53 protein-coding genes (2 of these 53 running past the window's edge) are annotated in these 57,671 nt (G+C 67.7%); 24 read left to right on the top strand and 29 right to left on the bottom strand.

The window, feature by feature from the left end; genetic code table 11:
- The 5 genes in view from GY812_13965 to GY812_13945 are tightly spaced (at most 28 nt apart) and all read left to right on the top strand, a layout consistent with a single transcriptional unit that may run on beyond the window.
- Nucleotides 1-805 carry the 3' portion of an ABC transporter permease gene (locus tag GY812_13965; GenBank protein MCP4436588.1) on the top strand. Its footprint begins 1,244 nt before the window's first position, so 805 of the gene's 2,049 nt are visible here — the last part of the coding sequence; its start codon lies off the left edge, out of view; it ends in the stop codon at nucleotides 803-805.
- Complete coding sequence (locus GY812_13960) at nucleotides 802-1,596, top strand: ABC transporter ATP-binding protein (protein MCP4436587.1); 795 nt, start codon at nucleotides 802-804, stop codon at nucleotides 1,594-1,596. The genes GY812_13965 and GY812_13960 overlap by 4 nt, the downstream gene beginning before the upstream one ends.
- Nucleotides 1,593-2,396 carry an ABC transporter ATP-binding protein gene (locus tag GY812_13955; protein MCP4436586.1) on the top strand — a complete coding sequence of 268 codons (804 nt, stop codon included), beginning with the start codon at nucleotides 1,593-1,595 and terminating at the stop codon, nucleotides 2,394-2,396. Before GY812_13960 ends, GY812_13955 begins: the two co-directional genes overlap by 4 nt.
- Nucleotides 2,393-3,448, top strand: a complete 1,056-nt coding sequence (locus GY812_13950; protein ID MCP4436585.1) for an alcohol dehydrogenase catalytic domain-containing protein — start codon at nucleotides 2,393-2,395, stop codon at nucleotides 3,446-3,448. Before GY812_13955 ends, GY812_13950 begins: the two co-directional genes overlap by 4 nt.
- 28 nt (nucleotides 3,449-3,476) lie before the next feature.
- A complete protein-coding gene (locus GY812_13945; GenBank protein ID MCP4436584.1) occupies nucleotides 3,477-3,926 on the top strand; it encodes a hypothetical protein in 450 nt (149 codons plus the stop codon).
- Nucleotides 3,927-3,953: 27 nt separating this feature from the next.
- Here GY812_13945 and GY812_13940 read toward each other — a convergent pair whose 3' ends face one another.
- From GY812_13940 to GY812_13930, 3 genes are all read right to left on the bottom strand, one after another.
- Complete coding sequence (locus GY812_13940) at nucleotides 3,954-5,495, bottom strand: carboxylesterase/lipase family protein (protein ID MCP4436583.1); 1,542 nt, start codon at nucleotides 5,493-5,495, stop codon at nucleotides 3,954-3,956.
- Nucleotides 5,496-5,562: 67 nt separating this feature from the next.
- Nucleotides 5,563-6,462 (bottom strand): DUF2236 domain-containing protein, encoded by a 900-nt coding sequence (locus GY812_13935; protein MCP4436582.1) that lies wholly within the window; start codon nucleotides 6,460-6,462, stop codon nucleotides 5,563-5,565.
- 70 nt (nucleotides 6,463-6,532) lie between these two features.
- Nucleotides 6,533-6,904 carry a hypothetical protein gene (locus GY812_13930; GenBank protein ID MCP4436581.1) on the bottom strand — a complete coding sequence of 124 codons (372 nt, stop codon included), beginning with the start codon at nucleotides 6,902-6,904 and terminating at the stop codon, nucleotides 6,533-6,535.
- A 321-nt stretch (nucleotides 6,905-7,225) separates the two neighbouring features.
- On the opposite strand from GY812_13930, the gene GY812_13925 reads away from it, so the two are divergent.
- The 3 genes from GY812_13925 to GY812_13915 all read left to right on the top strand — a co-directional run bounded on the left by GY812_13925 (nucleotide 7,226) and on the right by GY812_13915 (nucleotide 10,153).
- Complete coding sequence (locus GY812_13925; protein MCP4436580.1) at nucleotides 7,226-8,383, top strand: acetyl-CoA acetyltransferase; 1,158 nt, start codon at nucleotides 7,226-7,228, stop codon at nucleotides 8,381-8,383.
- A gap of 74 nt (nucleotides 8,384-8,457) precedes the next feature.
- A complete protein-coding gene (locus GY812_13920; GenBank protein MCP4436579.1) occupies nucleotides 8,458-9,708 on the top strand; it encodes a diguanylate cyclase in 1,251 nt (416 codons plus the stop codon).
- A 34-nt stretch (nucleotides 9,709-9,742) separates the two neighbouring features.
- Nucleotides 9,743-10,153 carry a Zn-ribbon domain-containing OB-fold protein gene (locus GY812_13915; GenBank protein ID MCP4436578.1) on the top strand — a complete coding sequence of 137 codons (411 nt, stop codon included), beginning with the start codon at nucleotides 9,743-9,745 and terminating at the stop codon, nucleotides 10,151-10,153.
- A gap of 6 nt (nucleotides 10,154-10,159) precedes the next feature.
- Here the strand turns inward: GY812_13915 and GY812_13910 are convergent, their stop codons facing one another.
- From GY812_13910 to GY812_13880, 7 genes are all read right to left on the bottom strand, one after another.
- Entirely contained in the window at nucleotides 10,160-11,506 is a 1,347-nt protein-coding gene (locus GY812_13910; GenBank protein MCP4436577.1) for a hypothetical protein, read from the bottom strand.
- A 105-nt stretch (nucleotides 11,507-11,611) separates the two neighbouring features.
- Nucleotides 11,612-13,105 carry an acetyl-CoA synthetase gene (locus GY812_13905; protein MCP4436576.1) on the bottom strand — a complete coding sequence of 498 codons (1,494 nt, stop codon included), beginning with the start codon at nucleotides 13,103-13,105 and terminating at the stop codon, nucleotides 11,612-11,614.
- 8 nt (nucleotides 13,106-13,113) lie between these two features.
- A complete protein-coding gene (locus GY812_13900; GenBank protein MCP4436575.1) occupies nucleotides 13,114-13,944 on the bottom strand; it encodes a carnitinyl-CoA dehydratase in 831 nt (276 codons plus the stop codon).
- 25 nt (nucleotides 13,945-13,969) lie between these two features.
- Nucleotides 13,970-14,392, bottom strand: coding sequence for a dehydratase (locus GY812_13895; protein ID MCP4436574.1), 423 nt, complete (start codon nucleotides 14,390-14,392; stop codon nucleotides 13,970-13,972).
- 108 nt (nucleotides 14,393-14,500) lie between these two features.
- The gene (locus GY812_13890) at nucleotides 14,501-15,412 is read right to left on the bottom strand and encodes an SDR family oxidoreductase (protein MCP4436573.1); all 912 of its coding nucleotides are present in this window, start codon (nucleotides 15,410-15,412) and stop codon (nucleotides 14,501-14,503) included.
- A 41-nt stretch (nucleotides 15,413-15,453) separates the two neighbouring features.
- Nucleotides 15,454-16,491: a hypothetical protein gene (locus GY812_13885; protein ID MCP4436572.1), complete on the bottom strand. Its 1,038-nt coding sequence runs from the start codon at nucleotides 16,489-16,491 to the stop codon at nucleotides 15,454-15,456.
- 7 nt (nucleotides 16,492-16,498) lie between these two features.
- Nucleotides 16,499-17,668 carry an acyl-CoA dehydrogenase gene (locus tag GY812_13880; protein ID MCP4436571.1) on the bottom strand — a complete coding sequence of 390 codons (1,170 nt, stop codon included), beginning with the start codon at nucleotides 17,666-17,668 and terminating at the stop codon, nucleotides 16,499-16,501.
- A gap of 153 nt (nucleotides 17,669-17,821) precedes the next feature.
- Between GY812_13880 and GY812_13875 the strand changes: the two genes are divergently transcribed.
- Together GY812_13875 and GY812_13870 are read left to right on the top strand one after the other, a co-directional pair.
- A complete protein-coding gene (locus GY812_13875) occupies nucleotides 17,822-18,880 on the top strand; it encodes an NADP-dependent oxidoreductase (protein MCP4436570.1) in 1,059 nt (352 codons plus the stop codon).
- Nucleotides 18,873-19,673: a phytanoyl-CoA dioxygenase gene (locus GY812_13870; GenBank protein MCP4436569.1), complete on the top strand. Its 801-nt coding sequence runs from the start codon at nucleotides 18,873-18,875 to the stop codon at nucleotides 19,671-19,673. The genes GY812_13875 and GY812_13870 overlap by 8 nt, the downstream gene beginning before the upstream one ends.
- 18 nt (nucleotides 19,674-19,691) lie before the next feature.
- Here GY812_13870 and GY812_13865 read toward each other — a convergent pair whose 3' ends face one another.
- The 5 genes from GY812_13865 to GY812_13845 form a co-directional block, all read right to left on the bottom strand.
- Nucleotides 19,692-20,927, bottom strand: a complete 1,236-nt coding sequence (locus GY812_13865) for a thiolase family protein (GenBank protein ID MCP4436568.1) — start codon at nucleotides 20,925-20,927, stop codon at nucleotides 19,692-19,694.
- A complete protein-coding gene (locus tag GY812_13860) occupies nucleotides 20,924-21,397 on the bottom strand; it encodes a DNA-binding protein (protein ID MCP4436567.1) in 474 nt (157 codons plus the stop codon). Before GY812_13860 ends, GY812_13865 begins: the two co-directional genes overlap by 4 nt.
- A 21-nt stretch (nucleotides 21,398-21,418) precedes the next feature.
- Nucleotides 21,419-21,748, bottom strand: coding sequence for a hypothetical protein (locus GY812_13855; protein MCP4436566.1), 330 nt, complete (start codon nucleotides 21,746-21,748; stop codon nucleotides 21,419-21,421).
- 85 nt (nucleotides 21,749-21,833) lie between these two features.
- Nucleotides 21,834-22,742 (bottom strand): SDR family NAD(P)-dependent oxidoreductase, encoded by a 909-nt coding sequence (locus GY812_13850; GenBank protein ID MCP4436565.1) that lies wholly within the window; start codon nucleotides 22,740-22,742, stop codon nucleotides 21,834-21,836.
- Nucleotides 22,743-22,795: 53 nt separating this feature from the next.
- Nucleotides 22,796-23,701: a haloalkane dehalogenase gene (locus tag GY812_13845; GenBank protein ID MCP4436564.1), complete on the bottom strand. Its 906-nt coding sequence runs from the start codon at nucleotides 23,699-23,701 to the stop codon at nucleotides 22,796-22,798.
- Nucleotides 23,702-23,832: 131 nt separating this feature from the next.
- Between GY812_13845 and GY812_13840 the strand changes: the two genes are divergently transcribed.
- From GY812_13840 to GY812_13830, 3 genes are read left to right on the top strand one after another with little or no spacing between them, the layout of a single operon-like run.
- Nucleotides 23,833-24,291, top strand: coding sequence for a MaoC family dehydratase (locus tag GY812_13840; protein MCP4436563.1), 459 nt, complete (start codon nucleotides 23,833-23,835; stop codon nucleotides 24,289-24,291).
- Between the two features lie 7 nt (nucleotides 24,292-24,298).
- Nucleotides 24,299-25,525, top strand: coding sequence for a butyryl-CoA dehydrogenase (locus GY812_13835; protein MCP4436562.1), 1,227 nt, complete (start codon nucleotides 24,299-24,301; stop codon nucleotides 25,523-25,525).
- Between the two features lie 7 nt (nucleotides 25,526-25,532).
- Nucleotides 25,533-27,062 carry a cyclohexanecarboxylate-CoA ligase gene (locus tag GY812_13830; GenBank protein ID MCP4436561.1) on the top strand — a complete coding sequence of 510 codons (1,530 nt, stop codon included), beginning with the start codon at nucleotides 25,533-25,535 and terminating at the stop codon, nucleotides 27,060-27,062.
- 17 nt (nucleotides 27,063-27,079) lie between these two features.
- On the opposite strand, the gene GY812_13825 is transcribed toward GY812_13830, so the two are convergent.
- Both GY812_13825 and GY812_13820 read right to left on the bottom strand, forming a co-directional pair.
- Nucleotides 27,080-27,838, bottom strand: a complete 759-nt coding sequence (locus tag GY812_13825) for a hypothetical protein (protein ID MCP4436560.1) — start codon at nucleotides 27,836-27,838, stop codon at nucleotides 27,080-27,082.
- Nucleotides 27,839-28,024: 186 nt separating this feature from the next.
- A complete protein-coding gene (locus GY812_13820) occupies nucleotides 28,025-29,785 on the bottom strand; it encodes a hypothetical protein (protein ID MCP4436559.1) in 1,761 nt (586 codons plus the stop codon).
- Nucleotides 29,786-29,832: 47 nt separating this feature from the next.
- On the opposite strand from GY812_13820, the gene GY812_13815 reads away from it, so the two are divergent.
- The 7 genes from GY812_13815 (at nucleotide 29,833) to GY812_13785 (ending at nucleotide 36,198) form a co-directional block, all read left to right on the top strand.
- The gene (locus GY812_13815) at nucleotides 29,833-30,393 is read left to right on the top strand and encodes a hypothetical protein (protein ID MCP4436558.1); all 561 of its coding nucleotides are present in this window, start codon (nucleotides 29,833-29,835) and stop codon (nucleotides 30,391-30,393) included.
- Nucleotides 30,394-30,429: 36 nt separating this feature from the next.
- Entirely contained in the window at nucleotides 30,430-30,840 is a 411-nt protein-coding gene (locus tag GY812_13810) for a DNA-binding protein (GenBank protein MCP4436557.1), read from the top strand.
- Nucleotides 30,837-31,991 carry a thiolase family protein gene (locus GY812_13805; GenBank protein ID MCP4436556.1) on the top strand — a complete coding sequence of 385 codons (1,155 nt, stop codon included), beginning with the start codon at nucleotides 30,837-30,839 and terminating at the stop codon, nucleotides 31,989-31,991. Before GY812_13810 ends, GY812_13805 begins: the two co-directional genes overlap by 4 nt.
- Before the next feature lie 334 nt (nucleotides 31,992-32,325).
- Complete coding sequence (locus GY812_13800; protein MCP4436555.1) at nucleotides 32,326-32,721, top strand: DUF4190 domain-containing protein; 396 nt, start codon at nucleotides 32,326-32,328, stop codon at nucleotides 32,719-32,721.
- 60 nt (nucleotides 32,722-32,781) lie between these two features.
- Nucleotides 32,782-34,197, top strand: coding sequence for a hypothetical protein (locus tag GY812_13795; GenBank protein MCP4436554.1), 1,416 nt, complete (start codon nucleotides 32,782-32,784; stop codon nucleotides 34,195-34,197).
- The gene (locus GY812_13790) at nucleotides 34,194-35,369 is read left to right on the top strand and encodes a hypothetical protein (GenBank protein ID MCP4436553.1); all 1,176 of its coding nucleotides are present in this window, start codon (nucleotides 34,194-34,196) and stop codon (nucleotides 35,367-35,369) included. Before GY812_13795 ends, GY812_13790 begins: the two co-directional genes overlap by 4 nt.
- Nucleotides 35,370-35,400: 31 nt before the next feature.
- On the top strand, nucleotides 35,401-36,198 hold the full coding sequence (locus tag GY812_13785) for a hypothetical protein (protein ID MCP4436552.1): 798 nt from the start codon (nucleotides 35,401-35,403) through the stop codon (nucleotides 36,196-36,198).
- A 7-nt stretch (nucleotides 36,199-36,205) separates the two neighbouring features.
- Here GY812_13785 and GY812_13780 read toward each other — a convergent pair whose 3' ends face one another.
- The 7 genes from GY812_13780 to GY812_13750 form a co-directional block, all read right to left on the bottom strand.
- Nucleotides 36,206-36,397: a ferredoxin gene (locus GY812_13780; protein ID MCP4436551.1), complete on the bottom strand. Its 192-nt coding sequence runs from the start codon at nucleotides 36,395-36,397 to the stop codon at nucleotides 36,206-36,208.
- A 7-nt stretch (nucleotides 36,398-36,404) separates the two neighbouring features.
- The gene (locus GY812_13775; protein MCP4436550.1) at nucleotides 36,405-37,616 is read right to left on the bottom strand and encodes a cytochrome P450; all 1,212 of its coding nucleotides are present in this window, start codon (nucleotides 37,614-37,616) and stop codon (nucleotides 36,405-36,407) included.
- A 42-nt stretch (nucleotides 37,617-37,658) separates the two neighbouring features.
- Complete coding sequence (locus GY812_13770; protein MCP4436549.1) at nucleotides 37,659-38,642, bottom strand: ion transporter; 984 nt, start codon at nucleotides 38,640-38,642, stop codon at nucleotides 37,659-37,661.
- Nucleotides 38,643-38,655: 13 nt separating this feature from the next.
- A complete protein-coding gene (locus GY812_13765; protein ID MCP4436548.1) occupies nucleotides 38,656-39,354 on the bottom strand; it encodes an acetoacetate decarboxylase family protein in 699 nt (232 codons plus the stop codon).
- A 255-nt stretch (nucleotides 39,355-39,609) separates the two neighbouring features.
- A complete protein-coding gene (locus tag GY812_13760) occupies nucleotides 39,610-40,794 on the bottom strand; it encodes a YncE family protein (GenBank protein ID MCP4436547.1) in 1,185 nt (394 codons plus the stop codon).
- Nucleotides 40,795-40,883: 89 nt separating this feature from the next.
- Entirely contained in the window at nucleotides 40,884-43,241 is a 2,358-nt protein-coding gene (locus GY812_13755) for an arylsulfatase (protein ID MCP4436546.1), read from the bottom strand.
- 108 nt (nucleotides 43,242-43,349) lie between these two features.
- Nucleotides 43,350-44,360, bottom strand: coding sequence for a TIGR03617 family F420-dependent LLM class oxidoreductase (locus GY812_13750; GenBank protein MCP4436545.1), 1,011 nt, complete (start codon nucleotides 44,358-44,360; stop codon nucleotides 43,350-43,352).
- Nucleotides 44,361-44,488: 128 nt separating this feature from the next.
- Here GY812_13750 and GY812_13745 point away from each other — a divergent pair, with 128 nt between their 5' ends.
- Together GY812_13745 and GY812_13740 are read left to right on the top strand one after the other, a co-directional pair.
- Nucleotides 44,489-44,974, top strand: a complete 486-nt coding sequence (locus GY812_13745; protein MCP4436544.1) for a PH domain-containing protein — start codon at nucleotides 44,489-44,491, stop codon at nucleotides 44,972-44,974.
- Nucleotides 44,971-46,302: a PH domain-containing protein gene (locus GY812_13740; GenBank protein MCP4436543.1), complete on the top strand. Its 1,332-nt coding sequence runs from the start codon at nucleotides 44,971-44,973 to the stop codon at nucleotides 46,300-46,302. The genes GY812_13745 and GY812_13740 overlap by 4 nt, the downstream gene beginning before the upstream one ends.
- On the opposite strand, the gene GY812_13735 is transcribed toward GY812_13740, so the two are convergent.
- Together GY812_13735 and GY812_13730 are read right to left on the bottom strand one after the other, a co-directional pair.
- Entirely contained in the window at nucleotides 46,273-48,567 is a 2,295-nt protein-coding gene (locus GY812_13735; GenBank protein MCP4436542.1) for an EAL domain-containing protein, read from the bottom strand. The genes GY812_13740 and GY812_13735 overlap by 30 nt on opposite strands.
- A 1-nt stretch (nucleotide 48,568) precedes the next feature.
- A complete protein-coding gene (locus tag GY812_13730; protein MCP4436541.1) occupies nucleotides 48,569-49,762 on the bottom strand; it encodes a hypothetical protein in 1,194 nt (397 codons plus the stop codon).
- A gap of 180 nt (nucleotides 49,763-49,942) precedes the next feature.
- On the opposite strand from GY812_13730, the gene GY812_13725 reads away from it, so the two are divergent.
- Nucleotides 49,943-50,767 carry a hypothetical protein gene (locus tag GY812_13725; GenBank protein ID MCP4436540.1) on the top strand — a complete coding sequence of 275 codons (825 nt, stop codon included), beginning with the start codon at nucleotides 49,943-49,945 and terminating at the stop codon, nucleotides 50,765-50,767.
- 12 nt (nucleotides 50,768-50,779) lie between these two features.
- On the opposite strand, the gene GY812_13720 is transcribed toward GY812_13725, so the two are convergent.
- On the bottom strand, nucleotides 50,780-52,603 hold the full coding sequence (locus tag GY812_13720) for an NAD(P)/FAD-dependent oxidoreductase (protein ID MCP4436539.1): 1,824 nt from the start codon (nucleotides 52,601-52,603) through the stop codon (nucleotides 50,780-50,782).
- 118 nt (nucleotides 52,604-52,721) lie between these two features.
- On the opposite strand from GY812_13720, the gene GY812_13715 reads away from it, so the two are divergent.
- Nucleotides 52,722-53,405, top strand: a complete 684-nt coding sequence (locus tag GY812_13715; protein ID MCP4436538.1) for a TetR/AcrR family transcriptional regulator — start codon at nucleotides 52,722-52,724, stop codon at nucleotides 53,403-53,405.
- Nucleotides 53,406-53,446: 41 nt separating this feature from the next.
- On the opposite strand, the gene GY812_13710 is transcribed toward GY812_13715, so the two are convergent.
- Together GY812_13710 and GY812_13705 are read right to left on the bottom strand one after the other, a co-directional pair.
- Nucleotides 53,447-55,240 (bottom strand): hypothetical protein, encoded by a 1,794-nt coding sequence (locus GY812_13710; GenBank protein MCP4436537.1) that lies wholly within the window; start codon nucleotides 55,238-55,240, stop codon nucleotides 53,447-53,449.
- 33 nt (nucleotides 55,241-55,273) lie between these two features.
- Nucleotides 55,274-57,671 carry the 3' portion of an MFS transporter gene (locus GY812_13705; protein MCP4436536.1) on the bottom strand. The gene runs 641 nt beyond the window's last position, so 2,398 of the gene's 3,039 nt are visible here — the last part of the coding sequence; its start codon lies beyond the right edge, outside the window; it ends in the stop codon at nucleotides 55,274-55,276.

The raw sequence follows: 57,671 nt of genomic DNA, 5'->3' as shown, positions 1-57,671 counted from the left end.
AGTGGTGGGCGCCGTGCTCGCGGTGCCGATCGTGCGCCTCGACGCGGTCTACCTGGCTCTCGCAACCCTGGCATTCGCCCTCATGTTCGAGGCGGTGCTGGTGCCGCTCGGGTGGGTGAGCGGCGGCGCGGTGCCGCTCACCGTGCCGCGACCCCTGATCGGCCCCGTCGACATGGCCGACGATCGCTGGTTCCTGGTATTCGCCGCGGTGTGCCTGGCCATCGTGGGCATCGGTGTGATCCGCTTGCGGGAGGGCACGACCGGTCGGTACCTGCAGGCCCTTCACATGAGCCCGACCGCAGCCGCTTCGATCGGCATCTCTGCCACCCGCTCGAGGGTCGTCGCGTTCTCGGTGGCTGCAGGGGTTGCCGGATTCGGCGGTGGCCTCATGGCCACCTACTTGGAACAGGCCAACTTCCAGGCCAGCTTCGGCTACCTGTTCGGCCTCGTCTGGGTGGCCCTGGTCGTGTCGGCCGGTTCGCGCAGCGTGCAGGCGGCAGTGATGGCCGGGCTGTTCTTCTTCCTCGTGCCGGCCCTGCTCGAGAAGCTCTTCTCGTGGCCCGGCAATCTGGCCGACTCCAACCCGGACCTGCCCGAGCCGCTCGCCACGGCGCTCGGCTGGGTGTCGCCAAGCTGGGCGGTCCCGGTTGCGTTCATCCTGTTCGGCTTCGGCGCCATCACCTATGCGCGCCATCCAGAGGGAAGTATCGAGGCACAGACCGCCAAGGCGGTCAACGCGATCGTCAGGAGAGTGGGCAAGGACCGCGGCGACGGGCCGGCCCTTGAGCGGGAGGCGACCACATGAGCAGCCCTGACGGATCCAGCGCCGTGCCGGGCCGGGCGTTGCTCGAGGTGTCCGGCATCCAGAAGCGGTTCGCCGGGATCGTGGCGCTCAACGACGTGGACCTGCGCGTCGAGGCCGGCGAGTTCAGCGCCGTGATCGGGCCCAACGGTGCAGGGAAGTCAACGCTGTTCAACTGTCTGACCGGTGTGCTCACCCCCGACGCCGGCACGGTCACCTTCGACGGCACGACGTTGCAGGGGCAGTCCGCTTCCTCCCGGGCGAGGATGGGTATCGGGCGCACCTTCCAGCGAATCGAGCTGTTCGGGGGGATGACGGTGCTCGACCACCTCGTGGTGGCGGAACGCGCCCGGCACCTACGAGGAGCGCTGCTGTCGGACCTGTTCCGCTCGTCGCGGCCGACTACGGCGGAGATGGAGCGGGCGCACGATGTCATGGGCGTCCTCGGCATAGAGGACCTGGCCGACTCCCCCGCCGAGTCGCTGCCCCTCGGGCGGGCGCGCCTCGTCGAACTCGCGCGGGCACTGATGACCGAACCCAAGCTGCTCTTCCTCGACGAGCCCTCCTCCGGGCTCGACCGTGGCGAGACCGCCGACATGGCAGCCGTACTGAGGGCCGTGTGTGACGACTCCGGCACCGCAGTGGTCTTGATCGAGCACGACGTGGCGATGGTGGCCGAACTGGCTGAGACGGTCTGGGTGCTCGACTACGGCCAACTCATTGCCTCCGGCCCCACCGAGACCGTGTTTGCCGATGACAAGGTCCGCGCCGCCTACCTGGGTGTGTCCACATGACACCCCGACCCGATGGCACCGCCGATGGCCCGGCCGTGGCCACCTCGCCCGCCCCGGCCTTGCGCCTCGACGGAGTAGACGCCGGCTATGGCGCGTTCCGGGCACTGTTCGACCTGTCACTCGAGGTCGACGCCGGCTCTGCCGTGGCCCTCGTGGGAGCCAACGGCGCCGGCAAGTCCACGGTGGCGAGGGTGGCCACCGGACTCGTCGAGCCCACCGCGGGCAGGGTGCTCGTCGATGGCGACGACTTCACGGGCGCCCCGGTGCACCGGTTCGCGAGGGCGGGGATCGCGACAGCACCTGAAGGCCGCGGAGTGTTCGCCACGCTCAGCGTGCAGGACAACCTGCGCGTGGCCTTTCGCAACTCACCGGGCGTTTCGGACGCCGAGGCGGCACTCGGCGAGGCGCTCGACATGTTCCCCCGGCTGAAGGACCGAAGCAACCAGTTGGCCGGCACCCTGTCAGGTGGCGAACAGCGAATGCTCACGCTCGCACGGGTGCTCGTGGTGCACCCGCGGCTCCTGGTCGCCGACGAGTTGTCATTGGGACTTGCACCACTGGTCACCGCTGAGGTTTACAGGACCCTGGAGCGAGTCCGCGAGACCGGATGCGCCCTTCTCGTGGTCGAACAGCACCTCGACCACGCCCTCCAACTCGCCGACGAGGTCGTGGTGATCCAGAAGGGCGAGGTCACGTTCCGCGGCACGCCGTCGGAGGCCCGTTCACTCGACGGTGAGATCTTGCTGCCGGCGGGCAACCCGTCGGCCGGTGCCTCCGACGACGATGGGGATGCACCGTGAGCGATCCGGCGTCGGTGCGCGCGGTCGCCTCGGCGGTATACCGATCCCGCGGAGTGGTCGAGGTCGAGGACCGGCCGATCCGCGCTCCGGCGCCCGGCGAAGTGCTCGTGGAGGTCGACTACTGCGGTGTGTGCGGCTCGGACCTGCACCTGATCGTGGAGGGATGGGGCACCCCTGGTGACGTGCTCGGCCACGAGTGGAGCGGCAGGGTGGTCGAGCTCGGCGACGGCGTCGAGCAGTTCACGGTGGGCCAGCCGGTGCTGTCGGCCGACGACCCGAAGTGCGGCAGTTGCGAAGCCTGCCTCGCCGGCAAGCCGGCGCAGTGCGAGAACCAGGATCCGATGACCGGAGAGTTCGACGGCGCGTTCGCAACACATGTGTTGTCGGCGGCTGACGGACTGATGGCCGTCCCGGACGGCCTCGACATGCGCACTGCCGCGCTGGCCGAACCGCTTGCGGTGTCGCTGCACGCGATCACCCGCGCGGAACTGGAGCCGTCGTCGGATGTGCTCGTGCAGGGGGCGGGCCCGATCGGGATTCTCGCCGCAGCGGCGCTTGCACATGACGGCCACGGAGTGCGGGTGAGTGAGCCCGCGGAATCGCGCGCCGAGCTGGCACGCAGTGTCGGACTGGAGGTCGTGCATCCCGACAAGCTCGGCACCTTCGACATGTCGCAGGTGGACACCGTCGCCGATCCTGCCTACCACGCCGTGATCGACACGTCGGGCAAGGCCCAAGCCGTCGAGGTCGGCTTCCAGCAGCTCCGCCGCGGCGGCACGCTGGTGATGGTGGGAACCGGCCTGCAGCGACCGTCGTTCGACCCCAACCGGATGATCGTGATGGAACTGGGCGTGCGCGGCTGCTTCGTCTACGACAAGCACGGGTTCGACAAGGCTGTGGACCTGCTGTCCGATCCAGCCTTTCCCGCGCCGCAGCTGGTCGACCCGGTCGAGTACGGCCTCGACGGCGTTGCGGAGGCGGCCGCGAAGCTGGCCGCCGGCGAGCACGCGGGCAAGGTAATGATCAGACCCGGCAGGGCGACACAGCCATGATCGGACCGGCCTTGGGAAGGAAGCAGACATGACACGCACGTCCGAGTTGTTCCCGGCCGGCATCCCGAGGCTCAACCACGTGGCGATGTCGGTGCCCGCCGAGCTGCTGCACGGATCGGACCGCGCGGAGCTGCTCGGGTTCTACTCGGACTGCTTCGGGTGGGAGGAGCTGGCCGACCAGGGCGAGGAGGGCAAGATCGCAGTCATGACCGTCGGGCACTGGGACCAGTTCGTGTTCCTGCACGCGCACGACACGCCCATGACCACTGTGCGCCTCGACCACTTCGGGGTGTCTGTGCGGTCCAAGAGTGACTTCGATGCCTGCTGGGAGCGGGTTCGCGCTCGGGCGGACCAGGACGACCGGGTCGATGTGATCGAGCCCGACTCCGACGACTTCGAGGTGCTGGACCTTCACGCCTTCTACGTGCGCTTCAGACTCCCGCTGATGGTGGAGGTGCAGTTCTGGGACTTCCGCTAACGCGGCTGCAGGCGCCGGACGCTGCTCTCAGCGGGCCCAGAACTCCCGGGTAGCCGACTGTGGGTCGTCCACGAGCGTGACCTCGTTGTCGAGGACCAGAACGGGCCTGGAACCGCCACTGCGCGATGGCCACCCGACCCCGTCGAGCTCTGGCGAGCCGGTTCGTGCGAAGGCGACCCATGCGGCGTGGACGCCACGGGACAGTGCCACGGGCGCCTCCGCACCCACCAGCACATGCAGGCGGTGGTCTTCGACCATGTCGAACACGAAGGGGATCTCGATGGCGTGCGCCGCGCCCAGCAAGCCCCCCAGCGCAGGACTGCGCCAGTCGAAGCGGTACTGCCACACATCGCTGTGGGCAGCGTGGGCTTCAGCCATCTGGGTGGCAGGGATGCGAAACACCACGTCGGTGAGCGCAGCCGACTCGAGGTCGGCGGGGCTGGCGCCGGGATGCTCGGACTCGTAGACGGCCAGTGCCTCGTCGGGCGAAGGCGTGAGCATCTTGAGGCGTTCGCGGAGGTCGTCAGTGCTCTGCGAGCCCGGCGCCATCATTGCGAACAGCTTCCACTCCTCGAGGTTGCTGCCGATCAACAGCGGGACCCGGGGTACCTCGCCTGCGGCCACCTTCGCGATCGCGTCGGTGGGCACGGCTGCACCATCTGCCACCGGGCGGAACGCCAGGAAGGCGAGCGGGCTACCGAAGCGCCGTATCACCTCTTCGGGCTCCGCCATCCGTGCAGCCGACATGGCAGCGTGGGCGGCCAGCAACTGCTCGATCGGCAGGTCGCGGAGCGCATCGACCGAGTCGACTGCCGCGTGTGCCATGAACTCCTCGGTATCGGCCGCCGCCTGGGCGGGAGCCTTGGCAGTTGCAAGGGCGCCCGACTGCGAGATCACTTTCGAGAACAGGCCTTCGGCCTCGGGCATCGCGAGCAACAGCGACACGCTCATCGCTCCTGCCGACTCGCCGAAGATCGTGACGTTGCCCGGGTCGCCTCCGAACGAGGAGATGTTGTCGCGCACCCAACGCAAAGCTGCGACCTGATCGAGCAGACCGACGTTGCCCGAGCCGGCCAGCTCAGGGTCGAGGTGACCCAGTTCGAGGAAGCCCAAGCTGCCGAGGCGGTAGTTGATGCTCACGTACACCACGCCGTCACGGGCGAACGACTCGCCGTGGTACAGCGGGGATGACCCCGACCCCATCTCGAATCCGCCGCCGTGGATCCACACCATCACAGGTAGATCGGCGTCGCCTTCGGGCTTCGGCGACCATACGTTGAGATGCAGGCAGTCCTCGTCCCACTGCTCTGCCTCACCCCCGAAGAGGGCGTCCATCATCGAGGGGTTCTGTGGGCAGATGGGGGCGAAGTGCAGGGCGTTGCGCACCCCGTCCCACTTGGCGGCCGGCTCCGGCGGGCGGAAGCGGCGTTGCCCGGTGGGCGGAGCAGCGAATGGGATCCCGGCGAAGCGGGCCACGCCGGACCCCCATCGTCCGAGCAGGTCGCCACACGGGGCCTCGATCACCACCTCGGTGTCATCCGCGATGTCTGCTGCAGCGTTGTCGGTCATCTCGACTCTCTTGGTCTCGTTGGTGTTGCCGTGTTGCCCGGTGCGGGCTTCAGCGGCGTCGGACAGCTCAGGTGGGCATGGGCAGCCGCGACTGGAGGTCGCGGATCAGTTCGACTTCGCGGTCGCGCAGCGGATCGAGGATTCGTCGGGCACGCCCACCCACCGGGCCCTGCCTCACCGGCGCGGGTATCACGTGCCCGCCGACCCGGGCCGCCTCGCGCACCGGCACCCAGGCGAGCTGCTCTGCGGTACCCCATGAAAGGCCGTGGAGCTTGCGTACGCGGTCGGGCAACGTGCCGACCATCAGCAGGTACATCACCCGGCGTGCGGGCGACACCGGTGCTCCGCCGGGCAGGTTCACAACCGCGATTGCCGCACGGTTGGCCATCTGCAGCACGTGTGGGCGGTCGGAGTGGATGTAACCGAGGTACTTCTGGCGGAACTCCTGCCAGGTTTCGGGTGCCGCGTCGGCAGGCATGCCGAACATCTCGCCGAATCGCCGCCAGTCGGCCCAGTAGAGGGCCTTCTCCTCTTCGGTCAGGTCACGTACGTAGGCCCGGTAGATCGCATAGGCCGATTCGCAGAGCACTGCCATGGTCCAGAACGCCAGCCAGGGGTCGCCGGCGCTGTAGGTGGACCCTTCGGGGTAGTCGGGACCGATGCCCTCGTTGACCTGTCCACTCACTCCGGCATGCATTCGTGCCACGCGCCGGAGGGTCTTGTCAGCCTCGGCGCGCGTTTCGAAGAACACGTCCTCGAATGCAGCCTGGGTGTCGAGCAGGCGGCCGTAGTAGTCGCCGCTGCGGGTCGCCCGGCTGCGCAGGTAGGTGCCGGTGAAGGCCATGGGTTCCAGTGCGCCCACCACGAGCGCCCGTGATCCGTAGAGCGTGCCGACCAGCCGCTCCTCCATCACCATCCGCAGTACGGACTCGCCCTTGGGGAAGTAGCCCCTGTCGACATCGCTCACGTAACCCCCCGTGGATTCTCGAATGTCGTTCAGCTTCAGCCTTGCCGACCGGGGCTGCGCAGTCAACGCCTCAGCTGCGCCTCGAGCCGCGCACGAGCACGGCCGTGGCGGCCACGAGCCCGACCACCAACGGGAACAGCACATGAAGGGTCAGCGACTGGCCGATCCACACGTCGGGAACCCCGAGCATGCCCAGCAGGTCACGCGACAGAAGCACCGGCGTCGCCACACCCGCGGCGGTCGCCGCCAGTATCGGTACGACCCGCCACCGGCCACGGAACAGGTACACCGGCACCAGCAGCAGGGAACACACCGAATAGGCGGCGATCGCGTCGCTCTGGCCAGGCGTGCGGATCTCCGAGTCGTACCAGGACAGCAGAGCCGCGCCGAGCTGGAGCACGTAGAACGCGAGCAGGGCCGTTGCGAGCCCAACCGCAAGCACGCCGGCGCGTGACCGTGGCGGTGCAACGGGCCTTTCGATCCAGGGTGAGGCGGAGTCCGCCCTTCCCGGTAGTTCCGCATCGCGGGCGACGGACCACACAGGGGGCGCTTCGCTTGGGCGCGCGGGGGTAGCAGACCGGGTCTGCGCCTCTGGCCCGGGTGGCGGAGGTGTCCCCGAACCGGCCGGGGTGTCGGACCACTGGCGTCGCATCGATGCAGCTGCGCGCACCGCACGACACTAGACCCGGCTCCCGCTGTGCTGTCCAGTGCCGAGCCACCTGACGCCCGTGTCAGGTTCGGTGGCCTCGGGTAATGTGCGTCCATGCCTCGACGAGTTGCTGTGATCGGTGCCGCCCTTTCCGATGTGGGCAGGGTGGACACCAAGTCGCCGTTCGCCCTGCACGCACAGGCCACGCGGCGCGCCGTCGCGGATGCCGGGCTCACCCGCGACGACGTGGACGGCTTCGCATCAAACGGCACCGGTGCCCTCAATCCGATCGAGGTGGCCGAGTACATCGGGCTCAAGCCCACGTGGGTCGACTCCACGGGTGTGGGAGGAGGCACCTGGGAAGTGATGGCAGGCCACGCGGCCGATGCAATCGCCATGGGCCATGCGGATGTTGTGGTTCTCTCCTACGGCTCGACCACCAGGGCGGATCTGAAGAACAGGCGGCGCCTCGCAAACCTGAACTTCGGCGCCCGCGGGCCGGTCGGCTACGAGGTGCCCTATGGCCACACCATCATCGGCAAGTACGCGATGGCGGCACGCAGGCACATGCACGAGTACGGCACCACCCTGGAGCAACTCGCCGAGGTGGCCGTGTCCACCCGCTACAACGCGGGGTTCAACCCCGATGCCTATTACCGCGATCCCATCACCGTCGACGAGGTGCTCGGCAGCCGGATGATCGCGGACCCTTTCACGAAGCTGCACTGCTGCATCCGCTCCGACGGCGGCTGCGCGGTGGTGCTCGCGGCGGAGGACCGCATCCCCGACTCCGTTTCGGACCCGGTCTGGGTTCTCGGCCACGGCCATCACGCGAGCCATACGACCATGTCCGAATGGACCGACTTCACCGCGGGACCGGCCTCGGTGGCAGGCCCGATCGCATTCGAGCGAGCCGATGTGTCACCCGAGGACATCGACCTCGCCTGCGTGTATGACGCCTTCACATACATGGCAATGGTCACCATCGAAGACCTCGGTTTCATCAAGAAGGGCGAGGGCGGACCGTTCTTCGCGTCGGGAGCGACCCGCCTCGGCGGAGAACTGCCGGTCAATCCCGACGGGGGTGGCCTTTCGGCATGCCATCCGGGAATGAGGGGGCTGTTCCTGATCGTGGAGGCGACGCGCCAGTTGCGGGGGGACTACGAGGCCGCGGATGCACCCGATCGGCAGGTGGCCGACGCGAAGCTCGCCGCGGTGTCCGGCACCGGAGGGTGGTTCTGCTCCAACGGCACCCTGATCCTTGGAACCTGAATCCGCTCTTGGTATGAAATAACTGCAAACCATCTGAAACAACATCTTCCAAGGCACCCCTCTACATTGAATCCATGACCGAGGAGCCACCGATATGGACCCGCGGCGAGGTGCTGGCCGAGATGGGCAACGCGGCCATCTACGCCCGCGACGACTCCGCTCGCGTACAGGAACTGCCCGAGGCACTCGACCTGCCGGAACCCGAGGTGGCCGACACAGGCTGGGAGTCGCACATCCAGACAGTCTGCGAACCGGACCGCGCCGAACTGGCCCGTCTGTGGTGGGATGCGCTCGACAACCCGGGCACCGTCCGATCCGGTCGCCTTCGTCAGTTGGTCGACGGGGTGTGGCGAAGCCGCGAGACCAAGGTGCTCGACCTTCGCCACCAAAATGGTGTCGGTGTGGTGCTGGTCGCCACCACGGACCGGGGCGCGGCGGATCCACCCGAGTCAACCGGGTCGCGGTCCAGCACCTTGGCCGGTCCGGGCGGCTTCGCAGAGCTCGATGTGGCCCGCTTCGAACGCCCCGTGTGGATCCTCCAGGAACTCGATGGCATCGGCCGGGTGCTCGCCACCGAGGGCGATGTGGAGGAAGTCTTCGGACGCACCGCCGACGATCTCGTCGGCAACACCGTGCTGCGTTTCATCCACCCCGACGACCACCCCGCCGGCGTCGAGATGTGGTCCGCCCTGCTCGAGGAGCCGGGCAGCAGCCGGTCCATTCGACAACGAATCGTGCGACCCGACAGCACGGTCAGGTGGATCGAGTCCACGGTGATGAACCGCCTGGAGGTCGGCGGCGCCGGGGTGGTGCTGTCGGTGTCCCACGACATCACCGAAAGACGCACCCGTGAGCGCGATCTCGCCCTGCGCGCCTCGACCGACCCGCTCACCGGACTGCCCAACCGTGCCGCACTCGACGACGCCCTCAGCACGATGTTCGACTCCGGCCCCGCAACGGTCGCGTTCATCGACCTCGACCGGTTCAAGGAGGTCAACGACCGCCTGGGCCACCAGCGCGGCGATGAGGTGCTGCAGGCGATCGCCGGGCGACTCGCAAGCCGCCTCCCTCCTATCACCCGCGCCGAGGGCGCCATCGTCGGCCGATGGGGTGGAGACGAGTTCGCCATGATCGGACCCGGCGACTGCGAGGACCTCTTTCGCAGGACGATAAGGGAGACGTTCGCCGACCCGATCTCGGTCGGCGACGACGTCTGGCACCCGGGTTGCAGCTTCGGGTTCGCTCACAGCTCCGATCACGATGATCCCGAGATGCTGATCCGCTCAGCCGACACGGCGATGTACGAGGCGAAGGAGCGGGCCTGATCAGCGGGCAGGACCCGGTGCTAACCTGACGCTCGTGTCAGCTTCGCCCCGGTTCGACCTCCCATTGGTCGAGAACGAAAACGAGCCCTTCTTCCAGGCGCTCGAGGACGGGCGACTGCTCGTGGGGCGGTGTGGATCCTGTGAGCGGCACCACTACTACCCGCGGCCACACTGCCCGCATTGCTGGTCCGACGACGTCGAGTGGGTGCCGGCCTGCGGTCAGGCGACGCTTTACACCTGGTCGGTCATCCACACCAACGACCTGCCTCCCTGGCCCTCCCGCGTGCCCTACGTCGCCGGCGTCGTCGAACTCGCGGAGGGACCCCGGATGATGACCCACATCGTCGGTGCGGAGGGCGACGAACTCAGCATCGGGATGCCGCTCGAGGTCGAGTTCGTAGACCTCGACGAGGACCTGACGATCGCTGCGTTTCGTCCGGCCTGACAGCTCTCAGCGGACCTGGAGCCAGCCGTCATCCTGGGGCCCGGCCTCGGGCCGTGCCCGCATGTCCCGGGCATCGATGAGCTCGAAGTCCGACAGGCGCATCGCCTCGGTGCCGTCGGCTCGCCACTCGATGCGGCGCAGGTCGACGCCGTCCCAACCGGGCGACATCTCACCGAGGATGTGAACTCCGGCCTGCGCCAGGGTGTCCACCGGGCCCATCGAGTCCACCACGATCATCCCGTGCCGCTTCAGGGCCCGCACCACCTCCGTGGCCTGCGGACACTCCTGTTCCGGGCAGTCGAGGGCGAAGTCCGAACGCAGACGGAGTCGGGCCCCCATCGGGATCGGACCGGCACCCTCAGGGGCCTCGGCGAAGGTGCCCGGCTCACCGAGGCCATCGCTCTCCGTTGCCGGCCACACCGGTTCCGCTCCGATCACGTTGCGCGGCAGCACGACGCCGATCGCGTGGTCGATTCCGGCGGCACTCTCGATCTCCTCGAACCGCACGAGACCGCCGACTCCCGAGAGCCCCGAGCCGCCACGCGCCGAGCCACGCTTCTCGGTCGAACCATCGCAACCGGGATCGAAGTGGGGGTTGAGCGGGATGTCAGGGCAGGGTCCCTCGCCCCACCAGCGACTGGCGCGGCGGTTGTTGCTGCGCAGGTCGAACTGGCTCGAACGGTTGGCCGTCATCCCGCCGCCGGAGCGCAGAAGCAATCCGCTGAAGCCGATGAACTCCGATGCCACACACGCTTCGGTGTCGAGCACGTACAGCCGGTTGTCCGTGCGTGGATCGAGTGACTGGTTCGTCCACTGCAGCTCCCCGGGCGCCGGCGCTTCCAGGTCCAGCCACAGCTGGGGTGTCGCGGCCGGGCCCATCGTGACCCGGTTCGCGTCCGAGGCCCGTGCGCTGCCGAGGTTGGATGACAGCAGCCAGTTGGACGCCACCGAAATCGGTTGCACCGAACTGTTGGCCGCGGGCACCAGGTTGAGGCCTTCGCCCCTGTCCGGTCGGAACGTCGCGCGGGCCGGACCTGTGGCTCCGGCCAACAGGACCGCTGCGGGATCGTCGGCAGGCACGGTCGGCACGTCGGGCCCGTCGATCACCGAATGCCACACGTTGTCGGCGGGAAACACCGAGCATTCCGACCCGGCCACGGTCCCGATCGCGCTGGCCGCGTAGCCGCCATCGATTCCCCCGGGTTCGAACCGGGGCTGCACCTCGACAAGGCCCGCTGCACCGGTGCTGGCAGCCGGGGGGTTCGCGGATCCGTCGCTGCCACTGCTGCGTGCGATGCCGACCGCCAGTAGTGCGCCCAGCACCAACATTGCGGCGACGGTGGCTGCAGCCACGACTGCCCTCGTCCGCGTTGTGGTCACTTGCCTCCGCTCCGTCCGGGTCTGTCGACCCAGTATCGCCGCACGGCCGCAGGCACGCGCCGAACCCCCGCACCCTGCTCAGGTAGCGATCCTGTTGACCGATCCGTCGGCACGCAGCTCCAGTTCGTCACCCACGCACTCGCGGGCCTCCCAGTCGGCCATCAGCGATGCGTCCTCCGTGCGGGCATACGCGCGTGACCCGTCGGGCAGGTCTACGACGCCCAGTCCCCAGGCAGCCTCGCCGTCGCGGCCGTGCACCACCGAGTATGCGGCCAGGGTGGCAGCGCCCTGAGCCGTGTCGGCGATCGTGAGGTCGGGATTGGCAGCATCCAGGCGCGGCTGCACGTCATCGGCACCGGGGGCACCCGCGCTGCACGGATCGCCTCCATAGACCGCCCAAGTGTGCTTGGTCATGTGCATTCCGACACCGCTGACCAGACCGAGTGACCCGGGATCGTTCCGGAGTCGGTCGACCATGGTGCAAACCGCATGGGACATGTAGTTCGATGCCGGGCCACCGCAATAGGGAAGGCCGCCGGTCACGGTGAACCCCCGTGGGTCGTCAGCGGCCAGTCCCAGCGCGTCACGGGCGAAGTCGACCGATGAAGCGAAGCATGAGTAGAGGTCGAGGTACGCGAGGTCATCGACAGCACAGTCGGCCACTCGCAGCGCCTCGGCGGATGCCGCCGCCATCGCCGGTGACCGGGCAAGGTCGGGATGCTCGGCCACGTAGGTGGAATCGGTCGCGTGGCACCAGCCGCGCAGCGGCACCCGGCGATCCAGTGGCACGCCGAGGCGGTCCGCCTCCTGCCACGATGAAATGACAGCTGCCGCCGCCATGTCGACGTCCATCACCGCAACCATCGTCTTGGTGTAGGGGTAGCCGACCATGCGGTTGCCAGCGGTGGGGGTGATCAACTCGGAGGCGCTTCGCTCCCGGGGGAACCAGGCATACGGGTTGGCAGCTGCCACCTCGGTCATGGGAGCCAGCAGCTCGCCCAGCGCCTGTCGGTGATCCCGGGGCGGCGTGCCCAGTGCAGCCCTGCGGGCGATGTCGCGAACGGCGAAGGTGAGCCAGGCCTGGAACACCTCGTGTGCGATCTCGGTGGGGTGAAACGGCGCTTCGAAGGGCATGCCCGGCGGCTCGGGGTGCCGGTGTGACCACGACGGGCGCTCGCCCGCCTTCTTCAGGCGCCGCTTGGTGTCGAGCGCCTCGGCCCCCGCCACGACCTGTAGCTCCGACTCCCCCGTCGAGATGCGGTCCGCGGCAGCGCCTAGGAGTTGCTGACCCATGGTGCCACCCATGCCGGCGTTGTTGAGCCTGGCCGGGTTGATGCCGACCGTATCGGCCAGCCGGCCAGCGGGATCGTCGTAGGGCCAGGTCATGCAGTGCACTACGTCGAGGCCGTCCACGGCGGCGGCCAGGTCGCCGGTGGCCTGCGCGTCTGCCATCGCGGCAGACACGACCTCGGCCTGCATCGCCAGCGGCTCCGGAGCCTGCTCCTCGCCGTCGAGGTGCCATGTGCGCTGAGCGACCCCGATGATGCAGGGAACCCTGGGGTCGACTGCCATCGCTGCGGCTACTTCGCCTTCCAGACCGGGTCGCGCTTGTCCTTGAAGGCGGCCGGGCCTTCCTTTGCGTCCTCGGAGGCGAACACCACCTTGGACAGGTCGGCCTCGATCTCGTAGGCCTCCTCGAGGGTGGTGGCCGACCCACGGATGACGGACTCCTTGGTGGCCTGTACGGCGAGCGGGCCGTTGGCGAGGATCCGTCGTGCCCAGCCGGCAGCGGTCGGCATCAGGTGCACGGCGTCCACGATCTCGTTGATGAGCCCCAACTCGAGTGCACGCTCCGCCGGGAAGGCCTCCGCGGTGAGGAGGAACTCCATGGCGGCGGGGAACGGGATCTGGCGTGGGAGCCGGGCGGTGGTGCCGCCGCCGGCGAACAGGCCGCGCTTGGGCTCCATCACCCCGAAGCTCGCGTTGGGTGTGGCGACCCTGATGTCGACTCCGCCGAGCATCTCCATCCCACCGGCCACACACGGGCCGTCGACCGCGGCGATGATCGGCTTGTAGATCCTGGTGTCGCGCAACACGGCGCGCGTGCCATCGCTCAGCCGGCAGCCGTCGATCTCGGTGACTTCGCCCTTGCCGATCTCCTGGGCCAGCTCGGTGACCTGGGGAATGTAAGTCTTGAGGTCCGCACCCGACATGAAGTTGCCCGGAACGCCCGTCACGATGGCGAGCCAGATGTCGTCGTCGTAGCGGAGTTCCTTCCACGCGCCGGCAAGGTCGCGGAAGTGGAACATGTCGAGGGCGTTGCGCGTCTCGGGGCGGTCGATCGTGATGAGCATCGCGTGCTCGATCACCTCGCCGTCGATCTCCGGGTTCTTGTCGACGTGGATCGTCATGGAGTCCCCCGCCCAGGCGGTGTCGTCAGTCGGCTGCGGCGGTGGCGGTGCCCTGCACCTTCACCTCGCCGTCGGCGTTGGCGAGGGAGCAGTCGAAGTCGACGAGCTTCTCGCCGCCGTCCTCGCGCTTGGCGGTGACGACGACCTTGGTCGTGAGCACCTCGTCGGGCCAGGTCTGCTTGGTGAACCGCACCGAGTAGCTGCGCAGGTTGCCCACACCCACGTAGTCGGTGAGCGCCTTTCCGAGGATGCCCATGGAGAACATGCCGTGACCGAACACGCTCGGAAGGCCCGCTGCCTCGGCCTTGGTGTCATCGTGGTGCATGGGGTTGAAGTCACCGGAGGCGCCGGCGTACTTCACGAGGTCGGTACGGTCCAGCTTGTGGCTGAACTCGGGCGCCTCGTCGCCCTCGCTCACATCGTCGAACTTGAGTGCCTGCTCGGCCATGGCGGTACCCCCTGGGTCACTTCGAATTCCGCACTGTAGTTGACACGTGCGTCAGTCTGAATCGGTCTGTCGTGCCTGGCGGTGTGAACTGTGGCTCAACCGGCAGGTTCACGAGAAGATCTCGCGGGCAGCCATCATCTCGCCGGAAGCGTCATCGGGGATGACGCAGGGCTCGGTGGCCCTGATCGCGTCGAGGTTATCCACGACGTCCTCCGGCGTGGGCACGTGCCCCTTGCCACCGAACCAGCCGGGGCCCAGGCCCACGAATACCCTGGCAATGCGGCCGCCACCGACGCTGAACACCTCGTGGCTGAGCTCACACTGCTCCGACGCCAGGTAGGTGACCAGGCCCGACACCTGCTCGGGTTGCACCGAATCCGCCATGGGCCCCATCAGTTCCTCGGTCATGCGGGTCTTGGCCAACGGGGCGATCACGTTGGAGTTGATGTTGTACTTCTTGCCCTCGACCGCGATGACGTTGGACAGCCCCACGAGGCCCATCTTGGCTGCCGCGTAGTTGGTCTGGCCGAAGTTCCCGAACAGCCCGGCCGCGGAGGTGGTGTGTATGAACCGGCCGTATCCCTGCTCCTTCATGGCCGCGTAGGCGGGGCGGCTCACGAAGAAGGCCCCCTTGAGGTGCACGTCGACAACGCCGTCGATCGCCTCGGGCGTCATCTTCGCGAATGACATGTCACGCAGGATCCCTGCGTTGTTGACGACCACGTCGACCTGGCCGTATGCGTCGAGGGCCGCCTGCACGATCGCCTCGCCGCCATCGGCTGTGGCGACGGAATCGTGGTTGGCCACGGCCACGCCGCCAGCTGACTCGATCTCGGCCACGACCTTGTTGGCAGCGCTCTCATCGGAGCCCTGCCCGTCGGCCGTGCCGCCAAGGTCGTTGACGACGATGCGCGCCCCGCGCTGTGCCATGAGCAGCGCGTGGCAGCGGCCGAGGCCCCCACCGGCACCGGTGATGATGACCACCTTGTTGTCGAGTGAGACCGGGTCTGTTTCAGCCATTGCTCTGTCTTGTCCTTGCCTTGTGGGTTGTTTCGTCGGCGCTAGAAGATCAGGTCCGCGATCCTGTCACGGTGCCAGTCGGCGTCGCCGAGAATGTGGTCCGAGCCGTAGGCCCGGCGAAGTCGTAGGTGCAGGTCGTGCTCCCACGTGTAGCCGATTCCGCCATGGGCCTGCAGCCCCTCGGTTGACCAGGCCCGCGCTGCGGACCCCGCCGAGGCCTTGGCCACGTGGACCGCGTCGTGACGGTCCGGGTCGTCCGCGTCGATGCACATGGCCGCATAGGCGACTGCTGCGGCAGCCCGTTCGTGCGCCAGCGCAGCGTCCACCAGCTTCCACTGCAGGCCCTGGAACGAACCGACCGGCACACCGAACTGCTCGCGCTCGGACACGTAGGACACAGTGGCCTCGCGCAGCCAGCGCGCCACGCCAACCAGCTCTGCGGCCAGTGTGACCGTGGAGCGCTCCAGCGCACCGGCCAGGGCACCCTGGTCGACGACCTCTCCTGGGGGCCCTTCGCCGACGGCCACGTCGAACAACGGCCTCGAACGGTCGAGCGCCGCCACAGGAACCGCCTGCACCTCGCCGGCACCCACCACGGCTACGCGTACTTCACCCCCGTGACCCGATCGGACCACCACGATGCGGTCGACCACACCTGCGTCGGGCACGAGGCACTTGACCGGCTCTGCATTCGGGGCCCATACACCGTCACGCCCTGCGATTGCGACCGTCGCGGTCAGCTCCCCCGCCGCGACCGCATCCGCCGTTTCGCCGCTTGCACCGCCGGCTTCCACTGCGCGAAGCACCGGCAGCGCCAGGGCGCTGGAGGACCACAGCGGCCCGCCGAGCACGGCCGCACCGGCCTCTGTGATGAACAGGCACTGGTCGACCACCGACTCGTCGCCCAGGGCGAACCAGCCGCGCAGGTGGGCGTCGAACGCCTTCGCCATCGCATGCGGGCCATCTGGGGTGGGGTCATAGACGGCTTCGCGCAGCAACGACGACGGGAACTCGGCTTCGAACAGCGAGCGGGCGGTGTCGGCGAGCAGCTGCTGTTCGTCGGTGAGGCTGAAGTCCACGGCGCCGCTATCCCCTGGGCAGGCCAAGGACCTGCCCGGCGACGATGTTGCGCTGGATCTCGGAGGTGCCTCCGCCGATCGTGGCGGCGAGGCTGATCTGCCACGAATGCTGCCAGCGGCCCTTTTCCTCGGAGAACGCCGGATCGGTCACGGTTGCGTACGGGCCCTGCAGGTCCATGCCCAACTCGTAGATGCGCTGGCGCAGTTCGGAGCTGGCGAGCTTCATGAAGCTGTGCTCCGGGGCCGAGGACCCCTGGGCGAAGCTCGCGAAGCCCTTGTAGCCCATCGCCCGCAACGAGCGGACCTCCTCGTGCAGCTCGGCTATGCGGCGCCGGATGACCGGGTCGGAATCACGCCCCAGCCGCTTGGACATCGCCACGAGGTCATCGATGCCTCGTTGGGCGGAAGTGACCCCCTCCACCCACAATCCGCCCCGTTCGTGAGCGAGCGAGCCCATGGTTATGCGCCAGCCCCCGTTGAGCTCTCCGACGAGGTTCTCCGCCGGCACGACGACATCGTCGAAGAACACTTCGGCGAACTCGGCAGATCCCGTGATGTGGCGCAGCGGGCGCACCTCGATGCCGGGCGTGTCCATGTCGATGATGAGCACCGATATGCCCTTGTGCTTTCGGGCCTCGGGGTCGGTGCGCACGTAGCAGAAGCACTTGGAAGCGATGGACGCGTAGCTGGTCCACACCTTCTGACCGCTCACGACGAACGTGTCGCCATCGGCCACGGCCCGGGTGGACAAGGCTGCGAGGTCACTGCCCGCATTGGGCTCGGACATGCCCACGCACCAGACCGTGTCGCCGCGGATCGCGGCGGGCGCGAGCGCCTTCTGCGCGTCGTTGCCGAACTCGAGCAGCGAAGGCCCGACGATCGCATATCCGCCGAAGTGCACAGATCGCGGGATCCCGCGGCGGCCCATCTCCTCCTGGAACACGAGTGTCTGAAGCGGTGTGGCGTTTCGTCCGCCATGCTCCGGCGGGTAGGGCGGGATCATCCAGCCGTTGTCGAACAACGTGGCCTGCCAGTCCACCGCCCACTGGGGGAGGTCGCCGGCCTCAGTACCGATCCAGTCCCTGCCGCCGGCTGCTTCGGGTGGCGCGTGCGAATCGAGGAAGGCGAGCAGTTCGGAGCGGAACCGCTCCACCTCGGCATCCCAGGTGAGCTTCATGGGCCGAGGCCAGGCATGCCAGGGGTGCTGACCCGCCGATCTGGAACTGACACGGGCGTCAGGTTAGACCGTGCGACAGAACCGTGCTCAGGGACCGCCGCTGATGTGCAACGGTGTGCGGCGAAGCAGTGCGCAACGAGCAAGGATCCGTCCATGAGCGAACCACCCACCGTGCCTTCGACCACGCAACGGGTACTGCTGCGCAAACGGCCCGACGGCTTGGTGGCCGAAGACGACGTTGAGCTCGTGACCGAGCCGATGCCGGAGCTGGCTGACGGCGAGGCGCTGCTGCGCAACGAGGTGATCGGCATCGATGCGTCGGTTCGCTCGTGGCTGGGTGAGGGATCCGGGTACCTGCCACCGGTGGAGTTGGGTGACGTGGTTCGCTGCTCCACGATCGGCCGGGTCGTGGCCACCAAGTGTGACCGGTACGCCATTGGCGACATCATCACCACGCTGGGCGGGTGGGAGGACCACAGCGTCATCCGCGACGACTTCTTCTCGACATTCGTTTCCGCCCCCGACCCCGGGTACGACCTCGAAGCCTTCCTCGGCCTCTACGGCTCGACCGGGTGCACCGCGTACATCGGAATGCTCGAGGTGGCCGAAGTCGCCGAGGGTGAAACGGTCGTCGTCTCCGCCGCCGCCGGCGCTACTGGAGCAGCCGCGGCGCAGATCGCCAAGCTGAAGGGTGCACGGGTCATCGGCATCGCCGGCACCGACGAGAAATGCGGCTGGTTGACCGACGATCTGGGCCTCGACGGTGCAATCAACCACCGCACCGACGACATCGTCGCGAAGCTCAAGGAACTGGCGCCGCAGCGCGTCGACGTGTTCTTCGACAACGTCGGAGGCGACGTACTCGACGCGGTGATGGCCCGACTGGCGATGCATGCCCGGGTCGTTCTCTGCGGCCACATCTCCAGCTACGACGACAGCGACCTTCCGCCCGGGCCGTCCAACTACGTGAAACTGATCCAGCAACGAGCCACGATGAAAGGCTTCCTGGCCTTCGACGAGGTGCCCAGGTTTCCCGAGATCGGCGAGGAGCTGAGGGCCTGGCACGAGTCCGGCCAGATCGTGGTGCGCACCGAGCGGTTCGAGGGTCTCGAACGGGGCGTCGAGGCGCTCAACGCCATGTTCACCGGTGCCAACACCGGCAAGATCGTGATCACGGTCCCACACGACGGAGACGACCGAGCGCATGACTGAGACCGCAGAGCAGCACCTCGAGGAGATCCGCGACGTTGGCTACACCGTGCTTCGAGGCGTGCTCACTGCCGCCCAGGCCGACGAGTACGCAGCTGACCTGGCCCGCGTGGAGGCCGAGCTCGCCACGGCGGCCGCCACCAACGACTTCGAGGGCACACACACGCTTCGCGTCTACAACCTGCTTCGCCACGGCGAGATGTGGCAGCGCGTGCCCGTGCAGCCCCGGCTGCTCGAGGTGGTCGACGGCGTACTCGGCCCCGGATGCCTCCTCTCGAGCCTGTCTTCGATCCGCATCCAGCCCGGCCAGACGGCGCAGCCGATCCACTCCGACGACCAGGTGCTTCCGGTTGCGCAGCCGGAACCGCCGGTCGTGTGCAACTCCATGTGGGCGCTGACCGAGTTCACCGACGCCAACGGTGCGACCCGGATCGTGCCCGGGTCGCACAAGGGCGACAAGCCCGAGTTCGGCCAGTCGTACGACACGGTGCCGGCCGAGATGTCCAAGGGCGACGTGCTGGTCTGGCATGGCCGGATGTGGCATGGCGGCGGAGCCAACGACACCGGGGCCGACCGCATCGGCATCGCGATGAACTACTGCGCAGGCTGGGTACGCCAGCAGGAGAACCAGCAACTCGGCCTCCCAATCGACCTCGTACGCACCTTCGAGCCGCGCCTCCGGGAACTCGTGGGCTACGGGACCTACATGGGGCTCGTCGGCCACATCGAGAAGCAGACCGCCGACCAGGTCCTGTGTGGCGAAACCGAAGGCCAGATGGTCTGGGACCTCACCTGAGGAGCGGGCCGCGGGCAGTCAGCTGGTGAGCAGGAACGAGGATGCCAGCGGACCACCGCCGGCCGCGGCGATGCCCACCTCGGGGGTGCCCCCATCCGGGCGGCGGCACTGGCGCTCGCCCGCCTCGCCCCAGAGCTGCAGGCATGCCTCGTGCAGGAATCCGAATCCGTGCAGCCGGCCTGCCGAGAGCTGGCCGCCGTGGGTGTTGAGAGCCACCCCACCAGAGGAGCCGCAGGCCTCGCGGGCGATGCGTTCCCCACCGTCGATGAACTGACCTCCCTCGCCGTGCGCACAGAACCCGAGGGCCTCCAACCAGGCAAGTGTGATGAAGCTGAACCCGTCGTACAGCTCCGCCACGTCGACGTCGCCAGGCGTGAGGTCGGTGCGCTCCCACATCATGGCCGAGGCGTCGCGCAAGGCCATCGTGGTGAGGTCGTCGAACTGGTCCCAACTCGGCCGGCCACGCAGCGCCGTGCCCACCGCTTCGATGCGCACCGGTGCCCTCGATCGACCCTCGGCCGACTCGGCGCGTGACACCACGATTGCCGTCGAACCGTCGGCCGGAACGTCACAGTCATAGAGACACAACGGCTCCGAGATCATCCGCACCGACATGTAGTCATCGAGGGTCATCTCGTCTGTGTAGATGGCCTTGGGGTTGAGCTGCGCGTTGCGTCGGGCGTTGAGTGCGATCCAGGCCAGCTGTTCGCGGGTGGTGCCGTGGTTGTGGAAGTGCAGGTTGGCCATCATGGCGATCCAGTTGGCAGCCGACGCGGCGCCGAAGGGCAGCGTCCACTGCAGGAACCCCTGGGCGCGGTACGTACCGCCACCTCCACCCATGGTCACCGACGCCCGACCCTTGTCACCCTGCGCTGATGCCTCCCACACCGTGCGGAAGCACACGACATTGTTGGCCAGCCCGGTCGACACGGCTGCGACAGCGTTGGCAACGGCTCCGAGCTGGCCCGGGAGTTCCAGCCCGCCGCTGAACCAGTCGAGTTCGAGACGAAGTGCGTCCTGGAGCTCCACGACTCCGACGCCGGAGAACCCGGGCGGCGTGTTCATGTTGCCCGGGTATGTCGAGATGCCGTCGATGTCGGCGAGCGAGAGACCCGCATGTTCCACTGCCTCGAGGGTTGCGTCGATGGTCATGGCGAGCGGGTCTTCGTAGATGCGGCGCCCCACGTTGGACTGCCCCACGCCGGTGATGACAGCCCTGCGCTCACCTACCTCTGGCGGTGGGGTGGCGTTCATGACCCGGGGCCTTCGTCTTTCTCGCCTGCGGGTTCGAACATCGGCAGCCACACGTTGCCGCGGCTGTCGGGGTACTCGAGGAAGGTGACCTTCACCGTCATGTCGAAGTCCACCTCGGAGGGCTCGCAGTTCACGATGTTCGTGGTGAGCCGCAGGTCCGCCTGTTCGGGCAGCTGCACGATCGCAACCGCGTACGGCGGATCGAGGTTGGGGTACCAGAGCTGGTGGTTGACCGTGTAGCTGAGCACGGTGGCCTCCCCGGACACCGCCTCGGGTGACACGTCCCGGCCGAGGCACTCAGGGCAGATGGGCGCAGGCGGATGGATCCAGTAGGCGCAACGCGCACAGCGCAGGATCCGAAGCTCACCCTCCGCACCGCCACGCCAGAAGTGCTCGTTGTCGACCGTGACCGCAGGCATCACGCGGAACGGGGTCTCGTCGCCGGCGTCCGCTGTGGCGTCAGCGTTCATCGTCGCTCCGACATGACGTGGTCAGGACCCGGTTCCGCCCGCCTCGTAACCCTCGCGGGCAAACGGCAGCATCTCGCGGGCGGGCACCAGTCCGAAGCTCGGCTGCGTGAGCATCAGCACGCCGAGTACCTCTTCCCATCTCGCGCCGAACTCGGCGGCGAGCATCGCGTGGCGCCGCACGCCCGGCCCGTGCCGGAGGCTCGTCGTGCACGCCAGGCGCACCAGTTCCTTGGTCTTGTTGTCGAGCGCCGGAAGGTCCTCCAGGTCTGCCAGGTAGCCGGACAGCGAGTCGGTGGCTGCCGGGAATGCCTCGCTCATGCTCGGGAACTCGTCGCGGAAGTCGTCGGTCATTGCTCCACCTCACCTGCGGTGCCGATGAGCGGCACACTACAGACCGTCGCCGGCACCGTGCGCGGGCCAGGCACTCCCCCGCGCATCAGCCGCGCGCCGTGTCCTGGCTGAGCCCCTTGGGCATCACCATTCCGACCTGCTGCATGTGCTGGCCGAGCATCGTGTCGAACTGCTCCGCCACCGACTCCACGTCCCAGCCGCCGTCGCGGTGCATCCACGCAATCGGCTTGGGGTGCTGGAACAACGTGTAGCTGAAGTCGGTACGTCCGAACACCTGGCCGTTCACCCCGGCCGCCCGGTCGGATGCGAGGTAGGCGACGAGCGGAGCGTTCAGCGAGGGATCGAGGGTCGGTGGCACCTCCTCGGGCTCGCCGTCCTCGGACAGCTTCGATGTCATGCGGGTGATTCCGGCGGGCGCCAGCGCGTTGACCGTGACGCCGTACTTCGCCAACTCCAGCGCCCACACGAAGGTCATCCCCATGATCCCGGCCTTCGCCGCGCCGTAGTTGGTCTGGCCGAAGTTGCCCCTCAGGCCGGCCGACGACGTGATGTTGATGATGCGTCCGTGGCCGGCCTCCTTCATGATGGGCGCGGCGTGGCGGGCCATATTGAAGGTGCCCTTCATGTGCGTACCCACGACGGCATCGAAGTCCTCCTCGGCCATCTTGACCAGCGTGCGGTCGCGCACGATGCCCGCGTTGTTGACAACGATGTCGATCTGGCCGAACGCGTCGGTGGCGGCGGCGACTATCCGCTCGGCACCGTCGAAGTCGGCCACCGAATCCCGTGCGGCCACGGCACGCGAACCGATTTCCTCGATCTCGGCGACCACCTTCGCCGCTGGGTCCTCGCCGGTGTCGTCACCGCCGAGTGAGACTCCGACGTCGTTGACCACCACCGCCGCGCCCTCCCGCGCGAGGGCGAGCGCGAACTCGCGCCCCAACCCGCGCCCGGAGCCCGTCACGACCGCCACACGTCCATCCAGGATGCCCATGGCGGGCGACTTTACCCGCGTTTGCTGACATGTGTGTCAGGTCATCGCGGGGCTCAGGTGGTGCCGAACCACTCCACGAGCTTGCGGGCGATCGTGGCGCCCTGGTCCTCCTGCAGGAAGTGGCCTCCGCCCTCGATGGTGGTGTGAGGTTGTCCCTTCGTGCCCGGCACGAGGTTGTGGAACACCCTGTCGCCTCCGCCCGTAATGGGGTCGGAGTCACTGAACGCAACGAGAAACGGCTTGTCGAACTTCTTCAGCACTTCCCATGCGGCAACCGTGTCGGGTACCGCTGGATTGTCCTCTTCAGCGGGAACGAGCGCCGGGAAGATCCTCGCCCCTGCCTTGTAGGACTCGTCCGGGAAGGGGGCGTTGTAGGCCGCGACCACGTCGTCGGGCATCTCGTTGACCGTGGCCATCTGCAGGATGCCGCCCGCATCGAAGTCCGGTGTCGTGGTGGCGAAATCGCGCCACATGACGAAGGCATCCGTGGCCCCCTCGCCAATGGGCATCCCCGTGTTGGCGACGCACACACGGTCGAACCGATCGGGCGACTCCGCCACCAATCGCAGGCCGATCAGCCCACCCCAGTCCTGGCAGAACATCGAGATGCCCTCCAGGTTGAGGTGGTCGAAGAGCACCGATCGCATCCAGGCCACATGGCGGGCATAGGTGTAGTCGGACTGATCGGTCGGCTTGTCGGAGCGACCGAATCCGACGAGGTCGGGCACGACGACCCTGTAGCCCGCCTCGACCAGGATCGGAATCATGGTGCGGTACAGGTAGGACCAGCTCGGTTCGCCGTGCATGAGCAGAACCACTTCACCCGAGCGCAGGCCTTCGTCCAGGTAGTGAACCCGCAGCTCGCCGCCGTCGCCGTCGGGGATCTCGAGGTAGTTGGGCTCGTAGTCGTAGCCCGGCAGGTTCTCGAATCGCTCGTCTGGGGTGCGCGCCTTTTCCATGCGCCGCACGGTAGCCCCGAGGGGGCTCTCTGCAACGACGGGAGCGGCCACTCGGGTGTTGCGTCGGTCGTCTAACCTGACGGCCGTGTCAGTGCCGCCACCCGGTGACACGTGGCGCGCGGGAGCATCCAATGGCGTTGACCGAACTCGAGGGCACCGACCTGGGGAGTCAGACGATCACGATCGAGCAGGGTCCGGTGCGGGCCTTTGCCGAGGCGGTTCTCGACGATCCGGACACCTACACCGGCAACGGCGCCCCCACCCCACCGACCTGGCCGTTCGTGATGAGCTACTGGGGTTCGATGGGAACCGGTGGAGCAGCGGGCCTGCCGATGGACAAGCTCCGCGGCAAGGGGCGGATGATCCTGCACGGCGAACAGGCCTTCGACATCACCCGGCCACCGAGGGTCGGCGAAACTCTCACCGGCACGGGCCGAATCTCCGAGGTGTACGAGAAGGCGACCTCCTCGGCGGTCATGGAGTTCTACGTGCGCGAGACCGACTGGCGCGACGACGACGGCGAACCGGTCGTGACCGACCGCTTCACCCTCATCGTTCGCCGCAAGCCCGACGCCGAGGGTTCGGAGTAGCACCGACGTGGGTGCAGCGCTGGGTCGCGACCCGTTCGAGGAGACCGAGGACCAGTCCTCTTTGCGCCAGCTCGCCCGCGATCTGGCCGAGCGCGAGGTCGCACCCCGGGCAGCGGCGGGAGACCGCACCGGTGATCCGCCGCACGAGGCAGCCAAGGCGCTCGCCGCAGCCGACCTCCTGAGGGTCACCGTCGGTGAGGCCCATGGCGGGTTCGGCTACGGCGACGTCGAGGCCTCGATAGTGCTCGAGGAGATCGCCCGGGCCGATGTGTCCACCGCCATCTGGTGCCAACTCACCTACAACGGACCGCCGCGAGGCATCTCGCACCTCGGTTCGGAGGCGCTCAAGGATCGCTGGCTGCCGAAGGTCGCCGCCGGCGAGGCACTGATCTCCATCGGCATCACCGAACCCGACGCCGGGTCGGCCGTACAGGAGATGCGGACGAACCTCGTCGAGGACCTGGCATCCGGCGGCTGGAGGCTCAACGGCTACAAGAACTACTCGACACTCGGCCATGTGGCCCACGGAGTGCTCGTTTGGTGCCGTTGGCCCGGGGGCTCGGGAGCAAAGGGCATCGGCGCAGTGATCGTGCCCATGGACCGAGAGGGTGTTGCGCTAGCCGGCGTGCACTCGTCGATGGGGGTCCACGCCGCGACGGAGGCCGAGATCGCCTTCGACGACGTGGCCATCAGCGCCGACGACGTGTTGATCGAGGGCAACCCTGACGACGCCGAGGCATTCAAGGTCTTGCTCGGCCACCTCAACCACGAGCGCTGTGGCAACGCCTCGATGTGCGTGGGTGCCGCCCAGGGCGCGCTCGAGTACGCCACCCGGCACCTCAACGACCGCGTGATCGGCGGCGAGGCACTCGCATCGCGCCAGGGGCTGCAGTGGAAGCTGGCCGACATGTCGATCGAACTCGAATCCGCACGCCTGCTGCTGCGCCGCGCCGTGCACCTGGCCGGCGATGGCGGGACTCCACCGGCACTCGAGACCGCCATGGCAAAGGCCGCCGCCAATCGGGCAGCCAAGTCCGTATGCGACGAATCGATGCAGCTCCTGGGCGGCTACGGGTACAGCGCCGAGTACCCGCTCGAACGCGCCTACCGCGACATCCGGGGCCTGTGCATCGGTGCGGGCACTATCGAGGCTCAGCTGAACTTCGTGGGGTCCAACGTCGCGCGCGGCCGAACGACGTCATCGCCCGGCTGGATCGCACAGCGCTTCGACTGAGCGGCTGATGGAACCGACCTGGCAGCCACGTGCGCTCGAGCGGTGGACCGAGCCCGGGGGGCCGCTTCACGGCACGGGCACACTCGACGAGCTGTGCGACCCGCCCGACCGTGCCAACAGCCCCGGTGGCCTCCGGGCCCTGGTGGACGACCAACACGAACTCGACGGTGCGGCCCAGGGTCGGGACGTCCGACGATGGGCGCAACACCTCGAGCAGGCCGGAGCAACCGTCGGCGACGTCGTGGCATGGCAGTTGCCCAATGTCGCGGACTCGGTGTTGCTGTACCGGGCGTGCTGGAGACTGGGCGCAGTCGCTGCCCCCCTTCACCCGCTGGCCGGCGAAGCTGCCATCAGCGCTGCGGTCGATGATCTCGCACCCCGGATTCTGCTGACGGCCGATGGGGAGGAGACCTTCGAGCGGCCAGGGCCGGGGGTCGGCAGCAAAGGTCAGCCTTCTGCCTCGGACGTGGCCGTGGTGATCCATACATCGGGCTTCAGCGGCAAGCCGAAGGGAGTGATGCACACCCATGGCTCGCTCGCGTACAAGGCCCGCTCGATGGTCGGGGTCCACGGCCTCACCAGTGCCGACGCAGTGCTGATGCCCGCACCTCTGGCTCACGTGTCGGGGCTGCTCAACGGCATCCTCGTGCCCTCGGCGGCCTCGATGACGACGGTCCTGATGCAGAAATGGGATCCGGCGAGGGCGCTCGACCTGATCGCGGCCCACCGGATCACCTTCATGGTAGGACCGCCCACGTTCTTCATCGGGCTGGAACACGCCGACGGGTTCAGCGCGGAGCGCGTGCGGTCCCTGCGGCTGCTGTCAATCGGGGGCGCCGGTGTCACACCGGAGTTCGTGGAACACACCTCCGAAGTGTTCGGCGCCGAGGTGAAGCGCAGCTACGGCTCGAGCGAAGCCCCAACGGTGACCTCTGCGCGGCCCGACGACGACGCCTGGACGCGCGCGCACACCGACGGGCGACCCACCGGAGTGGTCGCGATCCGCACCGCCGAACCCACCTCGGGTTCCTCCACCGCAGCCGGGGAGCCGGGAGAGGTGCAGCTGTGTGGCCCGGAACTGTTCAGCGGCTACACCGACGCCACCCTCAACGATGCCGCGACCACATCGGACTCGACGGGCGACTGGTTCCGCACCGGGGACATCGGGTTGATCGACGACAAGGGTCGGCTCACGATCACGGGGCGGCTGGGCAACGTGATCATCCGCGGCGGGGAGAACATCGACGCCGCAGAGGTCGAGGCACACCTGGTCGCACACCCGGCCGTACTGAACGCCGTGGTGCTCGGCGAGCCCGACGAACGGCTGGGCGAACGGGTACTGGCTGTCGTGGAGCTCTCCGCATCCGACGATGACCCCGAGTTCAGCGTCGCGACCTGCGCCGACTGGTTCACCAGGCGCGGTGCGACCCGGTTCATGACACCCGAGCGAATCGTCGTTGTCGACTCGATGCCTCTGCTGGGGTCAGGAAAGGCCGACCGCATCGGTGTTGCCCGGCGGGTCGGCCTGGCCGGATAGGTCATGCGGTCGCTGGGTCACAGGGCGGCCGCGGCACCCTTCCTGGGAGTGAAGGCAGCGGCGAAGTCGACCTGGCCGAAGTCCTCAGGGACTCCGAGTCCGCTCGCATAGCGGTACAGCGCGGTCTGCAGCACGACCGTCATCGCACTCGTCAACACCGAAACGACCGCCACCCAGACCACGAAGAGTCCGATGCCGACCCCCATGAGGATCGCGGAGCCGGTGAGGACGAGCAGCAGCAATGGCAGGCCGCACAGGACGGCGAGAAGCGAAACGATGCCGATTCCGGCATTCGCGATCACGTTCTCACCCCATGTGTGCTTGAACAACTCAGCCGATCGCTTGATCGCCTTGCCGACGCTGAGGCCCTCGAGCGCCACGATCGGCAACACCAGGAACGTGACGAGTGCCCACGCCAGTCCGATCAGGCCGATCACGATCCGTCCGACGAAGCCGAGGCGTTCCTGAATGGCCCGCAAGGCGAACGAGACCGTGGCGCTCACGACCGCCCACGGAAGGATCGAGCCGGCGCGCTTGCCTGCAGCTGACATGGCGGTCCCGAGGGTCGGCGACCCACCTTCGAAGTGGTCATTGGCCGCACATACAAGCCCTGTATTGAAGAACATCACGACGTATGCGGACACGAGGTAGCCGACTGCAGCGATCACCCACCCGACGGCCGACATCGACCATTGCTCGCCGGAGGTGTCGGCGGTGAGGAGCACCGGCACGGCGAAGCTCGCGGCAACGACAAGGGTGACGACGAACGACACCACGGGCAACAGGGTCAGACTGGGCCGGGTACGGATCACACTCCACGAACTCCTGGCCAACTCCCACGAGCGCCTGACTCGTCCCATTGCTCCTGCCTCCGATCGAGGATGCCGACGGTGCGGCTCCACAGGTTCGTCTCTCCGCTATGGATCGAGGGTAGCGACGCCCCGGCCCAAACCGACCCGACCTCAGGCGCGCAGGAAGAGGCCCTTCGGATCCCAGGTGCGGAGTCGCTCGATCTCACCGGCCCCGGGTGGCGCCAGTTCTGCACACTCATCCGCCACCTTCAATGGCCAGGCGAGACTGTCGGCAATGAGTCCGAAGTGCTCCTCGCGATCCACCCCGGCCGGGATACCCACCAGTTCGAAACCACCTGCACGCCGCTCGAACACGCCCAGCTCCGTTGCGATCACCGATACCCGTGCACCCGGAGAGGTCACGTAGGGCACCCGCTGCACCGTCCGCCTCGGTGTGAGCGTCGTGACCACCACCACATCGTCCGCGGTCGACGCGACGTCGTTGCCACCCCCGGACCCCACCAGGAACACCCCCCGGCTGGTGGAGCCATCATCGTGCTGCGCCGCTGGGATCATCGTGGAGTTGATGTTGCCGAGGGCATCGATCTGGGCGGCACCCAGACACGCAAGGGTTGTCGTTGCGGAGCCCGGCACCAGACACCCGAGCACCACGTCGGAATCCGCCAGCATCATGGAGGAGGGAAATGCGCGGTGGTTGAACACGAACGGGTCCGCGGGCGTGGGCTCGTAGCCGAGCAGGCCGAGCTCGGCGGTGAGGACCGTGGTCGCCCCTCGTTCGCGGGCCAGCTCCACCCCCAACCACGTGGCCAGATTGGCCACGCCCGCGCCGGCGAGCACGGCATCCGCACAGGAATCGACGAGCCGGTCGGCAAGGGCACGGGCGCCGTGCACGGCCGCCAGCTCCCAGTCGTTGGGCGGTGCCGACAGGTTAGGCGGGTTCTCCTGCGCGTCCTCCCGCCATGACTGGCGGTCCGACCGCGCCCTGAGCCTCTCGACCCGCTCGACCCCGAGCCGGTCGAGGTAGTCCTGTTGTGTCTCAGGTTCGAGCACCCAGTGGCGCACGAACTCGGACCATTCTTCATCTGTGCCCCGGGTGGCGTCTCGGGCAGCCACCCAGTGGTCAAGGTCCTCGGCATACGGCTCTGCTGGTGTGAACGTGCCGTACAGGCCACCCGGGTGGGCCCCCATCGGAGCCTCGGCCACTGCGAGCACCCGGTGGGACGGCACCCGCACGAGGTGTGCCCACGGAGTGATGTCATCGACGACCCGCTCGACGCTAGCCACCACTCCCCGTCGGGCCGCCAGCGCTCCCCAGGCGCCTTCGAGCAACGGGGGGTGGAACGCCAGATTTCCCGACCGGTCCGCCACCGCTGCGTGCACCAACGCGATGTCGGGTGCGTAGGCCTCGAGCAACCCGAGCCCGCCAAAGGGCGTGTCCACGACTGCGAATCCGTCGTTGTGCTCCATCGACGAACCGGCGATCGAGTCGGTGGCCACAGCGGGCAGGCCCCGGGCGGCTGCCTCCATCCGCTGCGCGAAGGCCAGGAACGACCAGTGCTCCACCTCCACCTCGCCGGACATGTAGGCCAGGGAGAACCGTGGGTTGGGGGTGAAGTTGGGAAACACGTCGCCCGAGTAGCCGGTGACGACCCTGCGCACGAGGCCGCGCCGGCCCTCGCCGGGTGGGAAGAACAGCGCCCCAAGGCTCGATAGCGACAGCATCACCAGCGTCCACTGCGGATCCCGGCCCCACCAGCGCCGTACCAGTGCCCTCGCAACCGCGGAGAACCGGGTGTGGGAACACATCACGTGCACTGCATCGCCCGCCTGTACGTGCGAAACCGCCTCGTCGAGGCCCACGACCACGTCTCGGGGTACCCCGTGCACGACTGCCCCGGACCCGGTTGTCATGGTCAGTGTCCCTCGGCCCGCACGGCGGCGACATTACAGTCGCGGGCATGTCCACCGCCTCGGAACCAGTGAATGTGGAGGTCCGCGGTCCCAACCCGTGGCTTCCGCTCGTCATCATCGGAGTACTGACCCTCGGGCTCGGTGCATGGCTGATCATCAGCTCGATCGTCGGCACCAACTTCTCGCTGGGTGTCATCGCCGTGCTGCTCGCCATCGGCCTGTTCCTGAATGGCCTGAGTGAGCTGGCGTGGGCATCCGATCGCTCCAAGCCATGGATCGGCTACCTGATGGGTGCCCTGTTCATCGTGGGTGGGGTGATCGTGATCCTGCGGCCCGGCACAGGACTGAGCGCGCTGGCCGTGGTGATCGGCATCGTGTTGATCGTCGTGGGCGTTTTCCAGACCGCCATCGGGCTCATGAGCCGCGACGAACTCCGGCACTGGGCATGGGTGTCGGTTTTCGGCCTGGTCACGATCGGAATCGGCATCGCCGCGATCGCATGGCCCGAAGCCACGGTGCGGGTGATTGCCCTGCTGTTCGGTATCAGGCTGCTGGTGGTCGCCCTCGGCACGATCGGTGTCGGGATGGACTTCAAGCGCCTCACCTGAGCGTCGCCGCCGGCGGCGCCGTCTAGTGTCCGCGGCGTGAGCAGCGGCACACCACCTCCCATCGTCGGAGGGCTGTTCCGCGTCGACTCGGACGGCCTGACCCTTCTCGGCGGCAGGTCGCAGTCGAGTGGCCTGACCCACTTCCCGTTGCAGCCGGTATGCCCCTACACGGGCGCCGACGACGTGGAACCGATCGACCTGCCCCGCACAGGTGAGCTTTGGCAGTGCACCGAGGTCAGAGCTGCGCCGCCGGGCTACTCGGGTCCTGTCCCGTATGGGTTGGGCGTGGTCGAACTCGACGACGGCCTGCGGGTGGTCGGCCGGGTCAAGGCCGACTCCCCCGCTGAGCTGGCCGGAGGCACGCCGATGACCGTGGTCGCCGAAACGGTCACCGACGCACACGGCAACGACTGCACGGTATGGGCCTTTGCCGAGGTGGCGCCGTGACCGCCGATGTGGCGGTGGCCGGGATCGGCCTGCACCCGTTCGGCCGCTTCGAAGGCACCTCGGCCCACGCGATGGGCGCGACCGCACTACACGACGCCATGAACGACGCGTCCATCGCACGGGGTGACTTCCAGGCGGCGTTCTGTGCCACCGCCTACGGGGGCGTGGCATCGGGGCACCGGGTGCTCGGAGCCCTGGGGCTGACGGGGGTGCCGATCGTGGATGTGGAGGCGGGCTGCGCGTCCGGTGGTGCCGCCCTCTCGCTCGCAGCGGGCGCGATCGCCGCCGGCCAGTACGACACGGTGCTGGTAGTCGGTATCGAGAAGATGGGCTCGGGGATGATCCGCAGCTCGTTCTTCGAGCCGTGGATGGAGGCTGCAGGCCTGTCCGCCGGACCCGCGTACTTTGCCCTGCGGGCCCGGCGCCTCATGGATGAACACGGCCTCGGCGCCGGCCATCTGGCCGAGCTCGTGGTCAAGAACCGCTCCGCCGGAGTGCACAACCCCGACGCAATGTTCAACACCGTCGTGACGGCCGACGAGGTGCTCACATCGAAAATGGTGTGTGACCCGCTGCGGTTGCTCATGCTCTGCGCACCCAACGAAGGGGCCGCGGCAGTGGTGCTGCGCAGGGCCGACCTGGCCGGACCCGGCACGCCGAGGCTGCTCGCAGCAGAGCTGCGAAGCCACCTCCCCGGCTCCGTACTCGATGAATCGACGCCGCTGGCCGGAATCGACGACACCGGGATCACCCCACCATCGACGCTGGCGGCCCAGGACGCCTGGGAGTCGGCCGGAGTCGGCCCCGACGATCTCGACCTGGTCGAGTGCCAGGACACCGACGCGGCCCGCGAGTTGCTCGTGTGGCACGAGCTCGGCCTCTGCGACCGTGGGGAGCAGGCGCGGATATTGGCCGAGGGCACTTTCGGACCGGGGGGCAGGCTTCCGGTGAACCAGTCGGGCGGCCTGCTGTCCAAGGGAGAACCCTTGGGCGCGTCCGGTCTCGGCCAGGTGGTGGAGCTCGCCCTCCAGCTGCGCGGTGAGGGCGGCCACCGCCAGGTCAAGGGCGCCCGCGTGGGACTGGCGCACACCATCGGCCGGGGCGCCAACGCGTCGGTCACCATCCTCGGCACGGCGGTGGCTGCTGGTTAGCGTTTCGCGGTGACGGCGCGGACAGAGTCCGTGTCCAACCGACGAACCGGGGACAGCCATGTCCGACTTCCCACCTCCCGACAGCGATCCGCCAGGGGAACCGACCACCCCCTCACAGCCGCCGGTCGGCCCGCCCCCGGGAGCACCACCACCCCCGGGAGCACCACCACCCCCGGGAGCACCACCACCCCCGGGAGCACCACCACCCCCGGGAGGACCACCACCCCCGGGAGGACCACCACCCCCGGGAGCACCGCCACCGCCCCCGGGAGCACCACCACCTCCTCCCGGTGCCCAACCGCCGCCGCCGGGGGGCTACCAGCAACCTGGTTCCGTGCCACCACCAGCTGCGCCGCCGGGGATGCCTGGTGCCGCTGCGTATGGCGCCGCCCCGGTGCAGGGCTCGCAGACCAACGGGCTGGCCGTGGGCGCGCTCGTCTGCGGCATCCTGAGCGTGTTGCTGTTCTGGGCATGCTTCGTCGGGATGGTGTTCGGCATCGTCGCCGTGGTCCTCGGCTTCATCGGTCGCAACAAGGCCAACGAGATGGCCGGCAACGGGGCCGGCATGGCACTGGCAGGCATCATCACAGGAGCCCTGGGAGTCTTGGCGGGGGCCGTGGTCGTCGTCTCGGTGTTCATCCTCGGCGACTCGCTGTCCGACGAATACAACTCGGATCCCGTGGACGGAATCTGCAACGAAGACCGGATCTGGCAGGACCCCGACTGCTGACCACGCGCCCGGTGCACGCCAGCCGGGTCAACTGACACGCGTGTCAGCTATGGTGCGGCCATGGCTGACAGAATCCTGACTCCCAGGGGACTCGACGCGGAATTGGTGTCAGTCGGTGCGGCCGCACCGGCACTTCGCCTCGCCGTGTCCGCCATCAACTCGGCATGGGGCCGCACTGGCGGCCGTGGCCAGGTTGCGGCATGCAGGTCCGACGAGGACACGCTCACTCTGGCTGCGTCCGCGGCTTCTCGGGCACTGGGCGCAGCCGGTGTGGGACCCGGATCGATAGACGGCCTCTGGTGGGGCACCTCGCGACTGCCGTTCGCAGAGGGGCCGAGTTGGTCCACTCTTGCTGCGTCACTGCGACTCGACACATCCACCGACGGCACAGCGATCGCCGGCTCTCCACACTCTGGGGTCGACGCCCTCCTGGCGGCAGCCGACGCAGTGGCTGCAGGCCGCGTCCGTACGGCACTCGTCGTGGCTTCCGAGGCCCTGCGCCCCGCGCTCGGTTCAGGCCACGAGACGGCAGCAGGTGCCGGCGCGGTCGCCCTCGTACTGAGGCGTGACGGTGCAGGCGCACGACTTGACTCAGTCGCGTCACGCTTCGAGCCGCTGCTCGACCGCTACCGCGGCGACGACGAGACCGAGACGCGCGATACCTACGACAGCCGCCTCGTACGCGAAGAAGCCTTCATGCCGCTCGCCGCCGACGTGATCGGGGCGCTCGGCATGCATCCCGACACTCGGTGGTCGCTCGCCGACCCCGACGGTCGCCTCGCCAAGGGGCTGTCTCGCAAGCTCAAGCTGGGCGACCCGGTGTCGGCCGCAGTCCGCACCCACCTCGGGGACCTCGGCGCCGCCGCTCCCCTGGCCGGACTGGTTGCCGCGCTGGGGGAATCGGGCCCGGCGGCACTTCTGGCCTGGGGTGGTGGACGAGCCACCGCACTGGGCCTGGCCGTGGACGAGCCCGTCCCGGGCGCCCCGGAAGCGCTCGGCGACCTGCTCGCGGAGGGCATGCCGGCCGACTACGCCAGGGTGCTCAGGTCCCGCGGTCAGCTCGAGGCGACTGGGGAGTCGGTCGAGATGGCGATCCCGCCGGGCTCCGCGATGTTCGTGCGTGACCTGCGCGAGGTGCTGGGGCTCCTCGGCGCGCGCTGCGTGAACTGCGGCGTTGTCAACTTGCCGCCCTCGGCTCATCCGAGCTGTCCGGGCTGTGGCGGCGACAAGTTCGACGTGGCAGAGCTGCCCCACCACGGTACGGTCCAGACCTTTGTGGTCAACCAGACGATGCCCGCACCCTTCGAGGCTCCGCTGCCACTCGTCGTCGTCGACCTCGACGACGGATCGCGGGTGCAACTGCAGGGGTCGGACGACGGCTCGGCTCTCGAGGTGGGAATGCCCGTTGAGCTGGTTCTACGGCGCTACACGATCGAGCGCGGCGTGCCCGTCTACGGATGGAAGGTGGCGACATGACCTGGAACCGTGCATCCATCGTGGGAGCCGGGCTCATCAAGATGGGCGAACTGTTCGACCAATCCTACGAGCAGATGGCCCGCGGCGCCTTCGACGCCGCAGTGGCGTCGGTGGACAACGGGTTCGACACCTCCGACATCGACGCCGTATTCGTGGCAACGCAGCGGGGCACGCTCTGGGGCCAGGAGGGTATCGGTGGCAACACCGTGCCCAGCGCGATCGGGCTCAACGGCGTGGCGTGTACGCGCATCGAGAACGCGTGTCCTTCGGGAAGCGACGCCTTCCGGGTGGGCGCGATGGCCGTGGCGTCCGGCGCCTACGACACGGTATTGGTCATCGGTGTGGAGAAGATGCGCGACAAGTCCTCCGAAGAGGGGCTGCTCGCCCGCGCTGCCGGTGGCCACCCTGTGTACACGCGCGGTGAGTCGGCACCTGTGCTGTTCGCGCCGTTCGCCACCCGCCACATGCACGACTTCGGCACCACCAAGGAGATGCTGGCGTCGGTGGCGGTCAAGAACCACCACAACGGATGCCTCGATCCCTACGCCCACTTCCAGTACGAGGTGACCGTGGAGCAGGTGGTCGAAGCTGCGCCGGTGTGCAGCCCGCTCGGCCTGCTCGACTGCTGCCCGCAGACCGACGGGGCCGCGGCTGTGATCCTCACCACGCCCGAGAAGGCCCGCGACCACACCGCCGCTCCGGTGCACGTCGCCGGATTCGGCGTGGCCACCGACCACCCCTACCTGCATGAGAAGTCCGGCTACGTCGGGCTGACTGCCACGGTCGAGGCGTCGGGGCGCGCTTATGAGATGGCCGGTATCGGCCCGGCCGACATCGACGTGGCCGAGGTGCATGACTGCTTCACGATCACCGAGATCCTCGACATCGAGGACCTCGGCTTCTTCGAGAAGGGCAAGGGCGGCATCGCATCGGCCGAGGGCGAAACATCGCTCACCGGAAGGATCCCAGTGAACCCGTCGGGCGGCCTGCTCGCCAAGGGCCATCCGATCGGCGCAACGGGGATCGCCCAGCTCACCGAGTGCTGGTGGCAACTACGCGGACAGGCCGACGAGCGACAGGTGAAGGTGCACAACGGTTTCGCCCTGCAGCACAACGTGGGCGGCCGCGGAAGCGGCGTATCGGTCGTGAACGTCCTCACCACCAACGAGTAGCAACAGATCACCCACTCACAGGCAGGACCAAATGCTCCGCTTCGAGGTCACCGACGACGGCGTCGGCCACATCACACTCGACCGGCCCGACGCGGCCAACGCCCTCACGCCGGAGATGCGCGACGACCTTCTCGATGCGGTACGGGCCAGCCGGGCCGACGATGCGGTTCGCTGCGTGCTGGTGACTGCTACCGGCGACGCGTTCTGCTCGGGCATGGACCTGCGCGATTCCACCGTCGCCCAGGCGGGCAACGCCGACTTCGATCCCCGGTCCACCTCGCAGACCCTGCATGCGGGCGTGCAGGCCTTCATCCGCGGCCTGTGGGAACTCGACAAGCCAACGGTTGCAGCGGTCCAGGGCCCGGCAATCGGTCCGGGTGCCCACCTCGCGCTGGCGTGTGACTTCGTGTTCGTGTGCGACGCCGCGGAGTTCCGCTGGAGCTTCGCCCGGTGGGGACTCGTGGTCGACGCCGGTGGCGCCTACCTGCTGCCGCGCCTCGTCGGTCTCGTGCGAGCGAAGCAGCTCGTGATGCTCGGCGACGGGATCGTCGGGCCTGATGCCGTGCACGAAGGCATCGCGTACCGCCATGTGGCCGACCCGGTGGAGATGGCAGCCGAGGCTGGACAACTGGCGAGCGAGCTCGCGGGTGGGCCCACCCGGTCACTCGGGATGTCGAAGTCGTTGCTCAACCGGTCCATGGAGACCGACCTTGCGCACAGCCTCGAGTTGGAAGGGCACTTCCAGGCCTTGGCAACGGCGTCATCCGACCTCGTGGAGGGCATGACCGCGTTCCGCGAGAAACGACCGCCCGAGTTCCGCGGCCGCTGATCCGCCGCTACTCCTCGATGCCGAGCGCATCCTCCGGACACGTCGCGACTGCTGCCCTCGCGAGCTCTTCCTGCTCCGAAGTGGGCTCTGGGGTCACCACTTCGCAGTGGCCCATGTCGTCGGGAGCGAACACCGCGGGCGCCAGTGCGTAACAACGGCCGTGACCCGTGCAGGATTCGACGTCGAGCACGATCCTCATGCCCGCGTCAGCCCTGCCCCGACGCCGTGAACACGAGCGGGAACTCGGCGATCTCCCGGATGCCCGGCGAGTAGTCAAGGGTGGCGCCCGGCTTCACCGAGTAGTCGGCGATCCTGCGATGCCACTCCTCGAGGGCTATTCGCAACTCGAAACGCGCGAGGTGTGACCCGAGGCAGCGGTGCGGGCCACCGCCGAACGCCAGGTGACGGTTGGCCTCGCGGTATACGTCGTACTCATCTGCCTCGAGGCCGAACTCGCCGGGGTCGGTGTCGGCTGCGCCGAGCATCACCATCACTGTGTCGCCCGGCTCCATCTTCACTCCGTGCAGTTCGGTCGGCTGGGCGACGGCACGCAACACCTGCATCACCGGTGTGTGGAGGCGTAGCAGCTCCTCCACCGCGGCGGGCACGAGGGTGGGGTCATCGGACAACGCCTGGCGGTGCTCGGGGTACTCGGCCAGGTAGGCGAGTGAGCAGTCGAGGGTGGAAGTGACCGTGTCGAGTCCACCGAGGATGAACAGGTAGCAGATGTCGAGCATCTCCTCGCGGGACATCCTGCGACCATCCACCTCGGACGTGAAGAACCGGCTGAGCAGATCATCGCCCTCCTGGCCCTCGCGCTCGTCGAGCGCCTGCTCGAAGTAGGCATACATGGCGGCGCCGGTCTCCTTGCGGATGCGGGCAGCCTCTTCCACGTCGTCGGTGCCAGGACGGATGATGCCATCCTTCCACTGCAGGAACTGCTCGAGGTGCTCGAGTGGGAGCCCGCAGAGCTGCAGGAACACGGTGCAGGGAAGCGGCACGGTGAAGTCGGCGTGCGCGTCGACCTCACCGCGGTCTATGAACTCGTCGATCAGTTCGTTGACCAGCTTGCGGACCTCGGTCTCGAGCGGCGAGATCTCGTTCGGACCAAGGGTGGGGTCGATGACCCTGCGGTACTTGGCGTGGTGCGGCGGGTCCACCTGCAGCGGAATCAGCGGGCGGTCCTGGCCGATGTCGACCGCCACGATGTCACTGCTGAAGATCTCAGGGTGACGAAGCACGTAGCGGACGTCTTCGAATCGGCTCACGATCCACGTGCCCTTGCCGAAACCTTCGAAGGAGGCAACGGGGCAGCCGGTGCGCAGAGCCTCGTAGAACGACCGCGGATCTGCGGCTACCTCGGGCAGGTAAGGGTTTGCCTCGCCCGTGTCTGTGTTGACAGCGCCCGTTGGGTCCACCGGTCACCTCCACCGTGAGACCCTCAGTTTATGACACGCGTGTCAGGTTTCTGGCGGAAAACCCTCATTCGACTCGATTACCCGGCGCAGGGCGGCCATTTCACGGCGAAGCTCGGCCATCTCGCGGCGCAGATCCACCGTTGCGGCGTCCGCATCCGGGTCAGCCGGCGCCCCCTGCTGTTGCCCTGCGTGCTTCCTGGCGAGCACATGGGACGTCACAGCGGCAGGCGGGGCGACGGTGGCCTGCGCAGATGGTGCAACAGGACCGTCCGCACCAAGCACCGCCTGCTTGCCCGAGGCCGACCCGCTGCCGTTCGCTCGCTTCGTCCTGTCGAGCCCGAGGAACGACGTGAGGCTCGCAGCCAGGGCACCGAGCACGGCGATGCCGCCGATCATGGTGATCGCGCCGACGAATCGCCCGGCTGCAGTCTCTGGCACCTGGTCGCCGTAGCCCACAGTTGTCATCGTCACGATCGCCCACCACAACGAGTCACCGAAGGTGCCGAACTGGGGCGGCCCCTCGATGCGCTCGATCAGGAACGCCGCGGCCACCACGGTCACCGCGGCGTAGAGCGCCACGCGCCCGAGGCGCTCCATCAGCTTCTTCAGGTTCGAGGCACCCCGGCGGGCCACCACGAAGATCCTCGCCAGGCGGGCGAGCCTTGCGACCACCAGCACCGCAGAACCGTTGTTGCCGGTCACCAGGTACCAGGGGAACGTGATGACCACGATCGCCAGGTCGAAGACCCCGTCTCGCGACAGCAGGTAGCGGCGCCGAAGGACCACGTGCACCACCAGGTCGACCGCGAACACCGCCCAGCAAGCCCACTCGACTACCGGTGAGACGTCCTTTGTGGGTGTCTCGGCGAACTGGCCGACCAGCGGCAGCACGGCTGCCAACACGATCAACGGGGTCGTGCGCGATTCCCAGGTCGCGAGCAGTTGTTCCTTGTGCGACAGCTGTTCGCCGGCTTCGGGGTCGTCGATCACGGCCCGGGACTGCTGCCAGGCCTTCTCCGCCGACATCAGCGGCTCCGGATCAAACCGGCGTGGGCCACTCAAAGGTGCCCTTGAGGCCTTCGCCCCACATCGCGATGTCGGGTGACTTAGGCAACCCGAGGCTCCGCAATTCGTCGGCTGCCGGCGACGACCCCAGCTCGAGGCGGACATCGGCGGGGTCGATCATGCCGGTCGGCAGCTCGATGGTGAGCGGCACGAGGGTGGGCACCCCGTCGAGGTATGAGTAGGTGAGGGTGCCTTCGGCGCTGGGTTCGCCAAGCGGTTCCGGCCGCGGGAACGTGGCGGTCAGCGTGGGCTCGCCTCCCATCGCCAGCTCAACCGTGACCGTGTCATCCGTGTAGGAGAACGAGAGCTCCTCAACCGTCTTGGGAAGGCCGAGCACCTCGCGCCCCGCCGTCGTGGTCATCTGCTGGTTGACCGGCATGCGCCACTGGAACGCTCCGATTTCCTCCGGCCGCCCGGTGGGGTGCACGAGCATGCCGAAATTGACCTCGTCGTAGTCGCCCCAAGGGTTCTCGCGGTAGTCGACCAGCGCCAGCACCAGCATGGCGGTGCCTTCGCCCACGTCGGCCACCTCGAAGCCGTCACCGGGGATGAGTGCACGAGCGGGTTCGATGGGAACCGACCAGGTGAGCGTGGCCGAGTTCATGTCGGTCACCTCCATCGGGAAGTCGATGGACACCCCGTCGATCTCGCCCCAGTGCTTGCTCTCGGTCATCGACATCCTGTCCCCCTTCGGCCGGCGCATCGGGCCTGCGCAGCGGTTGTGCTGCAAGTATCGCGGAGCTGCCATCGGCGGGCGAGCACGGTGGACGCGCAGGGCACAATCCAGCTGACCGGCCAGCTGATCGGAGTGCGGATGCAACCCCAGCCAATGCTCGTGGTCGGCGACCGCGGTGACACCCCGCAAGCAAAGGGGCGCCGATCTGGTTCATGGTGACAGGCCCGCTCGAAGCGTGAGGGACGGACCCTGTCAGCCCGCCGGGGTCTCGACTTCGTCCCACACGTCGATCGAACCCGAGTAGTTGGCGACCCACACGCGCCCGGTCGAGCGGTCGTAGCTGATCCCGATCGGGTGGTGACCGGCCGGCACGGTCTGCAGTGTCGACATGTCGTCGGTTGCCAGCTTCGTGACGTTGTCACTCTCGTAGTTGACGACGTACAACGAAGTGCCATCACTCGAAATGTCCATGGAGCGAGGCTGGCTGCCGGTTGAGACCTTGGCGATCACCTCACCCGTGTTGGCGTCGATCTTGGCGACCTTTCCCTCGGCATTGAGGGTGGCGTAGAGATACTGACCATCGGGGCTCAACACGAGGTGGCGCGGACCCTGGCCGACGCCACTGAACGAGCTGAGTGAACCGTCATCGAGGTTGACGACTGCGATCTCGGAGCCTCCCATGATGGCCACGTATGCCCTTGACGAGTCGGGCGACACCGCGATGCCACGTGGATAGCGGCCGATGTCCAGCGTCTGGAGGACTTCCCCCGTCTCGGTGTCCGCGATGGTCATGTCATATGTGCACCAGTTGGTGGCCATGACCTTCTCGCCATCGGGGGTGACCGCCACGTACTTCGGGACCGCACCCGCTGCGATCACCTGGTCGATCTGCCAGTCGTCGGTGCCTATCCGGTACAGGTAGCTGGGAGCAGTGTCATCCGAAGGGCTGCACTTGTCGCTGCCCTCTCCATAGCCGGGGCCGTACATCGAGTAGTTGGACACGTAGACGGCGCTGCCATCCGGCATGAAGGCCGCCTCGACGGGCGCCCCCTGGAACTCACCCTCATCCTCGAAGCCGAAGTCGGACAGGGTGACTGAATCGGGCACTGTGGCAATCAGGTTCCCGTCGGCGTCGTATGCGGTGACGGTGTGGCGGTACATCATGTTCTGTGCCGTGACGGTGCCGTCGCCCGAAGCCACGACCGACTTGGGACTGATGTCGCCGGTGATTCGCCTCAGCTTCTCCATGGTGAGTGTGTTGGCCGGTGGTCGCGGAGCGATCGTGGTGGTCGATGTCGTCGACGTCGTCGACTCGGGCGCGACCTGCTCGGAGGGTGCCCGCCCGCCGGCGCCGCCAGCGGTCACATCGGCCGCGCTCGTGCCCGCGCAGCCGGCAAGGACTGCACAGCACAGCACCAGGGTTGCACGGAGGGGCATCCGTCAAGGTTGGCACCGAGATGTGACACTGGCGAGCCGCGTCGCTGCGTTGGGAACGATTGCTCTGCCTCAGGTCATCTGGGGAGGACCTACTGCTTGGCCAGGATCCGGCGGAGGTCGGCCTCATCGTGGCCGACCAGATCACCGGAGGTGTCCACCACGACCTGGGCGATGTGACCCCCGTAGCGGAACGGAGCCGAGTACGCGTCGGGGTCGGCCGTGTCGAAGGCGGCGTAGCCACAGCTCATGCCGAGCACTCCCATCACGATCGGTGTGGTGTAGGGCAACTCTGCGTGGCCGACCAACTCCCCGTCCGCGAACAAGCGGCTGTGACCCGGTGAGCCGTGACCGGCGAGCAGGTCCGGACCCGCCGTCGGCTCGAACTCGTAGCGCAGTTCGACCTCACCGGTGGGTACGGGCTCCGCCGAGGACACCGTGAAGCGTTCGAGTCCCACGTAGTTGTGCACATGGTGGAGGTGCCCGTCCTTCACGAACAGCGCGAATCCCCCATGGCGGCTGCCCTGGGCCAGGAGCACCCCATCGGCGCCACCTTCGGGAACCTCGACGGTTGCCGCAATGCTGAACGGGCGGTTCAGCAACCGGGGAGTCACGGCGAACGCGATCGGTGAGCCGCCCTGGTGCAGCGTGACCGACTTCCTGGGCCGGGCGATCCTGGGTCGCTTCTGGGCGAGGCGCTGCAGCTCTGCCGACGCAATCGGGAAGGCGCCGTTGGCACCCGCCTCGGCGTACCAGCGCTGCACCATCTCGGTGCACTTGGCGGGCATCCCGGAAGCCAGGTCGTTCAGCTCCGATGGATCATCGGTGAGGTTGTACAGCTCCCAACCGTCGGCATCGAGCGCGTCGAGCAGCTCCTCGGTGAGCGGTGTGCCGAACCGACGGCCGTGCTCTTCTGCCTCGGCGAAGCTCGGGCCCGGCAACGGGCACGTCGCCTTCCATCCGTCGTGGTAGATGGAGCGATGCCCGAACATCTCGAAGTACTGGGTGTGGTGCTTCGACGGTGCATCCCCGTCATCGAAGGTGTGGGCGAAGCTCACCCCGTCCATCGGCGACTGGGGCACTCCCTTGATGACCTCCGGCGGGTCGATACCGATCGCGTCGAGCAGTGTCGGCACGATGTCGATCGCGTGGGTGTACTGGTTGCGCACCTCACCGGCGGCCCGAATGCCCTCCGGCCACGACACGACGCACGGGTCGGTGATGCCGCCGCGGTAGGTCTCGCGCTTCCAGCGGCGAAACGGCGTGTCACCGGCCCAGGCCCAGCCCCATGCGTAGTGGCAGAACGTGTCCGGTGAACCCCAGGCGTCGTAGTGGCCCAGGTTGTCCTCGAGGGTCTCGGCAATGAAGTTGAAGAACAGCCCCTCGTTGAAGGTGCCGTGAACCCCTCCTTCGGCGCTCGCGCCGTTGTCGGACATCGCGATCACGATCGTATTGTCGAGCTGTCCGGTGCGCTCGAGGAACTCGAGCACCCTTCCGAAGTGGTGGTCGGTCTGTTCGATGAAGCCCGCATACACCTCCATCTGCCGGGTGTACATGCGCTTCGCGTCGTCGCCGAGGGTGTCCCATGCGGGTACGTCGGGATCCCGCGGGGGCAACTCCGCGTCCGCGGCGACGATGCCGATCTCCTTCTGGCGGGCCAGCACCTCCTCGCGATAGGCGTCCCAGCCGGCATCGAAACGGCCCTCGTACTTCTCGATCCACTCGGGCTCCACGTGGTGCGGGGCGTGGCCGGCGCCGGGCGTGTAATAGAGCAGGAACGGCTTGTCCGGCGCGTTCACGTGCGCGTCCTGAATGAACTCGATCGCGTGTTGCGCCATGTCGGCGTTGAAGTGGTAGCCCTCTTCAGGGGTCTGCGGCTGGCGGACCGGGTGGTTGTCGTGGATCAGATCGGGGAACCACTGGTCCGTGTCACCTCCGAGGAACCCGTAGTAGCGCTCGAACCCCCGGCCGAGTGGCCAGCGATGGAACGGCCCGGCCATCGACGTCTCCTGGGGAGGCGTCATGTGCCACTTGCCCACCGCAAAGGTGTTGTAGCCGTGCTCCAGCAGGATCTCGGAAACGAAGCCGTGCTCGGGGCCCATCATGCCGTTGAGAGCCGGATACCCCATCGACAGCTCGGTGATCGCGGCGAGGCCGAGGCGGTGGTGGTTGCGCCCGGTCATCACGCAGCCGCGGGTCGGTGAGCAGAGGGCCGTGGTCTGGAAGTTGGAGTAGCGCAGTCCCCGATCGGCGAGACGGTCGAGGTTGGGGGTCTCACAGAGCCCCCCGAACGCGGACATCTGCCCGTAGCCGACATCGTCGAGCAGGTAGATGAGCACGTTGGGGCTGCCTTCACGCGCCCGGTTGGGCGCCGGCCACGCCGGCTCGGATGACTCGAGCGTGCGCCCGATCAAGCCGGGAAACGGCGATCCTTCGGGATACTCCACCAGATCTGGCACAGATGACTCCTGTCCTGTCCGACCGAACACGTCCTCGCCCTGCGGAACCTACCAAGAACTCCCGAACCTGCTGCTCGGTGGCCCCGAATCCCCCGCAGTTCAGGAGTGGAGATCGGCGACGACCTCGGCGAAGTGCCGGGGGTCGGGAGCGCGGTTGTTGACCAGGCTCACCGAGTCGCTGATGCCGGCCAGGCGCGAGCGAATCGCCGGGGCGATCTCGTGTGGTTCTCCAACGACTGCGATGGTCTCGATCAATTCGTCGTCTATGAGCCGTGGCATCTCTGCCCACCGGCCGGCCTTCGCCATGGACTTCAGCTCCGGATGGAGCTCCCCGTAGCCGTGCAGGTCGAACACACGCTGGTACGCGGGCGTGGTTCCGTAGAACGCGAGCTGCTCTCGGACCGCCTCGCGGCTGCGCCCCAACTCCTCCTCGGAACGGCCGGTGACCACGATCGTCACGCACACGAGCTCCACGTCCGACGCGTCGCGCCCGGCGCGTTCTGCGCCGTCCTTGATTGCCGGAACCGTGATCTCCTGAAGCGAGCGGCGTGTGTTCACCGGGTGCACGAGGAATCCGTCGGCGACCTCACCCGCCACCTCGGTCATTCTCGGCCCCACACCGGCGGTGAACACCGGGGGCAGGCCGAAGTCGTTCGGCCCGGGGTCGAATGCCGGAACCATCCTCGTGTGGGTGTAGAAGTCTCCGCGGAAGTCGAGCGGCACGCCGTCTTGCCATGTGTCCCAGATGGCGCGGATGCCGAGCACCATCTCGCGGAGCCGGCCGGCGGGTTCCGACCACGGCATCGAGAAGCGCTGCTCGATGTGGGGCCGGATCTGGGAACCGATTCCGAGGGTGAACCGGCCGCCGGTGATCGTCTGCAGGTCCCAGCCCACATTGGCCAGTGTCATCGGCGTACGCGCGAACGCGATCGCAATGGCCGTGCCCAGTTGCACACGGGTGGTGTGCTCAGCGGCAACGGCCAGTGGCACGAAGGGGTCGTGTTTCGCCTCGAAGGAGAATGCCCGGTCATACCCGAGGGCCTCGAGGTCGCGGTAGATGGTGCGAGCCTGCGCCAGGTCGTCGGTGGGAACCGTCATCGACACGTGCATCGCACCAGCGAAGTGGCGCCCGACAGCACCGTCAAGCTCCACCCGGGTCGCGACCGGCGATGAGCGGGCGCCGGTAGCGTTGGGTCATGGCAGAAGAGGACGGCACGGCAACGGATCAGGCTCCTTCGATGGACAGCGCATTCAGGCCACCTGGAGACAAGTGGACCGCCGTTTCGCACCGGATGGCGACAGCCAGGCGAATCACCCTTGTGATCGTGCTCGCCTTCCCGGCGATCGGCGCTGGCGTGCTCGCGCTTGTCGGCCAGCCGGAGTGGGCGATCGTGGTCGGAGCGCTGACCCTCGTTGTGTTGGTCTGGCTGTGGTGGCTGATCGGCCGGCGCGTACGTTCCTACGGCTACTCCGAGCGCGCGGATGACCTGCTGGTGACCAGCGGCATCCTGTTCCGTCGGCTAGTGGTGGTTCCATACGGACGGATGCAGCTGGTCGACCTCCGCGCAGGACCGCTGGACCGTGCTCTCGGCGTTGCGACGGTGCAGTTGCACACAGCGGCTGCGACCACCGATGCGACCATCCCGGGGCTGCCCCCGCACGAGGCCGCTGCGCTCAGGGACCGCCTCGCTGCGCGCGGCGAGGAACGGAACGCGGGACTGTGACCGACCGGAAGCTGCATCCGCTCACGCCGTTCGCACGCGCCGTCAGTGTTGCGCCTGGAATCCTGCTGGCCGCGCTCGTGTTCAGCGGTGCCTCAGCACAGACGCGGCTGATCGCTGCCGCCGCGGCCACCGCAGCCGTGGTGGGGATCGGGACCGCAGTCGGCTACCTGCAATGGCAGAGGTTCAGCTTCGGCTTCGACGACGCCGGTGACTTCCGGGTCGACTCCGGGGTGATCCAGCACAACCACCAGAAGGTGCAGCTGTCGCGCCTTCAGTCGGTGGAGGTGAGCCAGCCGCTGTTGCCGAGGATGTTCGGCCTGGCGGAGGTGGTCATCGAGGTGGCCGGAGGTGGGTCCAGGGTCATCCTGCGCTACCTGGATTCGGCGGAGGCCCACGAACTGCGCAATGAGATCATCGCCCGCGCAGCCGGCGTCGACGAGTCGGCCCCCCAGGCACCCGAACAGGTGCTCGCCACGGTCGGCAACGGCGAGTTGCTCCTGTCACAGCTCCTGCGCGTGCAGACGATTTCACTGTTCCTGCTCACGGGCGTGCTGCTCACCTCCGCGTTCCTCACCGGTGGGGTGGGAGCTCTGGGCATCGCGTTGGTCACGGGCGGCGTGCCCGCGTTCCAGGTCGTGAGTGAGTTCCTGACCCGGTATGACTTCACGGTCGCGGAGAGCCCTGACGGCCTGCGCGTGCGCCACGGACTGACCAGCAAGGTGGCCAACACGGTGCCGCCGGGGCGGGTGCACGCGGTCGGGTTCTCCTCGGGTCCGATCTGGCGGATGCTCGGCTGGGTGCGGGTCACGGTGGACCTCGGCGGCAACCCGGACTCCGGTGATCGGGCCAACCGGGGCTCCACGGTGCTGCTGCCCGTCACGAACTGGTCGACGGCACGACAGGTCGTGGCCCGGGTGCTACCCGGCGTGGACCTCGACTCGCCAGACTGGCTCCCGGTTCCCCGCCGTGCGCGGTGGCGGGCCCCGATCCAGTGGCGCAACATCGGCGCCGCCGCCAACGGCCAGGTGTTCATGGCGCGGCGGGGCCGGATCGAGCAGTGGTGGACCGTGGTGCCCCACGGGCGCGTGCAGTCAGCTCGGATCACCCAGGGACCCTGGGAGCGTCCACTCCGGCTCGCCTCCGTTCACCTCGACACGGTGCCGGGCCCCGTACGGGTCCGAGTGCCCCACATGGACGTCGCCTTCGTGCGGGCGATGGTCGAAGACGAGATGGACCGGGCCCGCGAGGCGCGACGCTCCGCTGGTCCGGACAAGTGGATGACAGCCACGCGCAGCGCTTCAGAGGTTCGCGAGCCCGGGCGCGGATAACGGCGCGAGGTAGAGCCGCTCGATCTCGCTTGCCGGCCCAGGCCGGGCCAACACGAAGCCCTGGGCGAGCTGGCACCCCTGCTCGCGGAGCCACTCGAGCTGCTCTTCGCTCTCGACTCCCTCGGCCACCGTCTTGAGTCCGAGCGCATCGGCCAGCCGGATGGTCGCGGTCACGATGGCCTCGTCATCGCGGTCGTGGCAGAGACCGGCCACGAAGCTGCGGTCGATCTTGAGCGTGTCGACCGGGAAGCGCTTCAGGTAGCCGAGGGAGCTGTGACCGGTACCGAAGTCGTCGATGGCCAGGCCCACCCTGAGTTCTCTGAGGGCGTTGAGTGACACGAGGGTCTCGGCTGTCTCCTCCATGAGGGTGGTCTCGGTGATCTCGATGCCGAGTGCCTCCGGCGGCAGGTCGAACCGTTGGAGGACCTCGGCGACGGAAGGCACGAGGTATTCGTCGCCGAACTGGCGGGCCGAGACGTTGACGGCCATGGTCAGATCGGCGTGCCGCGCCGCAGACCTCCGCCACTCGGCCAGCTGTGCCACGGCGGTCTTGAGCGCGAACCTGTCGATCTCGGTGATCTGGCCGGTCTCCTCGGCCAGCGGCACGAACTGGCCGGGTGCGATCATCCCGATCTCGGGTTGCTCCCAACGGATGAGGGCTTCGAAACCTTCCACCTGCAGGTCCTCGACGCGGAAGACCGGCTGGTAGTGGACCCGGAGTTGGCCTTGGGTGTTAAGCGCCGCGTGCAGTTGGCTCTCGAGTTCGGTCCGCTCACGGAGTTCGGTGCGCATGGCGCTGTCGAAGTGCACCACCGTCGATCGGCCGAACTGCTTCGCCCGGTACATCGCCACGTCCGCGTCTGCCAGCAGATCCTCTCCTCCGGTGGGCTCTACTGCGAGCGCCACTCCGATGCTCGCCGTGAGTGCCAGTTCGCGCTGTTGTACGTGAACGGGTTCCGCCACCGCCATCGCCACGCGTTCGGCCAACTCCTCGGCGCGGCGCTGGTGCAGGCCACTGGCCATCACGAGGAACTCGTCGCCTGCCAGACGGGCCACCACGTCGCCGCTCCGCACGGTCGACGCGAGCCGTCTTCCCACCTGCACCAGCACTTCGTCGCCTGCGGCGTGGCCGTACACGTCGTTGATCGTCTTGAACCGGTCGATGTCGACGAACAGCAGCGATAGAGGCGCCTGCTCGGAGGCGGTGGCGAGCGCCACGTCGAGCTGGCCAATGATCGCGGACCGGTTCGGTAGCCCGGTCAGGTCGTCGTGGCTGGCCATGTGCGTGGTTTGAGCCAGCGAGCGACGCATGCGGCCGGCCGCAGAGGCATCGTTGACCGCGAGGGAGACATGCTGGGCGAAGAGCAGCAGCACCTCGCGTTCTGCGTCGCTGAACTTCCTGGCGACGTCGGTGGATGCGACCGAGATCACGCCGGTCGGGTTGCCATCCCGGTGGATGGGCGCGGCCATCGCAGCGTGCGTCTGATACACCCCGTCCCCGTCGGTCCGGTCGATCTCGGCCGCGTAGTTGTCAGTGACCGTGAGCTGGTCCTGGACAAAGGCACGGCCGCTGAACCCATCCGTCAGTTGCGTTTCGGCGAACGCCGCCTTGAGGGGAGCACTTACGCCCCACATGGAGGAATAGTCGCCGGGCGGGTCATGGAGCACGAGGCGGATGCCGACCACGTCGGCGTTGAGCAGCTCCGCAGCACCCCGGGTGATCGTGTCGAGCACCTCCTGAAGCGGCGCCCGGTGCGAGATCGACTGCTCGATGCGGAACAGCCTCTCTGAGAGCTGCTGGCGCTCACCGAGCTGGTCCACGAGTTCGGCGTTGTGCAGCGCCAGTGCAAGCGCCCTGCCCATCACCCGCAACAGGGCGTCTTCCTCGCGATCGAATGCGGGCTGCGGGCGTGCGACGAGCAGGTAGCTCTGCGAGGACCGGTCAACCGACACAACCGACGTGTGCAGTGGTCCCAGGTCACCCAGCTCGGCCTCACGCGAGCGCACCCTGCATGCCTGAATCAACTTGTCAGCCGGTTCGGAGCCCGCGGCGAACCCGCGCGAGCAGGAAACGCGGCCGGCCTCGACGAGTGCGACCACTTCAGCGTCGAGTGACTCGACCACCCGATCCATGGCCATCTGGCGGATGGGGGTGTCGCCCAGCGCTCCGAACACCTCGAGGAACTGGGCCAGCTGCTCGGTGGACCAGGACGCCGCGAGCGACGGAGCTGAATGCGCAGTCGCAGGGGCCTTCTGGTCTGCCATTTCAGCCGAGTGCCAACACAACGAGGGTCTGGTTGTGAAAGCCCGTGGCTCCCGACACCCTCGCGATCTCGCCGTATGTGTAGAAGCCCGCCACCGGGGCACCCCTGCTGTGCGAGGAGATCCGACCGACCTCGCGCTCGATTCCCTCGTCGCCGAGGACGCCCTTTCGCGCAATGCAGTCGAACACCAGCATCCCTGTCGGCTCGGATCCATCGAGGGGGGCGAGCGCCTCGCCACAGGCATCCTCGGTTGCCTGGAGAATCGACTCTGCGTCACCGTTCATGATGCTGCACGTGCCTCCCTGGGGAACCTCGGCGAAGCACTGGATCGACCGCTGCTCGAAGTTGGCGGTCGCCACGAAGCGGATCTCGTCACCACTGCGACGAGAGAGGCCGAGTGGCCGGGTCTCGGCAAAGCGGGTGAAGGCCGCTGGATCGCTGCGCACGTCGGCTGGCGCATCGAATCGGTCGAGGTACACATCAAGAGCAGGCTTGTCATCGAGGCGGTGCACGACCACACCCTCGCTCTCGGTCACGACCATGGGCACGCCAACGGGCTGCCAGCCGTGATTCACCCCGATCCCGATCGGAGCATCAGAGGAAATCGCTGCGGCGACGACGGAGCGTCGCACCACCCTGTCGCCGAAGTACTGGAAGGTCTGTTCCATCTCCATGTCGTCGCCCGCACAGCCCCCCACGAGTGGCAAGGTGGCTCCGACCTGCTGGTAGGCGCCACGCACCACTTCCTGCTGATCACCCGCCAGACCGTCGGACAGCAGCAACAGCACCTTCGACTCGCGGTCCTCGACCTCTGATGCGCACCGCGCTGCCCGGGCTGCCGCACCGCGCAGGTCGTCACCCTCGATCTCACCGATCCCGGTGGCGATCGAGAATCCGTCCCCTCCGATGGCCATGACCACGACACCGCTGTGGGCCGGCCCTCCGCCGGAGATCTCACCGGAGGTGGTGCATCCGATCATGGGCACACCACGGGCGGCCTCACGGATGCCGCCAAGCAGCGCCTCCTGGTCGATCCTCGAGCTGGCCAGGACGACCAGCAGCTTGGGCTCGAGTGGTCCGATCGCCTGCTCCGTCGCCTGCAGTGCGGCTGAGCGGGCGTCAGCCAACACCGAGGATCCCACGCCGATCGAGCGGTCAACCGGGACTTGCCGGATTGCGGTCTCAGGTTCGGTCATAGCACCTTCCATTCTCTTCGCACCACAACTGATGTTGAGTACTCTCCGGACCCTTCGGATATCGGCCGCAGCGGGCGGTCGTTTAGAAGATCAGCCATTTGGCCAGCCAGGCCGATTGCCTGCGATGCGACCCAGGATCAGGTCACAGCCAGCCCCGGACGCCGGCAATAGGGTTCGCAGATGCAGCCGCTGATGATCCGGACGCTCTGGGGGTTGGCGGACGAACCCGCTGACCAGCCCGACGCCATCCGTGACCTCGGGGGATCTCGCCTTCCCTGGGCCGCGGTTGCGTCACCGGTGCAGATGATCCCCGAGCCCGAACCCTTCGCCGATGCACTCGAACAGGCCGGCCTGCGCTATGTACCCCAGGTCTTCTCGTTCGCCTCCAGCGTGGCGGAACACACCACGATGGCGCGCTCCGGCCTCGTGGCGGCCGCGGAGTTCGAGCCCCTGCACGTGGTCGCACAGCTCGGAAGCGATCGATGGCCACCGGAGTTGGCCATCGGCTTCATCGCCGAGATCAACCGCATCGCCGCCGACCTCGGCCTTCGCATCCTGCACGAAACCCACCGGATGCGGCCGTTCTTCAACCCGCTGACCACCCAGCGAGCACTGGCGGAGATCGATGGGCTCGAGCTCTGTGCCGACCTCTCACACTGGACCTGCGTCCTCGAGTCCCTCGGGCTGCCGGAGGACATCCTCTCGGACGTAGCCGCCGCCACGGCCCAGATCGACTGTCGGATAGGCCATGAGGAAGGTCCACAGGTGGGCGATCCTCGGTCGGTCAGGTTCAGGAACAACGTCGCGACCTTCGAGGCGTGGTGGCAGCTCATCTGGGACACGCAGAGCAAGGCAGGTGCCGAACACCTGGCGCTGGCACCGGAGTTCGGCCCGCCCCCCTACCAGCCCACCGACCCCCACACCGGGGAGCCGTTCGCGGACGTCAACGAACTCAACGAGTGGATGGCCGAGCGCCTGATCGAGCGCTTCTGGCCCAAGGTTTGAGCCACACGAGGCCTAGCCGGCGCTGAACTCCAGCCCGTCGAAGTCACCGGCGTTGCGCCAGCGGTCGATGTAGTTGAAGTACGCGACCGGGCCCTGCGGGTAGCCGCTCGCGTTGAGCCGCTCACGGCGACCAGTGGGCTGGCCCTCGTTGTTGTAGTACCCGGGCGTGCAGTCCGGGTTGCCCAGGAACCCGCCCTCCTGGCCCTCGAACTGGGCGACCCACGCGGCCTCGGCCTCCTCGGTGGCTTCGACCCTCACGGCACCCACCTCACCGGCATGTGCGACGACCGCCGCGATCGACTTGCCGGCTTCATCAAGGTTGGAGGTGATGTTGGAGATCAGGTTGGCCCCCTGGGACAGCCCGATGATGAACAGGTTGGGGAAGTTGTGCACGTGGGTGCCGTGCAGACTCTGCATGCCGTCCTCCCAGTGCTGGGACAGCTTCAGCCCAGCCCGGCCGACGGTCTCGTAGTTGGCCTTGTGGGCGATGCTCACCTCGAAGCCGGATGCGAACACGATGCAGTCGAGCTCGTAGTGCTCGCCGTTGGCCCATACCCCGGCGGCGTCGATGCGCTCCACTCCCTGGCCATCGGTGTCAACGAGGTGGGTGCCCGAGATGTTGTATGCCTGCAGGTACTCGTCGTGGAAGCACGGCCGCTTGCACAGCTGGCGATACCACGGCTTGAGCGCCTCGGCGACGGCAGGATCCTCGACGATCTCGTCGACGCGGGCACGGATCTCGTCCATCTTCTCGTCGTCGGAGTCCTCGAAGGCCCGCAGCATCACCTCGAGGCCGGCTTCACCGCTTGTCTGCATCTCTTCGATGATGCGATCGCGGATGCGCTTCGCTATGTCGGTCCATCCGTCCATCACGTAGTCCTCATCCGCGAAACCGCCGGTCTGGAGCGTGGCGAAGTTCATCAGCCAGTCGCGCTGCCAGCCGGGCTCAAGCTTCGAGAACTCCTCCGGGTCGATCGGATGGTTGTTGCGCACGTCGATGGACGAAGGAGTGCGCTGGAACACGTTCAGTTCCTTTGAGTCGCGTGCCAGCGGCGGGATGCACTGCACGGCGGTGGCACCGGTGCCGATGATCCCGACCCGCTTGTCGGCGAGGTTCTCCATGGGCTTGCCGGTGGGATCGCCGCCGGTGTAGTCGTAGTCCCAGCGAGCCGTGTGGAAGGTATGGCCGGTGAACTCCTCGATGCCGGGGATCCCTGGCAGCTTCGGGATGCTCAGTGGCCCTGTGCCCATCGCGACGAACTGCGCCCGTACCGTGTCGCCGCGGTCGGTCGTGATCACCCACCGGTCGGAGCTGTCGTCCCACTCGAGTGTCTCGACCTCGGTGGAGAACAGGCCGTTGCGGCGCAGGTCCCACTTGTCGGCGATGCGCTGGGCGTGCTCGAAGATCTCGTGGCCGTACACGTACTTCATGGTGGGCATGTAGCCCGTTTCCTCGAGCAGCGGCAGATAGATCATCGCCGCCGTGTCACACATCGCCCCTGGGTAGCGGTTCCAGTACCAGACGCCGCCCACGTCGCCGCCTGTCTCGATGATGCGCAGGTCGTCGATGCCCGCCTCGCGCAGCCGGGCTCCGGCGCACAACCCGGCGAAGCCGCCACCGATGATGGCGACGGTGACTTCGTCGTCGACCGGGTCGCGGTCTGACCGAGGCGTGTACGGATCATCCAAGAGGTGGGCGAACCGACCGGAAGGCGCAAGGTACTGGGCGTTCCCGTCGGACCGCAGGCGCTTGTCTCGCTCCGCGGCGTACTTCGCCCTCAACTCCTCGCGGTGTTGCGTTCGCTCATCGGTTGCGGCTTCGCCGTCTGTGGCCATCGGTACCCCACCCCGGATGTTGTGCAGCGCTTCAGCGCTTCATACAGTCGTCAGCTCAACAAAGTGTTCACAGTTAACACTTCACGCTCACAGACGGTCAATGGTCGGAGTAGGGCCTGTGACGACTGACCACCACTTCCAACTGGTCGACGACGGCACCGAGTCCGCGTCGCTGCGCGAACGCAAGAAGGCACGCACGCGCACCGCTCTCATCGAGGTGTCCCAGCGGCTGTTCGAGAAAAAGGGCTACGCGCAGACGACCCTCGAGGAAATCTGTGCCGAGGTCGAGATCACTCCACAGACCCTGCTGCGCTACTTCGATTCGAAGGCTGCGCTCGCGTTGGCACCGATGACATCGCCACTGGAGCAGCTGAAGGCCTACCTGGCCGACCCGGACCGGAGCGTCGACGCGATAGCGACCTGGCGGCGGTTCGTGACCCTCGAGGCCACCGAGGCATCCGAGCCAACGTCGGCCACGACGCGCAAGTACCTCGACAACCTGGCCGGGTTCCGGGAGTGGGTCGACCGCGATCCGGTTCTCGTGGCCATGGGAGCCGAGGCCGAGCGGTCACTCCGGCTGGCCGTCGCAGCGGCGCTCGCACACGACCGCGGTGCGGCGGCCGACGACCTGCACTCCACGATGGTCGCCGCCCTGCTCGTCGCAGGGCGCACCGCTGTGTGGGATCGCTGGCTCGAGCACGGGCGCGCACGTGACTCGCTGGTTGATGACCAGCTGGCGGTCGTGGACTACGCGATCGCGAGCCTCGCTCCCACCGACGACCCACTGTCGAATCCGACTTGATACCGGCCCCGGGGCGCGCACGCCGCCGGGGCGGGCGCACGTCAGGAAGATGCGGCCGGAGACCCGGCCGGCGGCGGGTAGGTCCCGCCACGGCTCTCCTCGGGCAGTTCCTCGAAGCGCGTCACCGTGTCCTCCTCCACGAAGGGGGCGGGCTCCGGCGGGTTGTCCGGGGTGAACCGGGCACCGCCGCGGGCGTAACGCCACATGCCCTTGCCGGGCTTGTCGGTCTCGTCGAGACCCTCGGCATCCGCGTCCCACCAGATCTCGGCGAGGTCGTCGGTGCCGTTGTAGTCGACCTCCGGGAAGTAGCCCCAGCGACCGTGGCTCTGCTGTGGGAACACGGGGTCCCCACCGAGCGGTGGAATACGGAACATGGCCAACTCGAACGTCTCGGGTGTCAGGTCGGGCCCCGCGAGCTGGATGCCCCGGTAGAGGCGGGGGATGTTGGCATTGAGCACCGCATAGCCCGCCCTGGCGTCGGGGAACGCGTCCGCGCCGAAGTACCAGCGGTACAACGCAAGGGCACCTCCGTTGTCGGAGTTGACCGGCACGCCGGTCTGGGAAACGCCGAAGGCCTGGCGCATCTGGTCCTGGTTGTAGAGGCGGGCAAACGAGTTGGTGTCGGTGAGCACGGTGCCCGTGAAGATCCACTCGGGGTGGTAGTCGAGGGACTCGGCGGCGTTGGTGAGGTAGATGGGCATGAGCGGGTCGCCGCCGAAGAAGATCGACGTGACTCCCGCCGTCTTCATCTTGGCCACGAGCTCGGTGCCCACCTGGGGCATCGTGGCGAAATCGAGCAGGTAGGTCTCGACCAGCCAATCCTCGCCCCATGCCGAAGGCCCCGGACAGACGGTCATCACCGGCGGATCCTGTTCGAAGTGGATCACGCCGAACTTCCGTTCCTGGGCCTGCAAGGCCGGGTCGCCGGCGTACTCCGCATTGCCGACCAGGCCGGTGTGCCCCTCACTCGGTGTCGCCCATGCAGTCAGGCCATCGATGAAGTGCGATACCGCCGGGGAGTTGCCCCAGCTGTATGGCGCGTTCTCGCGCATCTTGCACTCGGGCATGCCGAGTGCACAGCCGATGCAGATGATGCCGTTGCGGGCCAACTCGTCCGCGAAGGCACCACCGTCGCTGGGTGGCCCGCCCAGGACTGCGAAGGGCTGGATGTCCTGTGAGATCAGCTCGGCGTCGGCCTGTGCGGCGACCGCATCGTCGAATGCGCCGGTCGCCGCGTAGCGCACGAGTTCCACCTCGCGGCCGTAGGTCTCACTGACCGATGCATACAGCTCGGACCAGTCCTGGATCGTCGCGTACTGCTGTTCGGAGGTGTCCTTGAGCCCGGCGTCGCCGAGCAGTGAGTCCAGGCCGCCGGACTCGGACGCGTCGTACCACACGACCCTGATCGAGTCGCCCGTCACGCCGGTGGAGGTATCACCGCCGTTGTCCCCCTCCCACACCGGCACGCAGGGCGCTGCGTACACACTCGGTAGCTTGATGGTGCCGCGCTCGGTGTCACAGTTGTCGCCCCAGTCGTAGTCGTCGACCGTGCCCTCCTCCTCGGCCTCCGCGTAGGTGAGGGGCATCTGCCCGACGGGATCGGGGGCGCCGATTCCGGGTTCCCCATCCTCGCCTGCGCCGGCGGACTCGCCACCCGCGCCGGGGCTGGCGACCTGCTCGGTGTCGCTTGGCTCGTTGACCAGGACCAGCACGCCCACGAGCGCGATCGCGGCCATGATCGCCGAGAACGGCCCCCACTTGCGGATCATCCTGGCCGCGTCGTTGCGCGGCGTGTCGTCTTCAGGCAACAACGGACACACCCCCTGTGTTTTCATCCGACCACCCGCGGGTGGTCGGCGTTGCGATGTTCACGATTGTGGCTCCCCGCTTCCGCTGCGTGCGATCGCCACCTGAGAGCCTCCAAGGTATGACTGCACGACTGCCGGGTCTGCCAGGACCTCGTGGGGTGCGCCCCGGGCGATCACCGAACCGCTCTCGAGGGCAACGAGCCGATCAGCGATCCCGGTGAGCAGCGCCATGTCGTGCTCGATCACGACGATCGTGAGGCCCATCTCGTCGCGCATGCGGTTTATGACCGGCACCAGTGCCTCGGACTCGCGCTGTGCGATTCCGGAGCTCGGCTCATCCAGGAGCACGACGTCAGGTCGGTGTGCCACCAGCGCAGCTATGTCGACGATCCGCCGTGACCCGGTGCTCAACTCGTGCACGAACTTGGAGCGGAAGGCACCGAGGCCGAACAGGTCGACCAGTCTGTCCACCGACTCCGCGACCGCCTCCTCGCTCTCGTAGGCGGCCGGCAGCCACAGGCCCTCGATGAGGGGATTGCGGACATCCATCGACATCTCGTGCGCGACCGCGAGCGTCTGCTCCACGGTGAGGCTCGGGAACAGCGCCGCGTCCTGGAACGACCGGCCCAGCCCGACAGCCGCTCGCTTGTGCGGTGACAGCTGGGAGATGTCGTGACCGCACAACTCGATGCGGCCCGTGTCGAGGCTCGTGAACCCGGAGATGATGTCGAACAGCGTGGTCTTGCCCGCACCGTTGGCACCGATGATCCCCACGATCTCCCCGGCGCGGATGTCGAGGTCGACCTCATGCACCGCGGTGATGCCACCAAAGCGCCGGGTGACTCCGGCGAGGCGCAGTGCGGTGTCATCGGAGCGTTCCCGCTCGCGGCGCCGGGTGACCGGCTCGGTGGATCCGCCACCGTCCGACCGGTCGGCACTGCCGTTGCCGTTGGCCGACCCTGCTCCCTTGGCAGCGCCCTCCATGAACACCGAGCGCAGCACGTCGGGGCGCTCGAGCAGCTCGGCGGTCGGCCCGCTGAAGCGGATCTCGCCCTTTTCCATGAAGAACGCATGGTCGGCGAGGCTGAGCGCCACGTTGACGGACTGTTCCACGATGATCACGGTGGTGCCCCGGTTCGCGATCTCGCGCACCGTGCCGAGCAACTGCTCGACCACGAGTGGAGCCAGGCCGAGGGAGAGCTCGTCGATCATCAGCAGGCGTGGCCGCGACAGGAACGCCATGCCGAGCGCGAGCATCTGCTGCTGGCCGCCCGACAGGTTCGCCGCCGCCTCGCTGCGCCGCGAGTTGAGCGCCGGGAACATCTCGTAGACCTCGGCGATCCGTTCGTCGACCACGTCGGCCTCGCGGCGGTTCATCCAGGCTGCGGCCCGCAGGTTCTCGGCGATCGACAGGGTCGGGAACACGCCCTTTCCTCCGGGCATCTGCACGATCCCCTTGCTCGCGATCTCGTTGGGCGGCGCGTGTGTGATGTCGACCCCGTCGAACAGCACCGCACCCCGGTCCGCCTCGGCGATGCCCGAGATCGCCTTCAGAAGGGTTGACTTGCCGGCACCGTTGGTGCCGAGCAGGGCGACGATCTCCCCTTCGTCGACTTCGAAGTCCACGCCGAACAGCACCTGCACGTCGCCGTAGGAAACGTCGGCACCGCGCACGAGCAGCAGCTTGGCCACACCCTCACGGCGCTGGTGGAGCACTTCGGCGCGGGCCGCTGAACCCGTCCACACGTCGTCGATGTCGCGCTTGATCAGCACCCCTGCGCTCTGGATGGAGAACCCACCGATGGCGAACATCGGTGCCATGAGCATCATCCCGGTACGGATGCCCCAGGCGTCACCGAGCGCACCGATGATCGGCAGCAGGACCAGGCCCGGGATCACGAACACCGACATCATTGAAAAGCCCATCGCCCGGGCACGGGGAGGGATCGCCACCGACAGTGCGGCGAGGATCCCGGGAATCAGGAACGCGAGCGACCCGGAGATGACGGCATTGATCAACAGCGCCACCCAGGGCAGCTTGATCTCGCCGATGCTCAGGAACCACGCGGGTGACAGCGCGAATGCCACGGCGAGCACCGCCACCCCAAGTGCGACCGTACCGAGGAACCTGAACACCAGGCGAGGGTCCTTGCGGTACATGCGCGTGCCGACCGAGGCGCCGATCACCAACCCGAGGATCTGGGCCGGCTCGGTGAACGAGGCGGCGACGCCACGCGACCGCTCGTCGAGCCCGAACTCGTCCGCGTAGAGGAACGAAGCGAACGAGACGAACCCCACGATCGCCGGTGCCAGGAACGGCAAGGTGCGGTAGATCCGCCGGAGGCTGTCGACCTTCCAGCACATCCGCCAGGCCTCCGCCATCGACGGTGGTGGCTCCTCGATGTCGAGCAGTTCCTCGTTCGCTCCGGCGGCCTCGCGCTCGAATCGGCCGCGGATG

The organism is Actinomycetes bacterium (assembly GCA_024222295.1).
GTDB lineage: Bacteria > Actinomycetota > Acidimicrobiia > Acidimicrobiales > Microtrichaceae > JAAEPF01.
The sequence above is the reverse complement of the archived record's forward strand: the minus strand, read 5'-3'. Positions and strand labels throughout refer to the sequence as shown.

Bases quoted from the DNA above. Each gene is read 5' to 3' on its own strand.
- GY812_13890 (MCP4436573.1), bottom strand. From the start codon at position 15,412: ATGGCTGAAACAGACCCGGTCTCACTCGACAACAAGGTGGTCATCATC.
- GY812_13925 (MCP4436580.1), top strand. From the start codon at position 7,226: ATGCCTCGACGAGTTGCTGTGATCGGTGCCGCCCTTTCCGATGTGGGC.
- GY812_13850 (MCP4436565.1), bottom strand. From the start codon at position 22,742: ATGGGCATCCTGGATGGACGTGTGGCGGTCGTGACGGGCTCCGGGCGC.
- GY812_13905 (MCP4436576.1), bottom strand. From the start codon at position 13,105: ATGGCAGTCGACCCCAGGGTTCCCTGCATCATCGGGGTCGCTCAGCGC.
- GY812_13845 (MCP4436564.1), bottom strand. From the start codon at position 23,701: ATGGAAAAGGCGCGCACCCCAGACGAGCGATTCGAGAACCTGCCGGGC.
- GY812_13875 (MCP4436570.1), top strand. From the start codon at position 17,822: ATGAGCGAACCACCCACCGTGCCTTCGACCACGCAACGGGTACTGCTG.
- GY812_13720 (MCP4436539.1), bottom strand. From the start codon at position 52,603: ATGGCCACAGACGGCGAAGCCGCAACCGATGAGCGAACGCAACACCGC.
- GY812_13760 (MCP4436547.1), bottom strand. From the start codon at position 40,794: ATGCCCCTCCGTGCAACCCTGGTGCTGTGCTGTGCAGTCCTTGCCGGC.
- GY812_13860 (MCP4436567.1), bottom strand. From the start codon at position 21,397: ATGAACGCTGACGCCACAGCGGACGCCGGCGACGAGACCCCGTTCCGC.
- GY812_13920 (MCP4436579.1), top strand. From the start codon at position 8,458: ATGACCGAGGAGCCACCGATATGGACCCGCGGCGAGGTGCTGGCCGAG.
- GY812_13730 (MCP4436541.1), bottom strand. From the start codon at position 49,762: ATGACCGAACCTGAGACCGCAATCCGGCAAGTCCCGGTTGACCGCTCG.
- GY812_13765 (MCP4436548.1), bottom strand. From the start codon at position 39,354: ATGACCGAGAGCAAGCACTGGGGCGAGATCGACGGGGTGTCCATCGAC.
- GY812_13960 (MCP4436587.1), top strand. From the start codon at position 802: ATGAGCAGCCCTGACGGATCCAGCGCCGTGCCGGGCCGGGCGTTGCTC.
- GY812_13895 (MCP4436574.1), bottom strand. From the start codon at position 14,392: ATGGCCGAGCAGGCACTCAAGTTCGACGATGTGAGCGAGGGCGACGAG.
- GY812_13710 (MCP4436537.1), bottom strand. From the start codon at position 55,240: ATGAAAACACAGGGGGTGTGTCCGTTGTTGCCTGAAGACGACACGCCG.
- GY812_13745 (MCP4436544.1), top strand. From the start codon at position 44,489: ATGGACAGCGCATTCAGGCCACCTGGAGACAAGTGGACCGCCGTTTCG.
- GY812_13840 (MCP4436563.1), top strand. From the start codon at position 23,833: ATGGCGTTGACCGAACTCGAGGGCACCGACCTGGGGAGTCAGACGATC.
- GY812_13940 (MCP4436583.1), bottom strand. From the start codon at position 5,495: ATGACCGACAACGCTGCAGCAGACATCGCGGATGACACCGAGGTGGTG.
- GY812_13820 (MCP4436559.1), bottom strand. From the start codon at position 29,785: ATGACAACCGGGTCCGGGGCAGTCGTGCACGGGGTACCCCGAGACGTG.
- GY812_13955 (MCP4436586.1), top strand. From the start codon at position 1,593: ATGACACCCCGACCCGATGGCACCGCCGATGGCCCGGCCGTGGCCACC.
- GY812_13795 (MCP4436554.1), top strand. From the start codon at position 32,782: ATGGCTGACAGAATCCTGACTCCCAGGGGACTCGACGCGGAATTGGTG.
- GY812_13725 (MCP4436540.1), top strand. From the start codon at position 49,943: ATGCAGCCGCTGATGATCCGGACGCTCTGGGGGTTGGCGGACGAACCC.
- GY812_13780 (MCP4436551.1), bottom strand. From the start codon at position 36,397: ATGAGGATCGTGCTCGACGTCGAATCCTGCACGGGTCACGGCCGTTGT.
- GY812_13735 (MCP4436542.1), bottom strand. From the start codon at position 48,567: ATGGCAGACCAGAAGGCCCCTGCGACTGCGCATTCAGCTCCGTCGCTC.
- GY812_13790 (MCP4436553.1), top strand. From the start codon at position 34,194: ATGACCTGGAACCGTGCATCCATCGTGGGAGCCGGGCTCATCAAGATG.
- GY812_13815 (MCP4436558.1), top strand. From the start codon at position 29,833: ATGTCCACCGCCTCGGAACCAGTGAATGTGGAGGTCCGCGGTCCCAAC.
- GY812_13870 (MCP4436569.1), top strand. From the start codon at position 18,873: ATGACTGAGACCGCAGAGCAGCACCTCGAGGAGATCCGCGACGTTGGC.
- GY812_13900 (MCP4436575.1), bottom strand. From the start codon at position 13,944: ATGACGATCCACGTCGACAAGAACCCGGAGATCGACGGCGAGGTGATC.
- GY812_13785 (MCP4436552.1), top strand. From the start codon at position 35,401: ATGCTCCGCTTCGAGGTCACCGACGACGGCGTCGGCCACATCACACTC.
- GY812_13750 (MCP4436545.1), bottom strand. From the start codon at position 44,360: ATGCACGTGTCGATGACGGTTCCCACCGACGACCTGGCGCAGGCTCGC.
- GY812_13770 (MCP4436549.1), bottom strand. From the start codon at position 38,642: ATGTCGGCGGAGAAGGCCTGGCAGCAGTCCCGGGCCGTGATCGACGAC.
- GY812_13830 (MCP4436561.1), top strand. From the start codon at position 25,533: ATGGAACCGACCTGGCAGCCACGTGCGCTCGAGCGGTGGACCGAGCCC.
- GY812_13855 (MCP4436566.1), bottom strand. From the start codon at position 21,748: ATGACCGACGACTTCCGCGACGAGTTCCCGAGCATGAGCGAGGCATTC.
- GY812_13880 (MCP4436571.1), bottom strand. From the start codon at position 17,668: ATGAAGCTCACCTGGGATGCCGAGGTGGAGCGGTTCCGCTCCGAACTG.
- GY812_13945 (MCP4436584.1), top strand. From the start codon at position 3,477: ATGACACGCACGTCCGAGTTGTTCCCGGCCGGCATCCCGAGGCTCAAC.
- GY812_13865 (MCP4436568.1), bottom strand. From the start codon at position 20,927: ATGAACGCCACCCCACCGCCAGAGGTAGGTGAGCGCAGGGCTGTCATC.